Below are 57,671 nucleotides of genomic sequence, written 5' to 3' on the forward strand. Positions count from 1 at the left end.
AAGTGTTTTCTTTCTGTTTATAATAGTAGTCGATGGTTAACGATTTTATTTGGAAAGCGAGGAGCAATCAAATGGAATATACAAAACTTGGAAATGCGGGTTTAGATGTATCCCGCCTTTGCCTTGGATGAATGGGTTTTGGTGTAGCGGAACGATGGGTGCATCCATGGGTAATTGATGAAGAACGTAGCCGTCCGATTATTGTACCGGTTCTATGTACATCGATCATCAATTCTTTCTCATCGTCAGAAAAAATATTCATAGATAATTTTTTTATGTTCAAAATGATAGTTGTTACATCTTCTTCTATCCCATCAATAGTTGAAAATTCATTTTGCACCCCATCTATTTGTATGGAAGTGACAGCGGCACCGGGGAGTGAAGATAAAAGGATGCGACGTAATGAGTTGCCAAGTGTCGTTCCAAATCCTCGCATGAGTGGTTCAACGACAAACTTTCCGTACTTGGCATCCTTGCTAATCATAACCTTTTCGATTCTTGGCACTTCAATTTTTAACATCCGAATTATACACTCCTTTTACTTATAAACACCTAAAACAACCTATTATATTTAGTTAATATACTCCAAGTAATATGAGGAATGCTAGTTTAACGGATAAAAAATGTATTCACCGATAGTTTTCTTGGTCAGTAGCAGGGAAGTGGAATTTGTATATTTACGAATTCAGGAGAATCATTTTAGAATTTTCTAAAGTGTTTGGTTAAAGCATAATGTCCGTACAAGATATCATTAGGTAAGCCTAATTTAACACAATAATAAGCTTCTTTTACAAAACGTCTAACGATATCCCTTGCTTCAAGCTAGCGGTCACTCCGTTTTAGCCTATGGGATGAGGAAAACTAGAATTTTGTGGGTTTTAAAGACGTCAAATCTTTAGCTGGAAATAGTATTTCCGTTCAAGTTACACCTGAACTATAATGGGAATCTTTGCTTAATAGTGGCCGCCCGATAAACGAGGGAACTTAAATGATTCGAATTGTAATTGCAGAGAATTAGGAAAAACTGTTAGAGGATTTATTTCCCTACTGAATTTGGAAGATGATATGGAAGTGGTGGGGCAGGCGAGGGATGGAGAAGAGGCACTTACTCTTGTTTACCAATTACAGCTGGATGTTTGTATCATGGATATAGATATGTCTTAAAAGAGCGGGTATGCAAAGTAATTATTATAACAACTTTTGCAAGCACTGTTTATTTTCAACGTGCATTAAAAGATGATGTAAGAGATTTTTTTATTGAAGGACAGCCAGAGTGAGGAGTTAGCCTGCTCGATTCGCAGCGTTGTGGATGGAAAACTAATGGATTGCAAACTTGCAGTATTGCTTGCTACCAATGCTATTTGGTAAGTCGTAAATTAACCAAATTAAAATTAATTATTAATCCCATCTATGTTTTAAAATATTATTAAAATATATTTCTAGATATATGTCATTATAACTTATATATGTAACATATAAGTTATTTTTAATAATGTTGAACATATCAGCTAAGAAAGCTTTTTATTTCCTCTACTACCCGTTTGCGCTTCAGATATGTTAGACCCAAATAACTTTGACACACTTCATTTTCAAGGTGTGGCTTTGAAATAAAGTTCGATAATTTATAAAAAAGTCTGATCGTTTTTAATAAAGATTGATAATTTGTAAAAAAGTTTGATCAAAAGTCCTGAATTGATATGTAGGATTTTTTCTTGTTCAGTAATCGGGCCATTTTATGAAATAAGGATTATGAGCTAACTGCAGTTAAGTTGTAGAAGGATTTTTGTAATTAAAACAGAATGATAAGTGACACAGATTGGCTTGCAGGGGATTGTTATTCTTTATCATTTTGTTCTGGAATAAAAAAGGTGAGGCTGAAAAATAAAGTGATAGTTTCCTACTGAAACCCTCTCTTATGATGCAAAATTATCATCAAATTCAAAAAAACGACTGAAATATGTTGTTTCAGCCGTTTTTTATGTCGTTGCAATTACACGATAATGATCATAACGAAGGTTGATAGATTGCTCGCTCTCCTAATGTTGGAGAGCGTTTTTTGTGATGGAAATTTTATTGATGACCATACTCATGGAAAAAGCAGTTGCTCAGGAACCAAACAAACCCATACATATTTCCTAAAATACCCATACTTCATTTAGCTTAATTCCTTAAAATACCCAATCATAAATTCCCGGAATTCCCGAACGACCTTTGAAGTATGCCGCTCCGTTTTCCATGCCATTCCTATCGTTCTTGTACAGACAGGCTGTTCAATGTGCAATGGAACAATTTTTTCATAGTGTGAATAGCGAAGGGTATGCTCGGTTAAAAAGGATACACCCAATCCCTCCTCTACATAGTTATGAATGGATCCTGGTTCTTCGAGTTCAAAGGCGATTTTCGGTGTGAATCCTGCTTTTTCACAAAAACCATCTGTTAGCATTCTGAAGGGATTTGTCGGCTCTCTGTGAATAAATTGTTCATCTGCCACTTCCTTTAACTGAATGCTATCTCTCCTAGCCAAATGATGGGTATCCGGGACTATGATGAATACTTCATCCTCCATAAGATTAATCCAGCTGATTCCTTTTTTCTCAATAGGAAAGTAAGTAACACATAAATCGATTTCCCCTTTTTCCAATTGTTCCACAAGTCGCAAGGGAGAATGCATACTTACTTGAAAATTGGCGAATGGATATGCCTTACGAAATTGACTAATAATATTCGGTAATAATGGGGTATGCATGACAGAAAGTGAAATTTGATTCTTGCTCTCTCCTGCGAGTTCCGCCATCTCAAGCTTGGCAGATTCTAATTCAGAAAAAGCCCTATCTACTCCTTTTAAAAAAATTTTCCCAAATTGATTTAGTTTAATATTCCTTCCCTCTCGATCAAAAAGGGAAAAACCCAGCTCTTCCTCTAAACGAGAAATGGTTTGGCTTAGTGACGGTTGTGCAATCGTAAGCTCTTTGGCAGCCCTTGTCATATGTTCAAAATCGGCAACGGTTTGAAAATACCTTAATTGTAAGAAATCCATTTGTCCACCTCTATTGATAGTCCTCAACCTATAAGCAAATAGTAATACATATATTAGTCATTATCAATTATTTGGAGTATGATTAAGGATATAAATTATTTTGGGAGTCGAAATAAATTCTAAATAATTAGAAAGGTGTTTATATGGAGAATTGGAAAAGAAATTTATTTGTTTGTTGGTTCGGTTCATTTGTGACGGCCGCGGGGATGAGTCAAATAGCCCCTATGCTACCTTTATATATAGATCAGCTAGGAGTACACGCAACTTCAGATATTGAAAAATGGTCTGGATTGATTTTTGGTTCAACCTTTTTAATCTCAGCCATTGTTTCGCCTATTTGGGGAAGACTTGCAGATAAAAAGGGCAGAAAACTAATGTTACTCCGTGCGAGCCTTGGAATGGCCATTGTCGTTTTTATGATGACATTTGTACAAAACGTTTATGAATTACTCGCATTACGGATGGTAATGGGTGCCGTTTCCGGTTACATTTCTGCATCGGTTACATTAGTTGCAACACAAACACCGAAGAAAAATTCAGGCTGGGCACTCGGTACACTTTCAACAGGCTCCGTTAGTGGCGGACTTCTAGGTCCTTTAATGGGGGGGGTTATTGCAGAATTCTCTGGAATTCGAAGCTGTTTTGTTGTAACAAGTGTGTTATTGTTAATCGCCTTCTTTGCCGTTCTATTTTTGATAAAAGAAGAATTTACACCTGTTCATAAAACACCGTTAGCCTTTAGCCAAGTTTGGAAGCTAGTTCCTGATACGAGATTGCTAATTTCATTGTTTGCTAGCACATTTATTTTGCAAATTGCCAATATGTCTATTCAGCCATTAATTACTGTTTATGTAAAAGAATTATCACCACATGCAACCCATTTATCTATGATTGCGGGAATGGTGGTGGCTGCTGCCGGTTTAGCCAATATAATCGCTGCTCCACGATTAGGTAAGCTTGCTGACCGGATTGGTTCAAGAAAAATATTGATCGGAGCACTTATTGTTGCAGGAATTATCTTTATTCCACAAGCATTTGTGAAAACACCATGGGAACTCATGGGACTGCGCTTCTGTCTTGGACTTGCGACAGCTGGATTATTGCCATCAATTAACAACCTTGTCCGAAAAAGTGCACCAGATGAAATTGTTGGTCGTATTTTCGGGTATAATCAATCTGCACAGTATATTGGTACTCTCGGAGGATCTGTATTAGGCGGGCAAATGGCAGCATTCTTTGGCATTCATTATGTGTTCTTCACTACAAGTGCTTTATTACTGCTAAATGCATTATGGGTTTACAGTATTAATCATATAGGTATTAGAAGAAGGACCATGTCACATAGTCATTAAGAAGCACACTGAGATTTCAGCGTGTTTCTTCTTTTTGTTCTTTATTTAATAATGTTAAACCCTTGGCTTAGACATTGGTTAACGGGGTACCGCCAACAAAATGCGGTTATCTATACAGAAGAATAAAAAATCTTGATTTGTCAAGGGTTTTACATTAAAGACATGTAACCAACGTATTTGTCTTGATAACGAGCCTTTCCATCATCAAATTCACAACGGTTAGTAAATAACGCCCTCAAAGCCTTGATATATGAGGTTTTTTGAGTGAGGTGAGAGTGAAATGCTAACATTTTGCTATCGCCTTAAGTATTATTGTAGGCTTCTCATTAATTGTCCGAATTTTTGAGAAGTCTCTTTCTTTAATTTCTTTGTGACGTGAAGATAAACCTTTCTGGTTGTATCATCATCCGAATGACCAAGCCGATCCATAATTTCTTCCAAACCTACTCCTGCTTCTGAGAGTCAGCTAATAGAAGTTCTTTGTTATTCCATTAAATGGCCCTTAAGCACCCCTATTGTTTAAGTATTAAATTTCAATTTCACTGTATTTCTTAATATTCAATAAACGGATGCAAGAGTTGAAAATCGGAGTGTCATTGAGACTTACAGATCTATTAATGGTGGTAGCCCACTGGACAGGATTTGTCGAAATGTTAATACACGCTTCAACAAACCGCCCTCCAAAGGGAGAAGAAAAATTCGTTCTTATATCTGCACTCATGGCAATAGGAACGAATATAGGATTACCTAAAAAGGCAGTGCTACCCCTGATGTTACCTATCATCAGATGGCAAATGCTGCACAATGGCGATTGTATGATGATTATAAAGAAAGAACAAAGCTTGGATAAATTGATAGTTTTGATGGAATCACTGGCCATTATTGGTTTAACCTGGCATAAATTGTCCTTCCAGTTCCGTTAGAAGGACAGTAACCAAGGATTTTTGAAGAGTTAATGAAACTTCTGAAAATTCCGTTGACTTATTCCGTAGTTGTTTTAGTATAATATATATAAAACATAGTTTTGTCAATAAAACAATAGATGAGGGGGAAGAAAATGGCGTTCTTACTTGTGGAAAATTATACGATTCATTTTGAGATTGCAGGAGAAGGGCCTCCATTACTTATATTACATGGTATGGGAAACAACTCGCAATCGTGGAAAAAACAATTGAAGGGACTTTCTGAACAATTCACCGTTATTGCATGGGATGCTCCCGGATATGGTAAAAGTTCCGATCCTAATGAGGAATTAAAAGAATTTAAGCAATTTGCAGATGTTTTAAAAGGCTTTATTGAAAACTTAAATTATAAGTCTGTTACCCTTCTAGGACATTCGATGGGATCGGCAATTGCCATTGAGTTTTGCTACCGCTTTCCCCATATGGTGGATGCGCTAATTATATCAGATGCAACAAGAGGTTCAGCGGCCTTAAGTAAAGAAGAGAATGAAAGGAAATTAAAAAATCGTTTAAATAATATAGAATCATTATCACCAAGTGAATTGGCTAATTTGCGAGTAAAAGAGCTTCTTTCACCAGATCCAAAACCAGAAGTATTGAAAGAAGCAGAGAGAATCTATTCACAAATAAGGCCGATGGGTTTCCGCTCGGTAGCTTATTCATTATTCCATTTGAATAATATGGAAATTCTGCCTGCTATCAATGTTCCAACCCTTGTAATTTGTGGAGAACAGGACAAAGTTACACCGGTAAGTGAATCGCTAATTTTTCATGCACACATTCAAGATTCACATTTTGTTACTATACCGAATACTGGACATTTATGTTATCAAGAAGACCCTGAAAGCTTTAATTCAATCATTATCGACTTCTTAACATCAATTGGGATAGGTAAAAATATATCCTTACATCAATAAAATATGTCCTTTTATATTTAAACTCTGATATGATGGGAAAAAAGGCAGATTAATAACAACGAGATGGTGAAAAGTATATGGCGAAAGAAGAAAAAGAACGTTATAATGCAAATTCCTTAGTAAGAGGATTAGAAATTTTAAAGCTTTTTAGCGAGGAGCGCCCTACATTATCCTTGGTAGAAATCGCAAAGGAACTTGATGTAAGCCGAACGGTACCTTTCAGGCTATTGTATACGCTACAGTCTCTTGGTTATCTTCATCAAGATGAAAATACCAAACGATATACTCTGACTCCCAAAGTTTTAGAATTGGGTTTTTCATTCCTTAGTACATTAAAGTTTCCTAAGATTGCTCAGCCTTATTTAGAAAAATTAAGGGATGAAACAGGAGCCTCCTGTCATTTGTCCATCTTGGATGGCAATGAAGTGGTTTATGTGGGCAGCGCGCCGGCAAGAGGCGTTTCTGCCGTTAATGTTAATATTGGACTAAGACTTCCTGCACATGCGGTGGCCAATGGGAAAATCCAGTTAGCCTATCAGCCGCAAGAGCGATTAAGTCAGTTCTTATATGGTTCTAACTTAAAACCATTTACAGAGAGGACCCAAACAGATTTTGTAGATTTTCAACAAGAGTTAGTGGCGATTCGTGAGCAAGGGTATGCGATTACAAAAGGTGAATTGCATCATGGAATCCAATCTGTTGCCGCACCTATTTTTGACCGAAGTGGAAACGTTATGGCTGCGATTAATTTGGTCACAACGGAGACGACCTTTCATAGTGAATACATTGAAAAAGTTGCCTTACCAAAAGTACTGGAAATATCCAAAATGCTTTCAGGATTTATGGGATATAATACTTAAAAAGGAAAGACTTGCGATTATCGCAAGCTTTTTTTATTATTCAAAAATTCGAATAACGTTTAATATATGAAACTAATTTTATTATATAAAACAAGTAGATATTTTTTTGTTGACACAATTTTCACAACATTTTAAAATAAAATATATAGGAAACTGTGTTTTGTATATAAAACACAATTGGTATCCAGTAAATAATAAAAAGGAGGAATTCTGATTCATAAGGTATGATAATGTATACTTAAAATACTTTTTGGAAGCGTGTTCATTCGGGTTTAAAACAAAAGGGGGCTATTTAATGTTTAATGGCAACAAAAGGTGGATTTATATCGCATTACCGATTTTCTTCTTTTGGTTTTTTGGACAAATTGATAAATTAGGGATTTCCATAATCCAAACCGACCCTCACTTTTTAAAGGATTTAGGATTAACAGGTGCAGATAAAAATTCGAAAATTGGGATGATTACGTTTATTTTTACCATTTCATATGCCTTATCCAATGTTTTCTGGGGATTTGTAATCGACAAACTGGGTGCTAGGAAAACTGGAATTCTTGGTCTTATTGTCTGGGCGATTACAATGATTATTGGCGGGCTATCCACTTCTTATGAAATGTTTATCATAAGCCGGGTTATCCTCGGAATTGGCGAAGGAATGATGATTCCGATTTGTGGAAAATTCATTTCCAACTGGTTTAACAAACGTGAACTAGGCCGTGCTCAATCTTCCTGGCTTGCGGGAAATTACTTGGGGCCGGCTTGCGGAGCTTTTATCTTAACCATGGTAATCGCTACGTTCCATTGGCAGGCTGCATTTTTCTTTCTTGCCGGCTTCAATATTTTAATCGTACTTCCGATGTTTATCTTCCTTACTCGTGATACTCCTGAAGAACATCCACGACTAGATAAAAGTGAATTGGCCTTTATCCGTCAGTCTGATTCCAATGAAATGGCGAAAAAACAAAACTTTGCACAAGATTATCGCTATTGGATTGTTTGGTTCGGAATGTTAGTAGCGTCCTTCTTATTCTTCGGAATTAGTGTATGGCTTCCAACCTATCTGGTTGGTGCAAAGGGCTTTTCACGGGAAGCCATGACAGGTATTACTTCTTTATCATGGCTGTTTGCATTAGGTTTCGTCCTGCTTTGCGGATTTCTATCTGATAAGACGAAACGCCCAGGCTTACTGGCAACCATTCTCTTTATTTTAACTTGCTTATTTTTAACGGCTGCGATTTTATCCCCTCAACCTGTTTTGGCAGGGGTATGTATGGGCTTAGCGATGGGAGCTCAAGGCGGGGTTTTCCATTTAAGTAATTTATTCAATGTTAAATTTTCAACACCTGAAACAGCAGGTCGTGCAGCTGGTTTAATGGGATTTACCAACATCCTTGGCGGTTTTGCAAGCTATATCATGGGCTGGATGGTGGATCTTGCACATGGTGATTTTGGTCCTTCGATAGTAATGTTGATTATTGCTGCTTCTCTTGGTTTCATCGCGTACTTATTTACTTTGAAAAAAGAAGCTGAGGAACTTAAGATCGAAAATTTGCCGGCCAATCGGGTAACCGTTTAAAGAATGCATAAAGAAAAAACAGCTTATAATTTTGTATATAAAACATATTTTAGTATTTAAAAATTTCTCAATATTTATAATTGACAATTATAATATTGGGATTTAATATTAAATTATTAAGAAAACAATGTTTCATATATAAAACAGAAAATGAGGAGTGTTGAAAATGACTACTGAAAAATTTAATTTGCCTGAATTTGAAAAGAAATATGTTGCGAGATTAAAAGATCGTACGTTAGATTGGAATGTTTTGAAATTCCAAGAAGAAATTGATCCATCCTACCGCAGAGCACAAATGAGATACATCGGCCGTGGTGCCACAGCTAACAATGATGCAAATGTTATCCAAGCTGAACACTTTACATTAAGCACTATGGTTTTACCTACAGGATGCCAAGGTCCACTTCACCTACATGACGATGTTGAAGAAGTGTTCTTTATTATTAAAGGAAGCATCACAGCACTCATTCAAGAAGTAGGCAGTGATGAAGTACATGAAATCGTTTTAAATGAGAGAGATTGCATCAGTTCACCTCCTGGGGTATACCGCGGCCTTCGAAACGACGGTGATGAAGAGGCATTAATGCTTGTAATGCTGGGAGCTGTTAAGCCAAATCTTCCAACCTATCCAGAAGGAAGTGCATTAGAAGAACTTCGAATCAAACGTACAAAGGAAAGAGAAGCAATCATTAACGGAAAATAAGTTAAAAATTAGGCAGTTGTTTCTAGGGTAAAACAAACTCCCTGATTGTTGTAAATTCCTTGGTTGACAGGGATGGTCCTCTTAAATGCATACAGGATCATCCTTGTCGGTTTTATAAGGATGTTTGGTACGAATAAATGGAGGTGGCATCATGTTAGGAATCACACACTTAAGGCATATTGGATTAATTACTCCTGTTCTTATAGAGCAGGCTGATTTTTACGAAAAAATTTGGGGTCTTGATAAGGTGGCTGAAGATAAGAACACGGTTTACTTCCGCGGGGCCGGTCCTGAAAATCATATATTAAGTTTACATGCAGGCGAAAAAAGTGGCCTTCACCATATCGCTTTTGGATTGGTTGATAAAAACGCGGTCGACAGAGCTGCTGAAATTCTTGCTTCAAAAGGTGTAAGACTTGTATCGGAACCGGGATATTTAGATGAAGAGGGAAAAGGGTATGGTCTTCGTTTCCTTGATCCGGAAAATCGCTGTATTGAGTTATCAGCATGGGTAGAAATTCATACATCCATTTGGAACAAGAAAAATGTTGACCCGGTCAAACTGAACCACGTCGTCATGAACACAAAAGACCTTGACATGATTACAGCATTTTATACAGATGTACTAGGGTTCAAGGTTACGGACTGGAGCGAGCATCAAATGTCCTTCTTGCGCTGTAACAGAAAGCATCACTCGATTGCATTTAATCAAGATAACCATGCCTCTGTAAATCATATTGCTTATGAAGTCGATACTGTCGATGAAGTGATGAGAGGAATCGCTAATGTTAGAAAAGCGGGATATCAAGAGCTTTGGGGGCCTGGACGTCATGGTCCCGGGAACAATGTTTTTTGTTACTTCCAAGATCCAGGAAAATTTGTTATGGAATATACCTGCTATTTAGAAACGATTGAAGACGAATCGGAATGGAGAGCGCGTGTCTGGAAACGGGTACCACACCTAATGGATCAATGGGGAATTGCTGGACCGCCAAAACCGGAGGCCCGCAAAGCGATGGCAGGCATTCCTGATCCGGGATGGGCAGCCGTAAATACTCTAGTTTAAAGGATTTAGTAAAAGGGGTGTCATGATGGATTTAGGACTAAAAGATAAAGTGGCAGTGATTATGGGCGGCACATCTGGAGTCGGTTTGAAAACAGCCGAGATGTTTTTGCAAGAAGGTGCCAAAGTAGCTGTTTGCGGAAGAAATGCTGAGCGAAAAGAAAAAGCATATGATCATCTTCTGAAATTTGGTGCAGCAGAATTCATTTATGCCGCTACCTGTGACGTAACAAATAAAGAGGATGTTAATCATTTTATTGAAGAGACTGCTACGTTTTTTGGAGGAATCGATATACTCGTAAATGCTGCCGGCCAAAGTGTTATGGGATACTTTTTTGATGTGACCGATGAACAATGGGAACAGCAAATTCAATTAAAATATTTTGCTATTATCTATGCGGTGAAAGCAGTTCATCCATATTTGGTGAAACGTGGCGGCGGCAGAATCATTAATATCAATGCCACCTTGGCAAAAGAACCGGAAAGGCATATGGTTGCTACAGCAGCAACAAGAGCGGGTTTATTGAATTTAAGTAAAACCTTATCACAGGAGCTTGCTGCAGATAATATCTTAGTAAACTCTGTGAGCCTTGGTCTGATTCGTACCGACCAATGGGAACGGAGAAGATTGAAAAATGCTCCTGATATGAAGGTAGAAGACTATTATGCCGACTTGGCGAAAAAGAGAAATATTCCGTTAGGAAGAGTAGGGGAAGCAGAAGAAGTAGCGAGTGTTATTTTATTCTTAGCTTCAAGTAAAGCTAGTTATGTATCGGGTTCAACAATTGAAACAGCTGGAGCGCTGGGGAAAGCGCTTTAATAATAGAAAAAGGCGGAATAAATGATGAGTGAGCAAAAGCAAATGGAATTTACCACAGCTGATGCGGTGGTAAAAGAACTTGTTCGTGCGGGCGTGGAAATCGCATTTGGTATTGTCAGTATCCACAATATGCCCATCTATGATGCCATTCTTCGCGAAGGAAGTATTCATTTAGTATGTTCCCGCGGAGAAAGCGGTGCAGCAAATATGGGAGATGGATATGCACGTGCTACCGGTAAGTTGGGTGTTGTCATTACAAGTACTGGAACAGGAGCCGGAAATGCTGCAGGTTCTTTAATTGAAGCATGGGCAGCAGGCGTCCCAGTTCTCCATCTTACTGGCGAAGTTGCATCTCCTTATTTAGGAACTGGAAGAGGCTATATCCATGAGTGTAAAGATCAGTTGTCAATAATGGAGGGAGCTTCTAAAAAGGCCATCCGTCTAAGAAGGCCTGAGCAGGCAGCAGCAGTTGTCAGACAAGCAATCCAGGAAGCATTTGCTTATCCATCCGGGCCGGTAACCCTTGAAATTCCAATCGATTTTCAATCTGCCATTATCCCAAATCATTCAATTGAAGAAATAAAAACTATCGCATCTGTTAATCAAACGATTCCATCCGTTCCAGAAGAGGTAGTATTGAAAATAAAGAATGCCAGCCGGCCGGTTATTTGGGCGGGTGGAGGCGTGATTACCTCCAGAGCATCAAAGGAACTTCAAAAACTAGCAGAAACTATTGGTGCAGCTGTGGTTACAAGCCAATCCGGAAAAGGAAGTATTCCGGAAGATCATCCACAGTGTATCGGACATTTTGCAGCAAATGAGTTAACGAAAATTTTAATTAAAAATGCTGATTTACTCATTAGTGTCGGAGTCAGATTTAGAGGAAATGAAACCTCGAACTGGAAGGTTACCGTTCCAGAGGAGCATATTTCCATTGATGCGGATTGGCTTGCTGTCAATCGAAACTATGAAGCTACTAATAGTTTAGTAGGGGATGCCAAACAAATCCTCCAAGCGATAAACCATGGGGTATCTAAACTATCCATTATTCCCAACCCTGCATATTTAGATGAAGTGCAGTCAGTTCGGGAGGAATTACGTGCCCAGTTAAGAGCAACGCTTGGACCATACGAACAAATCCTTGACGGGATGCGTAAAGTGTTACCCCGAAATACGATTTTAGTTCGAGATGTAACTGTTCAAGCGAATGTATGGGGAAGCCGCTTATTTGAAATTTATGAACCAAGAACATCAATCCATGCCTCCGGCGGCGGAATTGGTCAAGGACTGCCAACTGCGATTGGTGCGCAAATGGCAGATAAAAATCGCCCGGTTGTTCTGATGGCAGGAGATGGCGGTTTTATGGTCAATGTTGGAGAAATGGCTACAGCTGCTCAAGAAAAACTTCCAATGATTATTGTCTTATTTGATGATGCGGGTTATGGAGTGCTAAGAAATATCCAAAGTGCGGCATATGGCCGTCAAGTTGCGGTCGATCTGTTAAGTCCTGACTTTGTGTTATTAGCCCAATCCATGGGATTTGATGCATCCAGAATCGGCTCGCCGGCAGAATTTGTAACGGAGCTTGAAAAAGCGGTAACCACAAAAAATCCAACGATGATTGTTGTCGATATGGAAGCAGTCGGCCCAATGGCTAAACCTTTTGGAGGTCCTCCAGGTGCTGCAGAAGCTTTCAAACCGAAAAAGTTGTAAGGAGGAATGGAAATGATTTCAACACATCCATATGTATCCAGCAAATATCTCATTGGCGGTAAGTGGATTCAAGCTGAAAAGACAGCAAATGTCATCAATCCGGCTAATCATACTGATGTGGTCGGTGAAGTGGCGATTTGTACAAAAAATGAAGTCGAATTAGCGGTTGAAACCGCTGCTAAGGCATATGAAAGCTGGTCTCAAAGTGAAATAGAAGATCGGGCACACCGCATGAAAATGGCGGCAGAAGAGATTAAATCAATCGTTGAAGAAAATGTGAGCTTGCTTGTTCGAGAGAATGGAAAAGTCTTAGTGGAGGCAAAAAAAGATTTGCTCCGCTGTTCTGATATTATGATCCAAGGAGCAAAAGAGCTATTAGAATGGTGGAAACCGGAAAACCTCCCCGGCAATCAAAAAGTACAAATACGTAAGCGACCACGCGGAGTTGCAGCCATCATTTCACCTTGGAATTCACCGATGATACTAACGTTCAAACGGGTAATTCCAGCAATTTTAACAGGAAATACAGTGGTTGTAAAGCCTGCAACCAGCTGTCCATTGACGATTATGACATTCTTAAAAGTCCTAGCATCTCATTTTCCGGATGGTGTTATTAATGTGTTAACGGGTTCAGGCAGTGTGATTGGAGATGCACTTTGCACCGACCCGCGGGTTAAGACGATTGCCTTTGTTGGAAGTACTAAGACGGGTAAAGAAATCATCCGTTCTGCTTCCGGAACGGTCAAGAAACTTTATTTAGAACTCGGCGGAAATGATGCTGCGATTATTCTCCCTGACGCCAATTTGGATGAAGCAGCGATCAAGAAACTTCGTTTCGGCGTCCTGCGCGCTGCAGGACAAGTTTGCTCAGCGATTAAAAGAATCTATGTGCATGAATCAAGATATGGTGAAGTAGTCGAAAAATTAAAGAAAGAATTTAGCCGAATCCGGGTGGGAAACGGAATTCAACCGGATGTTGAAATGGGTCCGTTAAACAATAAATCACAATTTGATTATGTTAATGGTCTGATCAAACGAGCAGAGGAATCCGGTGCAAATGTCATCACGGGTGGAATTCAATTAGACCCGGAATCATGGGAACAAGGATATTATATTTTACCTACTATCATTACCGGTGTAGATCAGCAAAGTGAAATTGTCCGTGCAGAACAATTTGGTCCTGTTATTCCAATCCTGTCTTTCTCTGATGTGGATGAAGCCGTTCGGCTTGCAAATGATAGTGAGTTTGGTTTAAGAGCATCTGTTTGGACTGAGGATGAAGGGATGGCAATTAAATTGGCAGACCGATTAGAAGCTGGAGCGGTGTTTCATAATAATCATACGATCTTTCAAGATCTTCATTTAGATTTCCCAGGATTAAAAGAAAGCGGCTTATCCCGTGAAGTAAGACATTGCGGCTTGGAATATTTTGCAGACTCTTACGGATTAGCAAACTAAGAGGGGGAAGTTTAAATGAGAATTGGGTTAATTGGAGGAGGAAATATTGGAAAATTCCTCCTTCAGAGCATCAATATGGATGGTCTTCTGCCAAACTCGAAAATTGTTGGACTTTATACAAGAAATGAATTATCGGCGAAACAACTGGCTGAACAGTTTAAAGCAGAGTGCTATTTAACAATCCAATCATTAATTCAATCAAATGTGGATGTGATTATTGAAGCGGCAACCGTCCAAGTGGCGAAAGAAATTGCCGCTCATGTTTTAAAAAGTGGAAAAGACTTAGTATTAAGCAGTGTCGGAGCACTTGCTGATTTGAATTTTTATCAAAGTCTTGAAGAAATTTGCATTGAAAAAGGGACAAAAATTTATTTACCATCCGGTGCAATTGGCGGTTTGGATATTATTAAAGCAGCAAAATCCATCGGAGAACTTGAATCTGTTTCGATCATAACGAGGAAACCTCCCCGAGCATTGCCCGGAGCACCAACAAATCTTGAACATGTAATGTTCGAAGGTTCAGCAGCGGATGCAATCGAGTTGTTCCCCAAAAATATTAATGTATCGATTATCTTGTCCTTGGCTGGTCTTGGACCGGAAAATACAAATGTTAAAATTATATCTGATCCTGGCATTGAAAAAAATAGCCATATAATAGAAGCAACAGGCTCATTCGGGAAATTATCATTGCATGTAGAAAATAATCCCATGCCTAATAATCCAAAAACGAGCTACTTAGCTGCATTAAGTGTCCTTTCATCGCTGAAGAATAAAGATGCATCCATTCTAGTTGGATAAATGCTAAACTAATTTGGTGGATGTTCTTTTCATATAAAATATCTGACCGGATAACCCAATTTATGAACTAAAATCTACTACTTAGGGGGAATAAGCAGATGTTAAAAACTAACATAAATTTAGAAGAAATGTCGCAAAAAGAAACAATTGAATACTTAAAAGAATCTGTGCAACCGGAAATTGGCGCTATTCCTGCTTATCTTTTAGGGGATCCCAGTGTATATGAAATTGAACACAAAAAAGTGTTTTTAAAAACATGGCTGTTTGTAGGACATGAATCAGAAATTCCTAACAAGAACGATTTTATTACACGAGATGTTGCCGGGTATTCCGTTATTATTTCAAGAGGTGCGGATGGGGAAATCCGTGGTCTCTATAATATGTGCACACACCGCGGCATGAAGCTTTGCCGGGCGGATGCAGGAAATAAATCTTCCTTTACTTGTCCATATCATGGTTTTAATTTTAAAAACACTGGAGATTGCATCGGTGTACCGCTTCAGAAGGATATTTATGGAGACGAACTGGATAAATCTCGCTTAGGGCTTTATAAAATCAGAGTTGAATCCTACAAAGGCCTTCTTTTTGGAACATGGAATAATGAAGCCGAAGCTTTAGAAGACTTTTTAGGGGAATTTAAATGGTATATCGATATTTTAGCAGGCCGCGCTGAAATGGAAGTTTTAGGTCCGCCGCAAAGATTCATTATCCACTCAAACTGGAAAATTGGTGCTGATAACTTTGTAGGTGATTCCTATCACACGATGGTCACTCATGGTTCCATTGCCAAATTAGGTATGGTACCAAGCGCAACTTATTCTAAAAAGGGATATCAAATCTACACCGAGAATGGACATGGCTTAAATCTAGGTACCCCGAATCCAGATTTTGCTTTTCCTGAGGAATTGAGAGAAGAATATAAGTCAAATTTAACCGATAAACAATACGATATTTTATGTAATTTAAAAAATATGATTGGAAACATTTTCCCAAATCTTTCATTTTTAATTTCTCATACAAAGATAAAAGGTCAGTTAATATCAAATACCTCCGTTAGGCTTTGGAGACCTGTTGATGTGGATAAAATGGAGGTTATTACCTGGTTCTTGGTAGAGAAAAATGCTTCTGAAGACTGGAAAAGACGATCTCGTGAATCCTTTGTTTTAACCTTCAGCCCTTCAGGAATCTTTGAACAGGACGATACAGAAGTATTCACGGATATTACCGCTGCTGCTTCTGGTGCCATGCCATTGATGAAACAATTAACCTTTAACTATACAATGGGCTTGCATAGAAAGCCAGATAAGGATTTTACTGGTCCGGGTGTTGTCTTTGATGATAAATTTACTGAGGCTAGTCAAAGGAACTTCTATCGTTATTGGTTGGATTTGATGACGAAGTAATCCGCTATGGGAAGGTTGAAATAGGTGGCATGCCTTTAATGAAAGAGCTTTCAATGATTGGGGGAATTAGAATGAGTATCGAAAAAATGCTGGCAACCTATGAATTTGAACAATGGTTATATAGAGAGGCAAAGTATCTTGATGATATCGATTTTGATGGATGGTTTCATTTGCTGCACTCGAATATTTGCTATCAAATGCCGGTGAGGGTCAATAAAGAAGGAGTAGAACGTCCTGATTTTTCCTTAGATATGTTTGCTTTTAATGATGACTATGAATTATTGAAAATTCGTGTGGATCGTTTGAAGACTGATTATGCTTGGGCTGAAATCCCGCCATCCCGTACAAGGAGATCGGTAAATAATGTACAGCTCCTAGAGTATATTCCAAATGAAAAAGCGGCAGTAAACAGTTATTTAACGATATACCGCAGCCGCAGCACAGATATTCACCATGATATTATTTCAGGAGAACGCCGGGACGAATTTACCTATGTTGATGGGGAATGGAAGCTTTCCAAGCGAGTATTTATTGTCGATCAAACAACGATTAATACAAGAAATCTGGCTATTTTTGTATAACAGTTAATTAATAAAGCGAGGTTGGATACAATGGAAGCGGTCTTAAAAGATAAAGTAGTGATCATTACAGGTGGATCTTCAGGAATAGGAGAAGCTGTCACACGCCGTTTTATACAAGAAGGAGCAAAAGTGGGCATTATCGGCCGTTCTAAAGAAAAGTTAGCGAAAATGAAAGAAGAATTTGGTGAAAATATTCTCATTTATCAGGGAGATGTAAGCAAATACGAGGACAATGAGCAAGTGGTTCAAGCTACAGTAAAGCAATTTGGAAAGTTGGATGTTTTTATTGCTAATGCTGGCGTCTTCGATGGATTTGCCAAATTTGCTGATGTGACTTCTGATGCGCTTTCAGAGGCATATGATTACCTACTCAATATTAACCTAAAAGGCTCATTTTTCGGTGTGAAAGCAGCACTTGAAGAACTGCAAAAAACAAATGGCAATATTATTTTTTCAGTGTCAGGTGCAAGTTTCTATCCTGATGGCGGTGGAGTTTGGTACACAGCAAGCAAGCACGCTCAAGTCGGACTGATGCGCCAGCTTGCGTTCGAACTCGCGCCAAATATTCGGGTAAATGCTGTAGCGCCAGGAGGCACACTGACAGAACTCACGGTTATTCCACCACTGCATCCATTTGTGAAAATCGTGGATAATGAGACGAAGGCAAGCAACATTAAAAGGCGAAACCCGCTTCAACTCGCCCAGATGCCAGAAGATCACGTTGCGGCGTACGTCCTGTTAGCATCTGATGAATCACGCGCGATCACCGGAGAAATCATTTCCAGTGATGGAGGATTGTCAGTGCGGGGACTTGGCTAATTTCTAACATTAGAAAGAAGGTTCATAAACATTACTGAGCCACTATTAGGCACGCTGCAGGGATATTTGTACAAATGAAGCAAAGGTCAAACAAATTGCCTCAGGATTTGGTGAGGGCCCTACGACAGTTAACAATACGATAGCCTATATTGATCCTAAAGAAAGAGTTCAGCCGCTGCATAGTAAGTCCATATTAGTTAATCTTTCATTTGAAACAAATTTCTTTTAAAAAGTATTTAGAATTAAAAGAGTTTTCCTAATAAATAGCGTAACTTATCGGAACAAGTGGTAGCAATGTACACGTTTGGATAAAAAAACACGGGATTAAGGTTGAAGAACGAAAAACAAAAAAATTTGATTATAAAAATGAAGAATGGCTAATTGACCAGTTGATTAATAAAGACCGTACAAATGCCAAATTTTCCATCGGCTACTTCTAGAACTCTTTGAATGTACTCTGGGGTAAAAGCAACATTCCCTTGTAAAATACGATCCCCATGTTCAGGTAATACAAGATCGTGGAGAATAGCCGTAAAACGGCTACTTCCACGACTTGGAATCCATAGAGCAAATTTAAGGTCTTCCTGAAGTGTGCCTTTATTCAAGTGTTCTCTTAAGATCGATCCATGGATTCGTTCATGGCAATTGAAAATGCTTGTCCTCTATAATCCTGACTGTTGATCATCAAGGTACACCTCACTAAAGATCGTAGCGATATAGGATTCCATATGCTTTAGGAATAGGAGGAACCCTTAAAACCCGGCTCCAGTATTGCCACTCCGGCCCAAGTCCAATTGGTTGAGTGCGAAGGTTGCTACTCATATCCATAGGAATCAAAACTGGAAATGTATGGATGGCAGGAGGAGCCACGTATGGGACAGAACTGGTTTGTTCAATCCCTACGTGACAAGTCTTACCAGCTAAACTCCCGGCAGGAATACAATAATTTCGGATGACGATATAGGTTTTATGGTCTTGTCCTAAGACATTCTCAACAATATATCCTTGATTTCGAAAAAATTCTTCCAATAGTTGGTTAGTCATCTTTTCGTCACCTCATGATGTGGGGGTTGGTCCCTAAAACAGTGCAGTGAACCTGATATTATCGTGAAGAGAGACAACTTCTTCATAATCAGTTAATGGCTTATTACCGTTGTCACGAATCAAACGGTAATTTTCTGGTGAAGTTAAACCAGCATTCGATAAAATGGATGTTACAGTAAGTTTGTGTTCAGTAGATTCATAACCTTCCCCATTGACAAAATAAGTGATTATCTTGTTCATCATTATAGCCTCCTCATAAAATGTTGAAAATTTGTCGAGGTAGAAGGGATTGGACGTTTACATAACGTTAAATAGGAAAGAAACAGGGAGACTGTCCTAATGTCCCTTCTATCTTGGTCAGCCAAAACAAGTGTAGTGGTAAACTATACACAATCCAGTTAATCCTTTTAAGGCTTCTTCCATGATGTAGTGGTTCAGTGATTCACCAATATGCGGGAAAACTGGAGGTGTCTAAAAAAAGTGATATATACAAAATAAAAAAAATTCTGAACAGTATATCCCTGTTCAGGATTTTAAGCGAGACCAGACGATTTATCTTACACTTATAAAAAAGCTGTATTACTAGTATCTCTGTCATCATTCTCGATTGCTTGCTCGAGTATGCCAAAGTCTTCCTCTTCCCAAATAGTAAGCTGGAAATTTTCCTGCAGCAAAAGTACAACTTCATTTGGCATGCTTCTTGTAATATAAATTTTTGGTTTCATTTTTCACCCGACCCCTAATGACTTAATAGGATTACTTAAACCTAAAAATTTGAATAAACATAAGTTTTAACCATTTTAAACTATCCTTTATTAAAAATGAAAGTTCACAAAAAAATATTTTAACGATCCTCGATTGGCACATATTTTCTTAATTGTGATCCAATATACTCTGCCCGTGGACGGAATAAACGATTATTGGCATATTGCTCTAGAATATGAGCTGTCCATCCTGAAGTTCTGCTGACAGCAAAGATTGGAGTAAACAATTCTCTTGCAATTCCCAAGCTATGATAGGTCGATGCAGAATAAAAATCCACGTTAGGAAGAAGCCCTTTTTCCTTTTGAATGATTTCGTCAATTTTTACAGATATTTGATATAATTTCTCCTTGCCTTTAAGCGCAGTCAGTTCCTTTGACATTTTCTTTAGGAATTTTGCGCGTGGGTCTCCTGTTTTATAGACACGATGTCCGAATCCCATAATCTTTTTCTTTTTGACGAGCGCTTCATTAATATAGGATTCAACATTTTCAACTTCTCCAATTTCCTCGAGCATTTTCATTACAGCTTCGTTTGCTCCGCCGTGCAACGGACCGCTTAACGTCCCAATTGCTGATACAACTCCAGCATAAATATTTGCAAGCGTCCCTACTGTTACACGAGCAGAAAACGTGGATGCATTTAATTCATGATCTGCATGAAGGACCAGGGCAGTATCAAGTGATTTAATTGCAAGTTCCTCTGGTTCTTCGCCGTTTAACATATATAAGAAATTTTGCGAAAAAGAAAATTCCGTTTTAGGAGCTAAAATTTCTTTTCCCTCTTTTACACGTTGGATCGCAGCTACCACTGTGGCAATCTTCGCTTGAATCCTTAAAGCCTTTCGGCGATTTGCCTCAAAAGACATATCAAACGACTCTGGATCATACATTTCAAGAGCTGAAACAACAGTCCGAAGCATTGCCATCGAATGTGTATTTTTTGGGAGGGTTTTCATTAAAGAAATGACTTCATTCGGTAACAAACCTTGTTCGGCAAGGTCCTTTTTAAGCTGAGTCAGTTCTTCCTTTGTAGGCAATTCATCATTCCATAATAAGTACAAAACCTCTTCAAAGCTGGCAAACTTGGCTAGGTCATCAATATTGATCCCCCGATAAGTTAATACACCATCAATAATTGAGCTGATTCCAGAATGGGTTGCCACAACCCCTTCTAACCCTGCTGTTGACATTGTAATCTCTCCTCTCTTCCGCTTCCTTCAGTTATCGTATTTATCATCATTATCTTAAAATTCTAATTATTCTTTACTAACACTTTACAACCAAGACTTCTATAAGTAAAATGAATAAATAGAATAAATACTATGAATATTAGGAATAAATAGGTGCCTATTATGGAATTACGTGACTTAAAATCATTTATTGAAGTGGCTGCCCACAAAAGTTTTACCAAAGCAGCGGCACATTCCTACCTAACGCAGCCCTCATTAAGTAAAGCTGTAAAAAAACTAGAAGAAGAACTTCATGTTGAGCTTTTCGACCGCTCTACGAGAAATTTGCGCCTGACAGATGCTGGCAGAATCGTCTACCAGCAAGGTCACAAGGTGCTCGGGGCATTAGCGGAGCTGGATATCCTTTTAGATGAACTTATCGAGATTGGCGTTGGTGAAATTAAAATGGGTGTTCCGCCGCTGGTAGGAACCCTGTTTTTCCCAAGAATCGCTGAAAAATTTCACAAAAAGTATCCACAAGTAACGCTCAAGTTGGTTGAACTTGGTGCAAAGCGAATCTGCCAGCTTGTTGAAGACGGAGAAATCGATCTCGGTATGATTGTGCTGCCAGCAAATGAACAACAATTTGATATTTATCCGTTTATTCAAGATGAAATCGTTTTATACCTCCATGAGGATCACAGGTTAGCTCAGAAAGGCTCTGTTTCACTTAGTGAATTGAAGGACGAGAAGTTTATCTTATTTGCCGAGGATTTTTCCTTATATGACTATATTAAACATTCATGTGAGAAAGCAGGGTTCTCACCAGATATTTCCTATCAAAGCTCACAATGGGATTTAATTATTGAACTTGTCTTATCTAATCTTGGTATTACATTAATGCCTAAATCTGTACATAACAAACTCCTTAACAGCAATATCAAAATTATTTCAGTCGATTCACCGCATCTCTATTGGGAGCTTGGGATTATTACCAAAAATGAAGCCTATCAATCCTTTGCTTTAAAAGAGTTACTAAAAATGCTTGAGAATAATGAAATATAATACCTTAAGGCCTGTTTAGAAACATTTCTCAAACAGGCCTTTTTATTATAAAAGTCCAAGTAAAATGTAAAATAATCCTATTCCTATTTTTCATTAAGGAATTATATGCATTTAAGGATTTGTTTCATAAAATGGATAGATGTTAAATATATTATGTATCTGAATTGATCCTTGTAATAGCGATAAAAGGATTTGGTATTGCACTGGCTATCATGGGTGTTTATCAATTATGTTATCACTTAGATATTTTCTTAATAATGCACCCCTTTCAGAGGTGATTGAAGGTAGCGGATTATCGATTGAAATCGAGGTAGACAGTGGCATTAATACAGAAACCGCTAGATTTTGTGTCGAGGCAGGAGCAAGTGTATTATAGTAGCTAGCGCACCTTTTCCAGGTCAAGATCCATTACATTTCGGGTACACTCCTCTGTCTGCTTGTGGCAATCACGCTGCTAACTTTACCTGTGAGAGTTACCTGGGAGAATCATCAAATTATGGTATGGTGGACATCTGTCGGTTTTGGCTCAGCCCTGATATTGTGGGGGACCGGAGTGGCAATTTGGCTTACAGGACGTAGACTGCTGAACAGGGCTTGGAAGGGATCCAAAGAAGCTGTGGTATCTTTCCGGTAGTAATTTAGTCTTTTTGATAAAAAAATTAACTGCGGCTAAAGGTAATTATGTAAAATTGGCAGTCAAAGAAATGGGCTGTTCTTATTCAGCAATCAGGCTCTATTTTAGAAGAGGCAATAATAAAAAGCCGATTCCTTATCGTCTTAGGAAATCGGCTTAGGACTAGTTTTATACTATAGCAGGTTGTTTTTCTTCTGTTAACGCTAATAAGTGCTCTTTCACATTTTCCGTATGAACAAACTTTTGAGCAACACCTGTTTCGATTGCAGCATGAGCAACGGCTGCTGCTACATGAGCCGCTACTCTACGGTCAAATGGATCTGGTATCACATAATCAGGGTGAAGTTCTTTATCTGTGATTAATCCGGCAATCGCATAAACGGCTGCCAGTTTCATTTTTTCGTTGATTTCTTTTGCGCAAACGTCCAAAGCACCACGGAAAATTCCCGGGAATGCTAGTACGTTATTGACCTGATTTGGAAAATCAGAACGGCCTGTCCCGACTACGAGTGCTCCCGCTTCCTTTGCCTCCTCCGGCATGATTTCCGGCACCGGATTGGCCATGGCAAAAATGATCGAATGAGGATTCATAGAACGAACCATTTCTTTCGTGACGGCACCTGCAGCTGATACTCCAACAAAAACATCCGCTCCCACAAGGGCATCTGCCAATGTTCCCTGTTTTTGTTCATTATTGGTGATGCGCGCCATTTCCTCTTTGAATTGATTCATTCCCAACGGACGTCCTTCATATATGATTCCTTTTGTATCACATAAAATGACGTCTTTTACACCCATATTGAGCAGCAACTTGACAATCGCCACGCCGGCAGCTCCGGCACCGTTAGCTACAACGCGAATTTCTTCTATTTTTTTATCAACTAGTTTCAAAGCATTGAGTAACCCAGCAGCGGTGACAATCGCTGTACCGTGCTGGTCATCATGGAAAATCGGAATATTACAAACCTTTCGCAGACGCTCTTCAATTTCAAAGCATTTCGGTGCTGCGATGTCTTCTAAGTTCACTCCGCCAAAGGTCGGTTCCAATAATTTAACAACCTCCACAATCTTGTCCGGATCTGTTGTATCTAAGCAAATCGGGAAGGCATCCACATTTGCAAACGATTTGAATAACAATGCTTTCCCTTCCATAACCGGCATGGCAGCTTTCGGGCCTATATTTCCAAGACCGAGTACGGCTGTTCCATCTGAAACAACAGCAACAAGATTCCCCTTCATGGTGTAATCATACACTTTACTTTCATCTTCATAAATGTCCATGCATGGATCCGCTACACCTGGAGAATATGCAAGACTTAAATCTTTCGCATTTCGTACTGGAACTTTTGAATGAACTCCTAGCTTTCCGCGATTTTCCTTGTGCATTTGTAATGCTTCTTCACGTAATGTTGACATGCAATGTTCTCCTTATGTTTATTTTCATTTTTGTTACCGCCTAGTCAAAAAATACTAAGCTCTCCTGGGAAAAATCTTTAACAGCGGTTTAAGCAACATCATGATCATTAAAGTAAACAATTTCTGAAAGAATCTTACAACCTTGAATGCTCTCGAAAGCTTCTCTTGCTTCGTTTTCTGTGTGAAATTCAAACATCGTAATGTTTTCTTTTGAATAGACGGTGATTACCCACATTAAAATGCTTACCTCCAATTAATAGATAATTTTCCCCTTTTTCCTAGAACGTCCAAGGGTCAACCAAAGTAATTATGAACAATCAAAATCAAAATGAAAATACATTCTACAAAAGATGTCAAAACATGACAAAATATTACTAAAATGCATACTTTAAATAGATTATATCTATATAAGGTAGATTGAAAGCTTAAAGAATGTTCCATGACCATGGATGAGTTGTCCTCGATCAATATGGAAACGAGCCTTCTGCACAGAGAGATGCCTACCCATGATTAGGAAAATAAGGTTTATAAAAAAGGTGGGAATGTACCTTATTGACGGAAAATTTCACATTATCCGAAAGGAGATAAGAGCATTAGCGCTCGATGTTGAACTACTAATTAAAGAGGTAGCAGATATTAAGCGAAAAGTGATTAAACTTGGACATTCAAATAAAGACCATTATAGAAAAAACGACTAGAAATTTGCAAAAACCCTAAGTATGGCATTGCCAGAAAAATGCTAATGGGAACTTTGGCAAGAACTAAAAGTATAGAGGCTTATAAGGTTCTCATTGAATGCCTTAATGACAAAACTGTCCGTGGACACGCAATTGAGGGGCTTGGGAAGCTTGGTTGCGTAGATGTAATTCCAGTTTTAGAAAGCTTAAATGTTGAAAAAGGACTATATGAATATAAGGCGAGGGAAACTGCACTTAAAAGGCTAAGAAGAAGGATGGATAAATCAAAATAAATGGGTGCATTACTTGAGGATCTAGCTGCCACTGGAAGCTTTTGTTATTGACATTCTTTAGGGAGGTTATACATCAATGGATTCTGTTCAAATAGTGAATAAATTAACAGAAAAAGGTGTGAAGTTTACAACGGGATTAACACATAAAGAAATCGATGAAATAGAGGTATTATACAACATTCAGTTCCCACCAGACTTAAAAGAATTTCTTACGTTTGCCTTACCTATTTCAGATGGATTTGTAAACTGGATTGATAAAAGTAAAGAAAATATTGAAAGTATAACTGATCGATTAAACTGGCCATTAGAAGGTATTGTTTTTGATATTGAACATAATGAATTTTGGATGAAGGATTGGGGAAAAAAGCCCTCTTCTTTAAAAGATGCGGTAAATATTGCTACTATGTATTACAATAAAGCACCAAAATTAATACCATTATATTCCCATAGGTACATTCCGTCTACCCCCTTTGAAAAAGGGAACCCCATTATGTCTGTACACCAATCTGATATTATATATTATGGTGAGAACTTATTTTCTTATTTTTTAGTTGAATTTAATTTTAAGGATTATGACCATATAGATTTTGAAAATATCAAAAGAATATCTTTTTGGGGTGACATTATCAACCTATGGGATGATGGTGAAGAATAAAAGAAAAGTAATAATCGAGAAATTAAGGAAAAATTCAATTTCTTTATTTCATCTATCGGGTGCTTCTCTTTAAAAGGAGTAAAGCCCTTTTCTTCTTCAATTAAATGGCAGGATAATTGAAGAAGGGATTCGAGTAATTTAAATAGAAATATAAATAAAGTTTGTATATATAAAGGTGGACAAATGGATAAATTTATACAGTTTTTAGAGAATCATCTAGGTACGATTGAGTGTGGTTGGACTAAGAATGACAGGGGAGATCCACTTCCTGTTCAAATTGCAAAATACAATAAAGGTCCTTTTTTGGGTACTACAATATTGGAAATTTAAACATACCTGCATTATTGGCACAAGTTAGCCAGATGGCTTTAGATTCTAGGAACGCATTTGTAAGAGGAGATGTAATTGGACCATATGGACCAATTTTTGATGATTCAAATTTAGAAGCCCTTTATGTTACTATCCCAGGTTACTTTCCAGATTCATTTGATGCTTTTAAAGTAGATGATAAAAAAACTATAATAATGGCTTGGTTAATTCCAATTACTTCAAAGGAAGCAGAATTTATTAGACAGACTGGTTGGGAAGAATTCGAAAATAAACTTGAAGAATTAAACCCAGATTTGATTGACCTTAAAAGGGAAAGTATTATTTAATGTCATTCGGTCTTCTTCAGCTAACCATTGGTTATCTTGATTAAGATTTAAGCAATAATCTTCAACAATCGGGCGCATTTCTGTAATAAGTCTTTCTTTATGTATCGGGCCATTTAATTGAAGATAGAGGAGAATTTATGGGGTAAGTACAATATAAAAAGTACGTTTTTTAATGCATTTCCAGTTATATCATTTAGAAAAAAAGGAAATAAGGGCCGTAAGTTGAAACGTATGTATGAGCGAGAAGCTGCCATATTAAAGCATTTGGATGGAAGATATAATCCTAAATTAATAGAAGTTGGTACCTTTTCTAATCGAACTTACCTTACACTTGAATGGTGCTCAGGTGTTAACGTAGGAGTTGCTGCCAACAATTTTCGTCTTCAAAAAAGTAATGAAGGCCGTAAAAAGCTTTTACGATTGTGCTGTAAAATACTTGAAGCATATTCCCATTTGCATGCTCAAAATGTGATTCATTCGGATATACATCCAAAGAATATACTAATTTCCGATAATGGAACAATCAAAATTATTGACTACGGACTCTCTCGGCATGAAACCGTAGATCAAAAAATAGGCAAACCTGAAAGAGGGGGAATCGGGTACTTTTTTGAACCAGAATTTGCGATGGCACGTCTTGCCGGATGTAAACCGCCCCCGTCGAGTATTTTGGGAGAACAGTACGCGTTAGCTGCCCTACTGTATTTTCTTTTGACAGGCACACATACTCAAAATTTCTCACTTGAGAAGATGAAAATGGATTGTCAAATCGCCGAAAATAACCCGATTTCGTTTGACAAACAAAAAGTGGAACCATGGCCAGAGGTAGAAGGAATTCTAACGAAAGCATTGAGTAAAAATCATGAGGAGCGATTTTAGTCCGTTTTAGAATTTTCCAGAAGGCTAAACGAAATCTTGACTGATGATCAAGAAGAGGGGGGCATCTTTCTTTCAGGACATACAAACATTGCTAAAAATGATTTAATCCAAGACGTGTTACGATGGACAGATTCATCAGAATCCTGGTTCACATCCGGGTTGATAACTGCACCTACTTGTTCAGTTAACTACGGAACAGCAGGAATTGCTTATGCCTTATATCGAATTGCTACTATAAAAAATGATTCGCGGTTACTGTCACTTGCTGATCTGTGGTCTATGCGGGCTAAATCCAATATGGGGTACGAGGGTGCCTTCTATTCAACTAAACTTGATCTTACTCCTAAGACAGTCGGGCATATCTCTCCTTATCATACAGCGAGTGGGGTTTTTGCTGTACGGGCATTAATCAGTAAAGCAATGGGAGATATAACTTCACTACAAGAATCGGTGAACGGGTTTATATCAGCATCGAATGCTCCATGTGAAAAACTTGATCTTACTCTTGGAAAATCTAGCACATTAATCGCTTCCTCACTGCTATTAGACACGATAAAAGACAGCAATCTGCATGTTCGCAGTTCACTTATGCAATTAGGAAATCAAACAATGAATGATATATGGGATCAAATAAACTGTTTGCAACATATATCCAAGGAAGAAAAGGTCTCTTTTCTGGGAATTGCACATGGGTGGGCAGGTTTACTGTATACAACGATGCGATGGTGTCAGACTTCGGGACAGCGTATGCCTGATCAGATGGAAGATCGTCTACGACAGTTGGCCGAGTTTGCAGAGCCAACCGGTCGAGGTGTTCACTGGCTTAGAAAACATAATATTAAACGAAATCGTTCGGACGATTACATGTCAGGATGGTGTAATGGAAGCACCGGCTTTGTCTATTTGTGGACTCGTGCACACAAGATGCTTGGGGATGATGCCTATCTGGAGTTAGCTGAAAAAGCTGCTTGGAATACATTGGAAGAACCGTCTACCATAAGCAATTTATGTTGTGGTATCGCTGGGCAAGCGTATGCATTACTAAACTTATATAAATATACAAATCAAACAGTATGGTTACACCGTGCTGAGGAGATGGCCAATCGTGCTGCAATTGGCATACGGAGTACATCTTTCTCTAAAGCAAGTTTATACAAAGGTGAAGTTGGTGTGGCTGTCTTAGTCGCAGACATGTCAAATCCGGATCTGTCGAGCATGCCTTTTTTTGAGCAAGAGGGATGGTAGAAAAAATGGAAATCGGCTTTTTATTAAGGTAAAGGTAGCATCCGCCGATTTTGGTGTAGATTTAAAACAAAGTCTAACCGTTTGTAATAAAGTTTGACCGTTTAAACGGTCAAACTTTATTTTAAATCCACAATACACCTTTGTTTTGAGCTTTTCGCCCAATTTAAAAAACCTAAATTTTATGATGTAGAAGAAGTGAAAAAGTGGTTAGAAAAGAGAGAGGGTTGAAATTAGGAGGGAAAATCCATGAAAAAGCTGGAAATCTACAAGGAAAATAATGAGCTTGTCATTGAGCGAGTAGACCTAGTACCAGCCTGACACCAGGGGCAAACGCGAGTAAAAAAAAGGAAATTCATATACAAAAGTTCCGAAAAGGCTAAGTATCGGAACAAAAATCAGTTTTAAAGCGCTGATTTAAGTTGTTTGGGCGATCTTACACTCTAGATTTTCACCAAGTTCTAATTCTCTAAGTTCAAACTCGGAGCTTGGCACTAAACCACTGGTAGATCAACGCTTTCCGTTTAATTTTGCCCCTGGTGTTATCTTTTGTGGATCTGCAAGCTTCTGAAACACTTGCTAGACGGTATTCCATATGGTGATTCCGTCTAGCAGATTCATCACTAATCAATCCGACGTAGGCGGATCGCCACAAAGAAGAGGATGAGCGTCACACCACTAGTCACGAAAATCGTCATCAGTAAGGGGTAGCACGCATATTAACGGTTTTATACGCTAAGAGATTCTCAAAACCCAATGTTACTGATTCTAATTGAGATTCTGATTTAGAGATGATTTTTGATACAGGTTTAAAGCTGTTTTTACCACATTTTAGGATAGATTTTTGTTAGTCTAGACTAAATAAGTCCCTTAGAGTAGTAAAATCAACGTTTTTCCGTGTCGAAAATTGTTTAGCGTATGGTTTCGTTAATTTGTTGGTGGGACCCCTTATTGGAAATACAAAAGCCATTGCAGAAAAGCTACAGGAAAAAACAGGGGGAGATATTTTTAAAATAGAAACAGCAAAGCACTACTCCTACGTTGAAGAAGAAGCAAAAAAAGAACTGAATAAAATTTTTAATTCCAGTTATTCAATTAAATGGCGCGATTGCGGAGTAACAAAAAGCCTAATTTCTCGAATTCATACTGAGAAATTGGGCTTTTAAATATTGGCATTTTCACCCCACAGATAATTTCATAAAATTCTTCATATTTTTGTTCATCCAAAACCGGTTTTTCGGCTTTTATCTAAACTTTCATTGTATTCCCTAAGTAATTTTACATGTTCCGGTAACATCATTGAAACCCATTTAATACGGTCTCTGTCACGAATCACCTCAAGACACCTACTTTTCCATTACATTTTGTGAGACATCATAAAAAATCACTTGTCATTATTAAAATTCAAATTAATTTCTTGACATTTAATATAAACTTCTTCATTCCACGATCTTTATAATCTTTATTCATTAAAAATTCCCCCTTTCTATTTATTATAGGAATGTTTGTTCTTATTGTTCAAGGGATATGTTATAAAAATTTTGGATTTGTCTACATCCCCCTTTCGTGCAGCCTTAAGGCTGCGATTTTTCTTCATAAATAAGGACTTTAAAATATAGGTTAAAAGCATACAGAATGACTTTGGGCGGCAGCACTACGGACTGATCAGAAAGGAAAAACCCCCTTTTCTGTCATTCCGTACGTGTCGCTTCGGTATTAAATGAACCGATAACCACGGTCTATACGGCTAACGCTGCCATATCGAACGAGCCGAAAACCGGAAAATCAAAAGAATAAAAGAATAAAAGACAAAGGAAAGCAGCCGAAACGGCTTCTTTTATTATTTATTTTTCCCTTTTGTCTTCCGAATCGTAAAACAGCGCAAGCCTTCTAACCTTCCAGCCGGTAGGACACCCGAACCTTTCCGGCTAGAAGCTAAGAAAACTGTTGTGAGTTTATAAGTTTTTAACATTTCAAATACTTCGTCTACGCTGTACATTGTCATTATATCGACTGCAATATAAAACAACATATGTTTTCAAAAAGTAGCATTTTCATAAAATTAAAAAGCTCTTTCCCTTTTATCAGAAAGAGACTTTTTGCAGTTGAGGTGCAAAAAAATAAGGATAGTGCCAAGAAATTTGGCATATTGTTTCAAAAATGTTATCAAATAGGCGTTTTTAATATTGGCACAGAAATTGCATGTTTATAAAATGAAAATATTGATAATTTTGAAAATATGGTTGGTGTAAATTCCCTTTAGCGTGTTATCTTCCAAATGTGAAGGGAATGTGAAGCCTCTCTTTTTGCAATTTGTATCACTATTTTAGGAGCAAAATGGAAGCGTATGCATTTTTTTAGGGAATGAAAGGAGAAATTCTATGCATTTACAAGAAAACAACACAAATGAACTGAAAAGAACAATGAAAACAGGTACGGATCGTGTAAAAAGAGGCATGGCTGAAATGCAAAAGGGCGGCGTCATTATGGACGTTGTGAATGCTGAGCAAGCAAAAATAGCAGAGGAAGCAGGAGCGGTAGCTGTAATGGCATTGGAGCGCGTTCCTTCTGATATCCGCGCAACTGGTGGAGTAGCAAGAATGGCAGATCCACGAATTACTGAAGAAGTTATGAATGCGGTTTCCATTCCAGTTATGGCAAAAGCACGTATCGGACACATCGTAGAAGCCCGAGTTCTTGAAGCGATGGGTGTTGATTATATTGATGAGAGTGAAGTTTTAACACCAGCAGATGAAGAGTACCATCTAAATAAAAAAGAATACACTGTTCCATTTGTTTGTGGTTGCCGTGATCTTGGCGAAGCAGCACGCCGTATTGGTGAAGGTGCATCCATGCTTCGTACAAAAGGAGAGCCGGGAACAGGTAATATCGTAGAAGCTGTTCGTCATATCCGTAAGGTAAATGCACAAGTAAGAAAAGTCGTTACAATGAGTGAAGATGAATTGATGACAGAGGCTAAGCTACTTGGAGCTCCATATGAACTTCTTCTTGAGATTAAGCGTCATGGACGCCTGCCCGTAGTAAACTTTGCAGCTGGTGGAGTAGCAACGCCTGCTGATGCTGCACTTATGATGCAGTTAGGTGCTGATGGAGTATTTGTTGGTTCAGGTATCTTTAAATCTGATAACCCAGTAAGATTCGCTAGAGCAATCGTTGAAGCAACAACCCACTACCAGGACTATAAACTAATTGCAGAGATTTCAAAAAATCTTGGAATTGCAATGAAAGGTATTGAAATTTCAACTCTGTCTCCTGAAGCACGTATGCAGGATCGTGGTTGGTAAGGAGTTTTTCTAATGCTTAAGGTTGGAGTACTCGCATTACAAGGTGCTGTACGTGAACATGTTTGTTCGATCGAAGAAGCTGGGGCAGAGGCTGTTGTTATTAAAACGAAAGAACAGCTTCGAGAAGTAGATGGGCTAATTCTTCCTGGTGGAGAAAGTACAACGATGCGCCGATTGATAGATAAATACGATTTCATGGAGGACTTAAAACAGTTTGCTGCGAAAGGAAAGCCGATATTTGGGACTTGTGCTGGCTTAATTTTAATGGCAAAGAATATTGTCGGCTATGATGATCCGCATATCGGAGCAATGGACGTAACTGTAGAGCGCAATTCATTTGGGCGTCAGCGGGAAAGCTTTGAAGCGGATCTTGATATTAAGGATGTAGCAGAAAATTTTAATGCTGTGTTCATTCGTGCACCGCACATTGTTGAAGCAGGCGAGAATGTTGAAGTGTTGGCCAAGCATAACGGCAGAATTGTGGTAGCAAGAGAAGGTCAGTACCTCGGCTGCTCATTTCATCCTGAATTAACAGATGACCATCGATTGACAGCTTATTTTATCGAAATGGTGAAAAAAGCGAAGAACGAAAAACCTGTATAGCATGGTTGCTTTGTGATGTATTGAGACTAGAAAGCGTAAAAAGCCCCTCCGTTTTCCTATAAAAAAAATTCTTACCTTTCTAGAATGATTTTGACATGCAAGGGAGAATAATTTATATATAAAATGTTATAGTTCTATAAAATAATCGTAAACGCTTACTTGTTATTGAAAACGCTTTAGTATTCAGAAATTTTAGAATATTTATGTTGACATTGTTTTTCTGTCCCATATACTCATGTTAGAAAAAGAAAATGATTAGTTGGTTTTTGAAAGGAGGTTTAGGGGCATGCAAACAATGGAAACAGTGATTGTTACAGGATATGCAAAAGCTCCACACGGAACTTCCATGTATGAATTGTATAAGCATGCGGGAATTGTACTCGAAGTGGATCTGAAAGAACATAAGATTATCGGAGCTGAATTCACATTCGTAACAGAAATAACAAAAAAATATTTTCAAAAACTGTTGATAGGATACTGTCTTAAAGATGGTGTTGAGCAGTTGATTGAACGAATTCAAAGCTTTTATTTTGCTCCATCCCAGCAAGCGATCATTGTGGCTCTTCAAGCTGCAGTTCAACGTTACTGGGATAACGTGAAGCAAATGAGTACATAACGTTTGGTTATAATAAAGTGGGAAGATGACCTCTTCCCATGGTTTAATAAAACCGGGCAGACATGGACTTTTTGTAAGGAATGTTCGTTGGAACGACATTCTTTATAGAGGATTTATGTTTTGTTCGGTTTTATATATTTCCGAACTGTTTACACCCACAAAAGTTGATGGTTTGTTATTCAATAAATGGTGGTTGTTAGTGAACAATGTAAGTAGCACTTATTATCGTTTATGTCTATTTAATCGACATAGGATTATTCCACAATCGGGCGCAATTCCAGAATAAGAATTGCGTCCTTTATTTTGGTAAAGGGCCAGATTGTTGAATAAAAAATGATTTTAATAAATTAAAATGCTTAGAGCAATAATACTCTGAGTGTTTATTTCTTAAGGGGAAAATCATCGACATAAAAGGCAGGCCTTCTAGAGAGGGCCTGCCTTTTATGAATGACTTAATTATCACTCAAACAAGAGTGAATCCTTTGGTCTTGCAAATATTAAAAATATAGAGCTAAATAGCATTATTAGGTATTTCATTTACTATTTAATCTCTTAGAAGATATCTATATTGCAAATATCATGTCCTGGTTTTTAGAAAGACTGATGGCTGTTGGTCAACCCAAAAGCCGTCTTCACCCGCACCAATAATTTTTATCTTATTACCTTCTAAAAAACTGCCCTTACATTAGTAGATATATTTTATAAAAAAGTTCACTATGTATTTTTATTTCAAAGCTTCTTCTTTTTGTTTATGTTTTATATCCCTTAATGCAAGATAAGTCATAAACCCGAGGTCAATGATAATAATGGCAATAGCAGACCATTGTCCACCAGTTAAATTGCCAAAACGAGGAGAGTCTCCACGGAAAAACTCTAGAATAAAACGTTCAAGGAAATAAAGAAAAACATAAAAAGAAATGAGCCAGCCCTTAGTGAGTCGTTGTCCTGCAAGCACTTGTAACATGAATAAAATACAGAAAAGAATCATATCTCCTTGACTTTCCCAAACTTCAGCCGGCCACAATGGTTGACTGCCGTAGTACTCGTAAGCATAAGACCCTTTCGGATAGACAATCCCAAAATTTCCACCTGTAGGACTTCCAAAAGCGTCCCCGTTCATAAAGCAGGCAATTCGTCCAATGCCTTGGGCCAATATCATAGCTGGTGAAAGATAATCTGCAAATTCCAAAAAGCTTATTTTATGAATGCGCGAGTAAATCATTAATGAAACAATCCCACCCGCAATAGCCCCCTCTATCGAAATACCGCCTGTCCATATCTCTAAAATTTGAAGTGGATGCTGCGAATATGTCGGCCATTGAAAGACAAAGACATGCCAAATTCGAGCTCCAATTATTGCACCAACCACACCGTAAATAAGGAAATTTTGCAAGTGTTTATAATAAATTGTCTTTCTTGTTAAAGCGAGGCCAACGCCGTAGCCAAGTATTATAGCGAGAAGTGAGATAACTGCATGAGTTTGAACGACATAACCAAAAAAGTTAAATAAATCCTTATGCATTTTTTTAAACATCCCTTCAACAACAAATCCATTATTTTGTTTTTATTAATCGAAAAACGTTAAACTCCAGAATTAGCAATCTAAAGTCTTATCATTCGTGTACGGTATACTTTTTATAGAACTGAAAAAAGTGAGAACTCAGTACCCTTTACTCTATGAATTTCTTCCATGATAATATTCCGTAGGGTTCCTATTCCATTTAAGGCTAAGGACGGAAAGGACCACCCTCGAATTGGTTAAACACCAATTTCTTTTGATTGATAGCTGCCGTTATGTTTCAGCTCCTTTTTATAATTATTAAACGTTAACAGAAGGGCTAATAATGCACAAACAGCAATTACATAGTACGATGGTCGAACGTTAAAAGCAAATGATTAAGATGAGAAGGTTCATATACATTTAAAAAGAATTGATACATTAATCCACCAAGCGTAACCCCTAAACCCATACCCAAGGTCCGTGACATATTTAAAATTCCTCCTGTTATACCTAAAACACTTTTGGGAACATGACTCATGACACTACTATTATTCGGCGAAGTAAACATTCCAATGCCTGAACCAATTAAGAAAAGTCCGATACCTGTAATGATGTAGGTTCCAGTTAAATCGATAAAGGTTAACAAAAATGAACCAATTGTTACCATAGATAAACCAAGAAGTAACGGAAGAGCCAGTCCGCGGTGGTCGGTTATCATCCCTGAAATGGGTGTTGTTCTGGTCATTCCGATTGGAATAACTGTAATTAAAAAACTAGCTTGAAAAATAGGCAGATGCTTTACTTGATCTAAATAATAAGGTGTTAATAGTAAGACAGCATACATGATCGTAAACGACATAAATGATACTATAAACATTTCAAATATTTTACAAATAAAATTCCGAAAATTTCGACACTAAATGAAAAAAATTGGAGTTTATGTCACACTTCGATGATACTGTTCAATAAATTAAACTTTTTATTCCATAATAGGGCGCGTTTATTTTAAAAACGCGTTTTTTTCGTGTATTGGGCTATATTCTTGATGAACACTTTCACGTATGCCGTTAGAATAATAATTGAGATTGTGAAGGCTTTCGCTTGAACTAACGAAGCAGTAATATACAGTATGATTTTCTACCGTATTCAACGTATTTAATGATATAAAAATTATACAAAAATGACAGATTTCTAACTCAATTAAATTGTCGCACGAAAACACATTGTCAGAATATTCAATAAATTGTAGCCTATTGGTAATCTGCTTTTGGAGGAGAGAAAGCTAGTGATAACAATAACGGGGGCACAAACAGAAGCAAAGGTATTTTCCAATTATCCACAGGAAACGGCGATTGAGCAAATACAAGAGCTATGTAATCAAGATTTTTTAAAGGATACAAAGATTAGAATTATGCCAGACTATCATGCCGGAAAAGGTTGCGTGATTGGAACGACTATCCAGTTAAAAGATAAGGTAGTGCCAAACCTTGTTGGTGTCGATGTCGGCTGCGGCGTCCTAACCGTCAAGCTTCAAGATAAAAAAATTGATTTTAACAAGCTTGATAACGTCATTCGAACATACGTCCCAAGCGGACATGAGCTCCATACAGAAGAGACGGCAGGATTTATTAACACGAATTTTCCATCCACACAAGAGTTTAAGGTCGAGCACATACTGAGCCAGAATAAAAGTCTTTATAGCTTGGGAACGCTAGGCGGGGGCAATCATTTTATCGAAGTATCTGTTGATTCTGATGGCCGACACTATTTAACTATTCATACTGGCAGCCGTTATGTTGGAGCAAAGATTGCGACATACTATCAAAAAGTAGCCATCTCAAAGATTCGTAATCATGATTTAACCGAAATTATTGAACAATTAAAAGCTGAGAGACGAGAAAGAGAAATCCAAACAGCAATTCAAAGCTACAAAGAAAAGAATCCAGTAATTCCTAATGATTTAGCATATTTGGAAGGCGAGGACTTCCAAAATTATATGCATGACATGAAATTAGCTCAAGCATTCGCAAAAGCAAACCGCGAAGAAATTGCAAGAGCCATCACCGAGAATATGGGATTTGAGGAGCTGGATCGCTTCGATACGGTGCACAATTATATTGATACGGAGAACTTAATTTTACGAAAAGGGGCAGTTTCTGCGCAAAAAGGAGAACGGCTCATTATTCCTATCAACATGAGAGATGGTTCAATTTTGGCGGTAGGTAAAGGTAATGAGGATTGGAATTTTTCAGCGCCACATGGAGCTGGCCGCGTCATGAGCCGTACAAAAGCAATGAAAACCTTAGACATGGACGATTTTCATAAAACGATGGAGGGTGTCTGGACGACATCAGTTTCTGAAGAAACACTTGATGAAGCGCCAATGGCCTACAAGCCAATAAATGAAATTTTAGAAAAAATCGAAGAAACATCCGAGCTTGCTTGCTTTATTAAACCAGTTTATAACTTCAAAGCCAGCGAAAAGTATACACCTGGAAGATATAAAAAATTATAGTGTTAACAGTAAAGAGACTTCTTTAGTCTCTCTTTTTTCGTTCACCATATGGGGCTTTATGTAAATAAGCAGACAAAGAAATTGTACTTTACTTATTCAGCAATCGGGCGCGTTTATGTAGTAACAAAAAAGCCTAATTTCTCAGCATTAAATTGAGAAATTGGACTTTTTAATATTGAAAATTCCTTAACGTTGTAAATCCGCATTTTCCTGACGCTACCCATTTATAAGATAATTGGATATTTTATGTTAAATTATAGAGGAGTTTCTGAAGAATTGTACTTAAGCTAATTTTGCAAAATGTTTTTTTCAAAGTTGATAATTAGTGATCTACAGGAATTCTAACGATGAAGTTTAGTAGAACAAGTTAAGGTAAATTTAGTCAACCTGTTTTTACTGGAGACACCATTACATGCGAACTAACACTTACAAAAGTTGAACAAAGGGAAGATTTTAAAAAAGTCGAGATAAAGTCAGTGTATCGTAACCAAAAAGGTAAAGAAGTCATGGTAGGGACAAGTTACGGGATAATTCGAGACTGAATAAGAGTTTGCGCAAACGTATGCATAACTATCGATAGTCGATGATTAATCGCTTCTTTAAACAATCTCCCTTTACTTCTTTCATATAATTGATATTTTAAATTTATTTTACAAAAAAGATGAATGTCAACTGAGGTATATTTTTGCTTTAAGAGTAACAAAAAAGGATTAAGGTAAGGAAATAATATTTAAATTTTAAAAAAAAACTAGTTGTAAACTTTAAAATACCCTTTATAATAAAAGTACATTGTGCAACCGTTTTCATAGGTAATCATTGTAATTTACTCTGAACAGGTTAGACACTACGAGAATCATATTTTTATATTTTTTAGGAGGTTTGATAAAATGCACTTATTTTAAGGAAAAAAACGGGGAACAAGCTAATAGGTATGTAAAAAATAATACATCAAATTTAAAGAGGTAGTCAGAGAAATGTTTAAGAACATTCAACTTTAAATGCCATTGTTAACGAGTTTTCACAATTACAGGAGGTAGAAGCAATACTACTTGCGGGTTCTCATACAGCCGGAACTCAAGATGAAAACTCTGATTATGATCTATATTTCTATTCCAACAAAGAAGTTCCCGTCGTTAAAAGAGAAGAAATTACAAGAAAATTTTGCGATTATATGGAAATTAATAATCAATTTTGGGAGACAGAAGATGATGGAATCTTGAGCGATGGAATATCCCAATCGAAATTATATACCGAGATTTTGATTGGATTGATGCACAACTTGAGAGAACATTATTTAAATGCCAAGCAGATGTTGGATATACAACATGTTTTTGGAGTAATTTTATAACATCCGTTATACTGTACGATAAACACGGAAAAACTAGAAAACTTCAACAAAAATACAATATAAAATATCCTCCAGCATTAAAGTTAAATATTATCAAAAAAAATTATCCGTTATTAAGAGAACAGATGCCTGCATATTATTTTCAAATAGAAAAAGCACTTAAAAGAAACGATTATGTAAGTGTTAACCATAGAGTAGCCGCTTTATTAGCAAGCTATTTCGATATTTTGTTTGCGAAAAATGAAATACCACATCCTGGAGAAAAACAATTAGTAAAAATATTAAAAGAAAAGGCGACTAAACTCCCTTTCAATATGGAAGAAAATTTATATGATTTACTGGACAGCATCTCTAATTTTGATGACAGAATCTTAATTGAAATAAAAAAGCTAACTTAGACAATTTGATTGAGGTTCAAAAAATTCAATTGGATGGTAAGTAATATATCAAACTTGAACACTCCCAATCTAATTTTTAAGATAGTAATTAAATAATTTTGAGAGCATTTACATTCATAGGAGGTTTGCGATGAAAGGATTAGTGAAAGGTAAAAAAAAGCGCACGTTTGTGCAAACGGTTGCATTATCCGCTCTTGTTTTAGGGTCGTTCTTGCTGTACACACCACCTTCATCTTCGGTCTATGCTGCAGCTAATGATAATAACGTGGAGTGGAATGGTCTATTTCACGATCAAGGACCCGTTTATGATAGCACAGCAGAACCGACATCCGCCCAAAGCGTGACACTGAAATTCCGTGTCTTTAAAGGTGATATCACCGGTGCTAATATTAAGTACTATGATAACGCAGACGGATCGTTCCATGTCCTTCCTATGTCTTGGGTGTCCAACGATTCTACGGGAACATTTGATTATTGGCAAGGAACAATTCCTGCCAGCTCTTCGGAGAAATATTATCGTTTCCAAATTACTGATGGGTCTGCTACTGTTTGGTACAATGCTAACGGTCCTTCTACATCTGAACCATCATCGGGCGATTTTTATATCATCCCGAATTTTAAAACACCGGATTGGATGAAGAATGGTGTGATGTATCAGATTTTCCCTGACCGCTTTTATAACGGTGATTCATCGAATGATGTGCAAACGAATGCATACACTTACAACGGCACACCAACTGAGAAAAAAGCTTGGGGAAGTAGTGTCTATGCTGATCCTGGCTATACGAACAACCTTGTTTTCTTCGGTGGTGATTTAGCAGGAGTAGACCAGAAGCTTAGCTATATTAAACAAACGCTTGGGGCTAATATTATTTATTTAAATCCGATTTTCAAATCTTCTTCTAACCATAAGTACGATACACAGGACTATATGAATGTGGATACTGCATTCGGTACAAACTCAAATTTGCAAACCCTTTCATCAGATATTCATGGCACTGCAAATGGGTCAAAGGGGTATTTAGTGTTAGATGGTGTATTTAACCATACAGGAGACAACCATCAATGGTTCGATAAATACAATGACTTCTCCTCGTTAGGAGCTTTTGAGTCCCAATCCAGCCAATGGTATAATTTTTATACCTTCCAGTCTTGGCCAAACACATATTCTACCTTTTTAGGATATAACAGCTTACCTAAGCTGGATTATGGTGCCAGCGGTTCACCCGTAAGAAATCAAATCTATAATAATAGCAACTCCGTAGCGAAAACGTATTTAGGGGCTCCTTATAATATTGACGGCTGGCGATTAGATGCAGCTCAATATGTAGATGCCGGCGGAGGAAATGGCAGTGATACAGTTAATCATCAAATTTGGACTGAATTCCGAAGCGCAGTCAAGTCCGTAAACGCTAATGCAGAAATATTAGGCGAATACTGGGGAAATGCAAATCCTTGGACAGGCCAAGGCAATCAATGGGACGGGGCAACGAATTTTGACGGATTTACGCAACCCGTTTCCGAGTGGATAACCGGAAAAGATTACAGCAATAATGCGGCTTCCATATCTACTTCCCAACTGGACAGCTGGTTAAGAGGCACACGTGCCAATTATCCGACCAACGTTCAGCAAGCCATGAGCAATCATCTTTCCAATCATGATATTACTCGTTTTGGCGAACGTGCTGGCGGCGATATTTGGAAGACATATTTGGCGCTAATTTTCCAAATGACGTATGTTGGTACTCCAACGATCTATTACGGAGATGAATATGGCATGATGGGCGGCGCCGATCCTGACAATCGACGGACGTTTGACTGGTCCCAGGCTACTACTTCCAATAGTTCTGTAGCTTTAACACAAAAGCTCATTAGCATCCGTAACCAATATCCGGCACTAAGAACTGGTTCATATATGTCATTGCAGACAGACGATACAAACCAAATATATTCATATGGCCGTTTTGACACAACAAACAGAATTGCGGTTGTACTAAACAATGATACTGTCGGTCACAGTGTAACCGTTCCTGTCTGGCAGCTAAGTATGCAAAATGGAAGCATTGTAACAGACAAACTGACCGGAACCACCTACACAGTACAGAACGGAACAGTTACTCTTACAGTTAACGGACATTACGGTGCGATTTTAGCCCAATAAACAGTTTCTCTTTTGATAATAACAAAAAATTTAAAGCCAATGATTCTTTAAAAGGTACAACCTTGGACTCTTTCCAAGGTTGTACTACTTTCACTGGTTAAACTTCGTTAAGTACTTCAATCGTAACATAGTCACTGGGACATTTTTGTGTCTAAAATGATTATTTCATACACCAGGAATTTATAAACTAATTTGGTGTGGATAACTTTAAAAAGTTATTTGAATCCAGCTCCATTTAGGTAAATTAAAAAAATTCATCAAATTTAAGAGGAGGTCAGAGAAATGTTTAAAGACCATTCAATATTAAATGCTATTGTAAACGAGTTTTCACAATTACAGGAGGTAGAAGCAATACTACTTGCGGGTTCTCATACAACTAACACTCAAGATGAAAACTCTGATTATGATCTATATATCTTACACATCTCATTGATACCCACATCGGTTTGATTTGTGTTTATGTAGGCGGTCAATTTCCTATGAATACATGGCTAATGAAGGGTTACTTAGACACCATTCCAAAAGAGCTTGATGAGTCGGCAAAAATTTTACGGTGCAGGTAATTTTAGAATCTTTTTTCAAATTGTAATGCCGCTTGCAAAGACCATTATTGCTGTCGTTGCTTTATTCGCCTTCATTGCACCTTTCGCAGACTTTATTATTGCCAGCCTTTTAATTAGAAAAGAAAAAAATTATACGTTAGTAGTTGGTTTATATGATTTAGTTGCCAAACAGTTTGGGAATGAATTTACCACGTTTGCCGCAGGGGCTGTATTGATTGCTATTCCGATTGCTATTCTTTTCTTGTCATGCCAGCGATTTTTTGTATCTGGTTTAACGGCGGGCGGTACAAAGGGTTAATGATATAATAGGTTTAACAATTGGAATTAAGGAAGTGAAAAAATGGCCGTTACAATTAAGGATGTGGCCAGGTTAGCGAATGTAGCTCCGTCTACTGTATCAAGAGTAATTGCCAATAGTCCGCGGATTAGTGAAGAAACAAAACGGAAAGTAAAAAAAGCAATGGAGGAGCTTCGCTATCATCCGAACTTAAATGCTAGAAGCCTTGCTAGTCAATCAACCCAAACAATTGGGATTGTTATGCCGAGCTCTGGAGATGCCGTTTTTCAGAACCCGTTTTTCCCTTCCGTATTACAGGGGATAAGTGAGGGGGCCCGTGAAAAAAATTATGCTTTGCATATGACAACAGGGAAATTAGAAAAGGAAACACTTGAAGCCGTTATTCATATGGTACAAGGGAAAAGAGTTGATGGCTTGATTCTTCTCAATTCAAAAGTAGAGGATAAGGTCATCTCCTATTTGAGAAAAATGGATTTTCCTTTTGTTATCATTGGAAAACCTTCAAAACATGTAGAAGAAATAACACATGTTGACAATGATAATGTTCGTGCCATGAGAGAAGCTACTGAATATTTAATAGACCATGGACATCGGGATATTGCTTTTATCGGCGGAAGTCTGGAACTAATGGTCACAGTTGATCGTTTGCATGGGTATAAACAGGCTTTAAAGAATGCAAACATCCCTATAAAAAATGAATATATCCTTCATGAGGAATTCCGAAGGGAAGGCGGTCAGGAGGCGGTAAGTGAGTTAATGGCACTTGCACAACGCCCTACTTCGCTAGTGGTAGTGGATGACTTTATGGCACTGGGTGTACTTAGCACATTAAATGAATTAGGAATAAAGGTTCCGGAAGAAATCTCTGTTGTTAGCTTTAATAATGTGCTTTTGGCAGAATTGTCGAATCCGCCGTTAACATCTGTTGATATTAATATATTTGGCCTCGGGTATCAAGCATCAAAAAGCTTAATTCAAAAAATTGAGAACAATAATGAACCGACTAAACGCATTATTATATCTCATAAATTGGTTGAACGTCTTTCATGCAGTGAGCCAAGTTGAGTGATTTTGCTAACAAAAGAAGGGTTTTAGAAAGGGTTTAATATGAGAAAAGTATGGTGGAAAGAGGCAGTAGCCTATCAAATTTATCCGCGAAGCTTTATGGACTCTAATGGTGATGGATTGGCGACATCCAAAGGATTATCACTAAGCTGGATTATTTGCAGGGATTAGGGATTGATGTGATTTGGATCTGTCCGATGTATCAGTCTCCGAATGATGATAATGGATATGAGATTAGCAACTATCAAGCAATCATGGGAGAATTCGGCACGATGGCCGATTTTGACTTACTTTTAAAAGAGACCCATCGCCGTGGCATGAAGCTGATCATGGATTTAGTCGTTAATCATAGTAGGGATGAACATCCGTGGTTTATCGAATCACGTTCCTCCAAAGACAATCCAAAAAGGGATTGGTATATTTGGCGGGATGGAAAGGATGGAAACAAACCGAATAACTGGGAAAGTATTTTCGGCGGATCTGCGTGGGAATATGACGAAAACACTGGAGAGTATTACCTGCACATTTTTTCAAAAAAACAGCCGGATTTAAATTGGGAAAATAAAGAGGTACGGAAATCGCTGTATGGAATGATCAATTGGTGGCTAAACAAAGGAATCGATGGCTTCCGTGTCGATGCTATTAGTCATATTAAAAAGGAAAAGGGCCTCAATGATATGACCAATCCCAAAAAGCTAAAATATGTCCCGTGCTTTGATAAAATGATGAATGTCAATGGAATTAAACCTTTATTACAAGAATTAAAGGATGGGACATTTTCCAACTATGACATTATGACGGTTGGAGAAGCAAATGGCGTTACAGTGGACGATATTGAGCTTTGGGTCGATGAAAAGAAGGGTAAGTTCAATATGGTATTTCAATTTGAACATCTCAAACTCTGGGATGCCGAAAAGAAAAAGCAGCTGGACATCGTGGAATTAAAACATGTATTGTCCCGTTGGCAAAAAGGACTCGAAGGAATAGGGTGGAATGCCTTATATATTGAAAACCATGATATCGCCCGGGCGGTTTCAACTTGGGGGGATGATCAGGAATATTGGCGGGAAAGTGCTACGGCATTTGCTGCAATGTATTTTCTGATACAAGGCACACCGTTTAAGATCCTGAATCTGTCCTAAACTTTTATAAAAAAATGATTGCTTTAAAAAAGTCAAACGAGGTATTTACGTATGGCATTTATGACTTGTTACTAGAGGATGACCCACAAATTTTGGCTTATTCCCGCACTTTAAATGAAGAAAAAGTTGTGGTTCTTGTGAACCTATCCGTTCATCCAGCTAAGGTAGAAAAGGATATCGGTTTAACTTTTGATAATAAACAGTTATTGTTAAATAATTACATGGTACATGAGAAAGAGCCTGTTCGTGAATTTACATTAAGGCCCTACGAAGCAAGAGTGTATCGTATATAGTTCAAAAGAAGTGGTGGTTATTTTATATCAAAATGAAATTCCCTTAAAAGGAGTCACTGTATTACTTTTAAGGTAAAGTATTGAAAAAAATTAACTTTTCATATGCAAAATTTAATTATGTTAGTAAAATTGAATAAATGCAAGGGGGTATTGGTAGCTATATGAGTAAAAAATAAATAGTTTACATACAAGATAGGAATCATTGGTTTCAGTGCTGGTCCAAACAAAGATGCACAACTCGTCTATCGAGCATTATCTTGTCCAAACTTGAAATCAAATTATCGATGTGGAATTCATAAAAATCTCAGGGAAAAAGGATTTCGGGCTGGTGCAAAAACTTCAAATGATCCGTAAGTAATTTCTTAAACTTGGATATACTGATACTATTAATCTAATAAAGGATGTGTATCAGTATAAAAAACTAGTAGAATTCAAATGGAAACATTATCAGCCTGACATTATTTTGTTAACGGTTAGATGGTACCTTCGATATGGCCTCAGTTTTCGTGATTTAGTCGAAATGATGGAGGAACGTGGCTTATCCATGGCTCACACCACGATCATGCGTTGGGTCCATCAATATGGACCTGAATTAGATAAGAGAGTTTGCCGTCACCTTAAGAAAACAAACGATTCTTGGCGAGTAGATGAGACCTATATCAAGGTAAAAGGGCAATGGATGTACTTGTATCGTGCAGTAGATTCCGAAGGAAACACTCTTGATTTTTATCTAAGTGAATCAAGAGATAAACAAGCAGCCAAGCGCTTTCTTAAGAAAGCCTTGGCTTTTTCGCATGTTTCAAGACCGCGTGTCATAACGGTAGATAAAAACCCAGCCTATCCTGTAGCCATTCAGGAGTTAAAAGAAGAAAAACAGATACCAGAAGGCATCCAAATAAGGCGAATAAAATACCTAAACAACATCGTAGAACAGGATCATCGGTTCATTAAAAAACGAGTCCGTTCTATGTTAGGGTTTAAATCTTTTGAGACAGCTACGTCCATTCTTTCAGGAATAGAAGCTATGCATATGATAAAAAAAGAACAGATTGATTTACGGGATCAGTCTGTCCAAAATCAGAAAGAATTCATACATCAATTGTTCGGACTTGGGTCTTTTTTATTTTATTTTCGCACCAGAACCCAGATTGCAACCTTCAATAAATACTTGTTTAACAACTTCAAATTCTGGCAAATCTAGTGATACGGAAAACACTTACAGACCCTCCTGTTATGTTTAGTCGCCGCTAACATTATTGCCAGGAAGCAGTGAGTGTTTTCATTTTTTTGGCTAAATCACAAAATGTGGAGATGAATCTTATTTATTATATAGTTTATTTATAATGGGGCTGTCCAAAAAGTCAGGTAACTGACCTTTGGTAGCCCCTCTTATTTTAATTTTTTGGCTTCTTAAATGGTCTGTTGATTCCCGCTCCAATCACTAGAGGGGGTTTTTTAATGCCAAAACCCGAACAAAGGTTGCTGTCTTACCAGTCTTGCTGAAAAGTTTAATTTTAACCCCAATTATCTTGGGAATTTGATTAAAGAACAAACAGGTAATACATTTTTAGAACTCATTCAAAGGCAGAGGATGATTCGTGCATCTGTACTCTTAAAAAATACATCAAAGAGTATTGTTGACATAACTCTTGAACTTGGTTATGAGAGCAGCAGTTTTTTTCATCGGAAATTTAAACAGCAATTTAGCCGATTTGATCCATACCGCTAGTCATTGAAAATCGCCAAGGTACTGTTATGATGGAGTGCCTTTATTATTTAATTTTAATTCATACTTTACATATAGGAATTGTAAGTTTATAATACAATTAATCAAATAAAAAAATTTATTCGGACCGATTTTAAAGTTGTTGTATTCAAGGGAAGGTTTTTGTAAACCTGAAGGAGTGTTTATGATGAGAAATAACGATGAAAAAAAGCGGCAAAAACTTATCAATAAACTAATTTTTTTAAACGTATATAACAAAGAAGATCAACAGATTTATAAGCTGCCACTATCAAAATTAGAATATGAGTATAGGAGATTTAAATTACAAAACCATCCGCATGGTGAGTTTGGCTCTATTCAATGGGTATAAAATATATTTGCATGGTATAAGTTCATAATAAATACAAAAAAGTCCCGAAGTAAGTCTTCGGGACTTTTTGTATAAGCGAAAAAATTTTCTTACTGGTAATTGACTTACTAAATTTATTAAACCTATGGCCCGTTAGGAATAACAATTCTAAAATAATTAAGAAAAAAATATATTTAAACATATATGTTATAAATAGTTTTAAAATATATCTTAAAATATATGTTATGTTTATTATTGTTTTCTATATCATAATTACTATTAAGTATACAATATATTAATATGGGTGTTAACGGAAGAATATTAGGAAACGAAAACGATCTTTAACGAGTGTTTGAGCTTTTAAAAGATAAAAACATTTTTGTATATTTTCCTCTTTGAATTATCTGACAATTAATCTACAACGAAATTAGATGAAGGGGTTATCCATAAAAGAAAAGATAAATGCGTTAGAATGCAATTCTCGGGTATCCTAAATTAAGGGAGCTAAACTTGATTGTTTTAAGGTTTTACCGACTTTGCTAAGTAATCTTTTTATTGAAAAGTAGTATTTGTATTAGGTTTAATATCTTTAAAATTTCGATTGAGCGTTGTGGCTTTAAGTCGGGCCCACTAATCAAGTTAATTCAATCAACTAATTGTTTTATGATTTGCTGTGATAAAGTCTCGAAAATTACTTTTCGAGACTTTTAGTATTTGTGACGGATTTTTACTAAACGTTGTTTTACTTATATGTACGTACAGATTTGACAAGTGGGGACTGTCTTTATCTTCTCAATATTTTAGTAATAACATTAAAACATATATCAACATATATGTCATATGATTTTTTATCATATTTCTTATAATATATTTTATCTTTTTTTGATTTTCTATATCATCATTGGTATTAAATAAATAGGGAAGCTCGACGGTAGAGTATAAGGTAAGCGGCAAGCATCTTTAATGAGTAATTGTTTTTTTTTTAAAATAGGGCTAATATTTGTATATCTCCGCTCTGAATTTTCAGATAATTATTCTACAACGAAATTAGATGGATGGTTTATACACAAAGAGAAAAATAAATGCGTTACAATGCTAATCTCCAACACACCAAATAAAGGGAAATATGAATTAAATAATGAATTGTTTATAAAAAAATTGAAAATACATTCTAAAACACTATTTAAATTTACTCTATGAACCACTTAATATTAGGATTCTGAACCAATGTTTCCTTGTATAATGTGCTTTAAATAATTAGAAGCTGTATTTTCCTCTATCCCCAGTTCCTTAGCAATTACTTGTATGGAATATTTTTTTAAATACAGATTTAGGGCCATTGCTCTACGTATTGATATCAGAGTCAATCCTGGAGAGCCTTCCCCTAGATAATCTGAAGTTATCGCTCTTAAATGATTAAGAATAGACATTACATGAATGGGTACTTCACATTGTTCACCATGTGAAGTAGCGGTAAAAACATATTCACTTTCACTATACATAATCGTTTCACTATAGTAATCACAAAAGCATGCAGCTTCTTTACCACGTAATGAAATGGATCGACTCTTAAGTTGAATGATCATAGAATTATCTTCGATACTATCCAAAACATCTTCCTTTTTAAAACGAAAATCTGCTGTCTTTAATCCCTTAACTGCTAAAAGGAATACAGTTTTTCTCAATTTAGAATAATCTTGGTTCGACAAAACCTTCTCCAAAATTGAAAGTATTACATCATATGTAATAACTACTTTAAGCTCTTTTTTCACTTTAAAACGTTTAATTTTTACAGCTGGATCAATGGGTACTTTGTTAATCTCCCAAAGGTAATTGAAAAATGTCTTAATGATCGCTAATTCTTTGTTAACCGTAGAAATGCTCTTATCCAGTTCTAGTTGTTCTTCCAAGTAATTTTTAATGTCAGTTGGAGAAATTTGAAAAGGTTCTTTATTTAATGGGTAAGATTTCGCTATAAACTTAAAAAATTGATTAATGACTTTCTCATAACTTTTTAATGTCTCTGAACTGTATCCTTTGTTTTCTATGTGTCTTATAAATCTATAAGGCATCTTTTTCATCCCCAGTAACTTATTTAAAAGGAGTTCATTAAAGGGTGAATACCCATATTTATTTAAAGGGTACTAATGTACCCTAATATATTGAAAATTGTTGAAAATCGGCAGCTAAGGAATAGCACAACATCCTAAGTAAATAAAAGCATAAATAATAAAAAATCACTTAAATCTCCCAATAAATTTTCGTTTAAGGTATTTAGATGACAAAAAAATTCATTTCAACTAATTCATACTCTATTTAACATTTGATAGTCAATTTATAACCATTTCTAAATCAGAGAATTTTTAAGTTAATACTACATTGAAAAAATACCATATCATTGACTTCAGTGATAATTAAGGATTATTAAAACAAATTCACTTTATTTAAATGGAGATATGAGTTATCTTGATTCACTCGTTCTAAGTATATATTAGTAGTGGAGATATCCGAATGGCCTGCCCAGTCTTTAACAACAGCTAATGGAACATCGTTCTCTAGCAGAAGAGTGACAAATGTATGCCGGAACCAGTGAGGTGTTACTTTCAAATTTTTTCCAGCAAGGTGAACCGCTTCCTTCACGATTTTATATAACGCTGGGTATGTTAATCGTTTTTTATTTAGCAAGGGTTCATTTTTATTATATAAAGCGAAAAAAAGCGGACTCGTATCTTCAATGTTTATTTCAACCGATTCTCTTATGGATGCCCGATATTTAAACAGAATTTCTTTTGTCTCTTCTCTTATTGGAATGGATCGGGGCTTGTTCCCTTTTCCAAAGACATCTGCAAATAGAAAACCTTTACGATTGGTTCGAAAACTTCCCCAATTTAAGCTCAAAAGCTCACTTGCACGAAGCCCAGTGGTATAGAGTAGGTAACCAATCAGTAAATTTCTCTTCTCCAATTGTTCGCGATTCCTTTTTGCTTTGACGATTTTAGGAAAGAAGGAGAGTAGAAATTCCGCATCCTTTTGATTCAATTCCCTCACTTGCACACGGGTTTGTGCCTCTTCGTGACGAGTTTCTTCTATTATATAGTGTCCTTTTTTAGATACAGGTTTAGAGATCCAAGTGGAAAGGTGAGCTTTATAAAATTGTGTCTCATAACCAAAGTCCAATAATCTTCTGAAAAACTCCAATTTCCTTATGGCCGATTTAGCTGCATAGTTTTCTTTAATAAATTTGTTATATGCCTTTACTTCCGGAAAACCGATATCCCGAAAAGAAAGGGAGTGATTGGTTAAAAAAGAGAGCAGCGTTTTGGCATCTGAACGATAGGCTTTAACAGTATGTGGAGAAAGCTTTTTATCTTGTGGAAATACTTTCTCCAAAAAAAACAATTCCAGGAAATCCTGTTCGGAACTATTTTCTAAAGAAAGATTTCTATTTTCGTCAAGTAACTGTCGGTCTTTGAGGTGATCTTGTAAATAGGCTAGGTACTGTTCATCCGTTACATTCTGATTAAGAAGAGTCAAGTCATTCATTTTTTGACCTCCTAATTTAATAGTTTATAATAATTATATTATGTATAGTAAAGATAAGACCTAATTATCTTTACTTATATCTTACCATAGAATGTTTGTTCTATCTACATACTTCCTTACAGATTTAAAAAAACACAAAAAAACATCTAATAATATGTGAGTTGAAAGAATTAGAGTATTAGTCCTGTCTGAGATTGACTCTCAGACAAAATTAAAATTTATTTTTAATATAATTACCCATTCATTTCATTACAGAGCAATCCAGTAGAGGAATCAAATTTTGAAAAAGAGAAGTTATTAGGTCAGAGGTTCTTTATTCCATTAAACAGGAATAAATCCTTGATAATCGTATGCTCTAGAATCTTTATTAACATTCATCAACCTGGAAAATTAAAGAGAAATCATAAGCTATAATATTATTGGATTGGAGCGTAAGTGAAGTGTAAAATATAAAGGTGTTTGGAGTGTTTGAAAATATGTGTACTAAAAAAAGTGTTGAAATTTGTGAAAAATTTCACTTAAACTAACGGGGCAGCATTCCTGTAATGAAGAAAAATGGGGTTTGAACATAAAAATGCCCCTTGGTATGATATGAGTGTCCAATTGTAGGAATGGAGCCAACTGGTCATTATTGGCTGAACCTAGCTCATTTCCTTAAAGAACATAATATTAAATTTGTTGTTGTAAACCCAATGCACGTAAAGAAAAGCAAGGAATTAGACGATAATTCACCAACGAAAAATGATGTGAAAGATGCCAGAGTCATTGCACAGTTAGTCAAGGATGGGAGATACGCCGAACCAAACATCCCACAAGGAGTTTATGCAGAACTACGTGTGGCGAGAAAAATACGCGATCTATTATCCGTTGACCGACAAGCAGTTCAAGGTCAAATTCACAATTGGTTGGATCGCTACTTTCCAGAGTTTCTAACGGTCTTTAAAGACTGGGAAGGAAAAGCTGCATTATTACAGCTGTTAAAATTAAATCTATTACCCAATGAGTTAGTAAAGCTATCTAATGAAGAGATATTGATTCATGTTAGACAAGTTGTTAAACGTGGAATTGGGATCAGCAAAATAAAGGAACTAACAGGTGTAGCTCAAGTTTCAATTGGAATACGTGAGGGTTCAAACATGGCTAAATTAGAGCTCAGTACATTAATAGAAAAATATGAATTGATCACGGAAAAGTTCGAAGAACTAGAATCAAATATAGATAAACTATTAGATCAGATCCCTGGTGTTTCTCAAATGATCGCCATAAAAGGTATAGGTAAGGATACTATTGCAGGCTTTTTAGCTGAGGTAGGAGACCTAAGTAACTATACTCATCCAAGACAAATCATAAACTAGCAGGATTAAGTTTAAAGGAAAATACATCTGGAAAGCACAAAGGGCAAACCAAAATAACAAAGCGGGGTAGAAAATCTCTTAGAGCTCTCCTCTTCCGAGTAGCTATGCCCCTTGTAGCTAAGAACTCAGCATTTAAAGCTTTACATGAATATTTACAAAGCGTCCAAATAATCCATTGAAGAAAATGCAGTCCCTTATCGCTATATGTAATAAGGTTATACGAATCCTATTTGCCATTGGAAAGAAACAATGCGAGTTTAGTGAAGAAAGAATGTTGCAGGATATACCACATATGGCAACCTTAAAGATCGCGGCTTAATCTCAATAACTCTTACTTTCAAAACTCGTTTATAGGTTCAAGAATAAAGTTTATTAGATATTTGAAGCACGGATTAGTCAGTAATTCAACTAAAATACGGGCCAGGACCCTGTCGGGCAGCATCACTGACATCCACCTCATGGAAAGGTTGGACGAAGGAATTTTGGAGCTATGACTCTGTGAGACTTGGGAGGGTACACCTCCATGAGACATGTGGAGATCTACCAGTGCGATCATAATTTTACTGGTTATCCACTTTTTGGGTGAAAGTGGATAGGTGGCAATGGTCGTTTTTACTTTCGGGTTCCAAAATTATCCTCAATTACATTTATACTCCAGCCTTACTATGAATAATAAACTTGAATCATTATGAAAACGTGAGAAAACAAGAGGAAATTGAAGATAATCGTTTCTTTATAGAGGGAGTTTAGTTCAATAACACATCTGGAAATTATGGTAAAATTTAGCCAAGAGGGGGTTGGATTGAATAAAGAAATTGAAGAAATAATTGTTAAATCATTTTTTAATAAAAGGATTCGGCAAAGAGTATTGTTTGAATTATCTACTCAGAACAAAAGAAGGCACGCACTTCACAGATTGTGTCACAATTATTTTGAAACACTTCGTAATGAATATATGATTGAAATTCCCAAACCTAACTCTGACCCACAAGAAATAGTAAAAATAATGAAAAAGTATGGTGCTGAAGATTCCTGTTACTCAATTTCATTAAATGAAGATATTGATGGTAAAGAACTACCGCTATTAACAGCAATAGAAGAAGCTGTTGGATATGGAATGCCGTCCATCGTTTCGTGTATTCCAGGAAAGCTAGTTTATTTTGAAACTGAACTGGTTTCTGGTTCGCCGCCAAGATTTATATTAAAAAGATAAAAGGTCGATGTTCAACTAACTGAGTGCTTATGTTTAATAAATGGGGGAATATTTTTGATAAACAGAATTAAGAAATTTTCCATTGTTTTAGTTGCTTTTATTATTACGATAAGCATTTTATATGTAATTGGAATGAAATTTAACATGCCTTTATTAGTGTTTCATCATAGGTATAAAGATTATTCAACAGGTTCATTACTACCTTATTTAATAGCTGTTGTAGTCAGTATTTTTGTTGTTAGAAGAGTTAATTCCAAGATTGTGAACGATTGTACTTAAACAAACGGGTGCATTACTTCAACAATGGGGTAATGCCATTTTCTTATTCAAGTAAAGTAAGCAGGTTACTTGAATAAGCAAGAATTTTGTCCTGGTGTCTATCATTTTTATTACAAAAATAGGTATCTAAACTAGTCCGCACAGACAAATATTCACATAGACTATTGATGTAACAAGACAAATTCACATGGAGGTCTATTAACTATGAAAAGAAATTTTCCACCATCAAATATGATGCCAAATATAATGCCGAATATGATGCCAAATCCGATTGCACCTGTACAGCCAATGCCATCCCAATATTGCCCGCCACAACCATGTCCGCCAATATACTGTCCGCCTCAAGCTTTTCCTGCACAGTATGACCCACCACTAGCTTCACCGGGACAACAGTATGTAAAAACAAATTTGTTTAATAAAGTAGTAACACATGTAAACCCGTCACATACAACTACAGTTAACAAGCATATGATTCATCATCAGCACTATTTCCCACACACAGAATCATGTGTAAATGAATGCTGCGAAACACATACGATGTGCGGTGCCCCAGTCAATCCTTGTTGTCCAACTGGACCATTTGGATATTAGCTTCTTTTACCCCCCACCATTTAGGCAGGGTTATTTTTTGTTAGCAAATACAAAACAATTTCATATACTAAAATCGTTCCAAGATTCAAAAGTCTCCTTTGGTTCCTTTTAGGTAATACCTTATAGGTACCTTTTTTAACGTAATTAAAAATTAAATCTTACTTGCAATATGAGTCTTTTGCGTAATATTTCTTCTTCAAGTAACTGACAGGTTAGCTTAAATAATTACCCTATCCGCATTTGTCATATAATATTTTAAGAATCAGGACGAATACCCAGGAATTTATCCCAAAAATGCATATGCTCTAATGTAAATTAAATGAGGAGGATGAACGTGATTCTTAATTATAATGCTTATAGTCCAACATATGAGAGGATTGGTTTAGGTGGTCATGGTCCAGGTCATGGTCCAGGTCATGGTCCAGGTCATGGTCATGGTCCAGGTCATGGCTTTGGTGGTCCAGGTATAGGTGCACCTGGCTCTGGCGTTGGTTTTGCTCCAGGTCTTGGTTTAGGCGGACCAGGCTCTGGCGCTGGTTTTGGTCCTGGTCTTGGTTTAGGTGGTCCAGGTATAGGTGCACCTGGCTCTGGCGTTGGTTTTGCTCCAGGTCTTGGTTTAGGCGGACCAGGCTCAGGACTTGGTTATTATCCAGGTCTTGGTTTAGGTGGACCAGGCATAGGTGGCTACCCTTACCCATACTATTATCCTTATCCTTACCCTTATCCATCGTACCCGTATCATTAATAGAAAAATTTAGAGCTTTGCCTAGTTGCGTTTCTACAATAAGTAGGAACGCTTGTTACTTATTCAACAAATGGGTACTTTTTGTTAAAGAATTGACTGCCACAAACTGGAGTATTTTATAGAGCTATAGGATCAGGGAGTAAAAAAAGTAAGAGAAGAACTACAAAGGACGATAAAAGCCTGCTAAGGCTTCTTTATTTAATCAAAAATAAGAAGGGATAACATAGGATTAAAAAAGATGAGGATTGGTTGGCTTCTGTGCGATTTTAGAAGTCCTCTAAAGGATGAAACTTAATACGGAATTACATAAAAGTATGTGATTTAAACTTCTTTTTATTTCTAATCCACGATTGAAACACCTCTTAAACTAACCCGTTACATCTCAACTTTGTGAAGGATTACACTTAAAGTAACGGGTGCTTTAACACAATAAGAAATAAAATTAAAGAGCCTAAAATATGCAAGTTTTTATGCAATATTTGCGTATTTTAGCTCTTTTTACGCTGCCATAAATAGGATTTTTTAATTGCCAAATACACACGTATTAAAATCTACTTTGCGGTCTAGAACAGCAACCCTGTGATTAGGCCATTTAGGTAAAATGTATTCTAAATATTTGATTACCTTTTCATCAGGAGACGCATAGCCAACATTCAACTTACTAATTAAATATGGACCGAAATCGGGAAGTAAAGCATCTGCCCATTCCTCCGCTTGTCTTTTCGAATCAAAAATACGAATATCTTCCTCATAATTACCATTTATCCATACGATGTTCTCCATAAAGTCACCCACTTTTTTTGGATTTAAGAGAAATAAAAGTAATCACATCATAAATTACCTTTAAGATAACTCAATTTAATCGCCCAAAAGGGGCGGTAGCAATTTATAAGTTGCTTATTTAAATATTGCCATTCTTTTATGGAGCAATAAAGAAAACAAGGATATTAAAATCCCAGCAAGCAAAATCCATCCTTTTATCTCATATGAAATCATTACAATAAGTTCCCAAAAATTTGTGGGACCAGAATTTGAAGAATTACTGTACGGATAACCGAAAATAAAAGGAATAAGCCCAAAAATAGTAAGTATGATGCCAACTATCAATAAAAACAAAGATATTTGTTTCATTAGACACCCCCTTGTTTATATTATATATAATTTCACTGAAAATTCAGTCATATGGAAGTTTATTTTTTTCTTGTTCAACTCCTGCTAGTTAGTTCAATAAGAAAAAGGGCTGCCACAGCAACCCAATTGTTCAACAAACAGGTACACGTAACTTTAAGTACATTTTCAATTTTAGCAAATTGAAAAGAGCTGTGTTAAAATTCTCCTATTGAATTTTAGGCTGACTCAACATCAATCCAATTAATATTTAAGTGTTTAAAGGTGCCATGCTCGGTGCCCAAATTTTTAAAATTACAAATCACAAGAAAACATTAGGAAGCAAGAAAGCTTGATTTATCAATACTTTAGGGCACATTAAGGTACTAGAAAAACAGGTGTCAGCAAACTTCAAAACTGCTTGAGACCTGCGTGCCAGGTCTGGTGGGTTCGATTCCCACGCAGTCCCGCCAAATAAACCCAGTGATATCAAGGACTTCGACTGTTTTTAAGCTCTGTTTTTCTGGCTATTTGAACAGTGAGTTGGAGTTAAAAAGTCACCAGTATTTTTTCTGAAAATTACTTAGTTCTAGTGCGACTGACTATAGGTGTACTAGTGTGTCAAATCCACCAAATTTGTATGAAGGGTGGATTTTTTTATGCAAACGGATAGGAAAACCCAACGTAAAGGTTCGAGAACTTCACATAGTAATAACTGCTTTAAACAAACTGAACAAAAGATGACTCTGTTTGAAATGTTTGAGCGATTTATGGCCTTCAAACAAACTGAGGGTTTGGCAAAGCCTACAATCCAAGGCTATTATGAACATTTTCATTATCTCAATGATTACTTGGGAGGAGATGTTCCTAATGAAGAAGTTACTGTTGAATTGTTTCGAAATTATATTGGCTATATGCTTAATGACCAAGGTTTAAAACCCACTACTGTTAATGTACGTATCAGAACAAATCGTGCTTTCTTAAGACACTGTTATCAAGAAGAATGGATTGAAATACCTATACACGAAAAATTTAAGCCAATTAAAACTCCCGAAGATGAAATACAATCTTTTACACCAGCAGAAATAAAAGCGTTATTAAACCAAGTTGATGATTCAAGATTCGTAGGATTCCGTGATAAAGTTATGATCTATGTCTTATTGGATACTATGGTCGGTATATTGGAACTCCTTAATATGAGGAGAAGTAACGTGGATTTAAAGAGTGGGTACATCAAACTTGAACCGCATGAAACCAAGACAAAGCGTAGTAGGAGTGTTCCAATATCAACAAAAACAATTAAACTTCTCGAAGAATACATGAGGGAGTCAGACGATTTCGGTAGCGAATTCTTATTTGTTTCCTATGACGGTAGAAAAATTCTTAGTAATACATGGAGGAGAAGGCTAACAGAATTAGGTGAAATGGCTGGTATCTCTAATAAAAGAGTATCGCCTCACACTTTTAGACATACAGGTGCACTATTCTATACTATGAATGGCGGTGATCCATTTTCTTTACAAAAAATACTGGGTCATTCTGACATGAGCATGGTTCGAAAATATAGAATGGGAAAAGAAAGGAATTATCCAGGCTATTATCACCCAAAATACAGATGGCTTTCATTCTGGAAATTTGAAAGTTTCTGAGCTTCATGGCACACTCAGCCATTGTCATTGTAATACCTGTGGAAAAATATATGACAATCAACTTTTCTTAGAAAATCAAACACATTGTAACTGTGGAGGATTTATAAGACCATCTGTTATTCTTTTTGGAGAGTCACTATCAGAAGAGGCTATAGCAATGGCTGAGGAAGAGACAATAAAAGCCGATTTATTTATTGTTCTTGGCTCTTCGTTACAAGTTTCACCAGCGAATTATTTTCCAACTTTAGCAAAACGAAATGGAGCAAAGGTGGTGATTGTGAATGGCGAAAAAACACCTTTAGATCCAATAGCAGACCTAGTAATTAATGATAAAAAGATTGGCAATGTCTTAGAAGAAGTGAATAATCTTTTTATAATAAAATCAATAGTTGAAACGATTCTAGAAGTTGGCTGGAAAGGAGGAAGTATTTCATTGGTTAGGCATATTATAAATAATTCAGTTAGGTATTGTGTTACAACAAATGAAGGTGCCTTATATGATGAAGCAGATGATTTACCTATAGAAGCATATTTTCAAAAATCAGGTCTTGTATCAGAAATTTTTCAAGCAATGAAAGTTCTAGACCGATACCCATGGGCACAATTGGTTCCAATAAAAGTTCATGATGATTATAAGGAATATATATTTAATCAAGTTATGAAAAGAAAACCAAGAGATATTGATAGGTGGAAAAGGGTATGTAATTGAAAGTAAGTTAGAAAATGGAATCTTTGGGACTCACACAAAATGTA

The 57,671-nt window shown here is 36.8% G+C and carries 51 protein-coding genes and 10 pseudogenes; 44 read left to right on the forward strand and 17 right to left on the reverse strand.

Translation table 11 applies throughout. The annotated features are described in order from the left end of the window. Positions 1–166: 166 nt before the first annotated feature. Positions 167–520: pseudogene (locus tag J2S10_RS25340) on the reverse strand (DNA-directed RNA polymerase subunit alpha); the annotation flags it as partial. A 468-nt stretch (positions 521–988) separates the two neighbouring features. Here J2S10_RS25340 and J2S10_RS25345 point away from each other — a divergent pair. After that, a pseudogene (locus J2S10_RS25345) lies at positions 989–1,317 on the forward strand (response regulator); the annotation flags it as partial. Between the two features lie 838 nt (positions 1,318–2,155). On the opposite strand, the gene J2S10_RS25350 reads toward J2S10_RS25345, so the two are convergent. After that, a complete protein-coding gene (locus J2S10_RS25350; protein WP_307413675.1) occupies positions 2,156–3,037 on the reverse strand; it encodes a LysR family transcriptional regulator in 882 nt (293 codons plus the stop codon). Between the two features lie 143 nt (positions 3,038–3,180). On the opposite strand from J2S10_RS25350, the gene J2S10_RS25355 reads away from it, so the two are divergent. Then, entirely contained in the window at positions 3,181–4,389 is a 1,209-nt protein-coding gene (locus tag J2S10_RS25355) for a multidrug efflux MFS transporter (protein WP_307413678.1), read from the forward strand. A gap of 309 nt (positions 4,390–4,698) precedes the next feature. Here J2S10_RS25355 and J2S10_RS25360 read toward each other — a convergent pair whose 3' ends face one another. Then, positions 4,699–4,830: a hypothetical protein gene (locus J2S10_RS25360; RefSeq protein ID WP_307413680.1), complete on the reverse strand. Its 132-nt coding sequence runs from the start codon at positions 4,828–4,830 to the stop codon at positions 4,699–4,701. A 155-nt stretch (positions 4,831–4,985) separates the two neighbouring features. Between J2S10_RS25360 and J2S10_RS25365 the strand changes: the two are divergent. The 13 genes and pseudogenes from J2S10_RS25365 to J2S10_RS25425 all read left to right on the forward strand — a co-directional run. Then, positions 4,986–5,212: pseudogene (locus tag J2S10_RS25365) on the forward strand (Tn3 family transposase); the annotation flags it as partial. A 234-nt stretch (positions 5,213–5,446) separates the two neighbouring features. Continuing rightward, the gene (locus J2S10_RS25370) at positions 5,447–6,268 is read left to right on the forward strand and encodes an alpha/beta fold hydrolase (RefSeq protein ID WP_307413683.1); all 822 of its coding nucleotides are present in this window, start codon (positions 5,447–5,449) and stop codon (positions 6,266–6,268) included. Between the two features lie 77 nt (positions 6,269–6,345). Next, positions 6,346–7,128 carry an IclR family transcriptional regulator gene (locus J2S10_RS25375; RefSeq protein WP_307413685.1) on the forward strand — a complete coding sequence of 261 codons (783 nt, stop codon included), beginning with the start codon at positions 6,346–6,348 and terminating at the stop codon, positions 7,126–7,128. A gap of 295 nt (positions 7,129–7,423) precedes the next feature. Further along, on the forward strand, positions 7,424–8,701 hold the full coding sequence (locus J2S10_RS25380; RefSeq protein ID WP_307413688.1) for an MFS transporter: 1,278 nt from the start codon (positions 7,424–7,426) through the stop codon (positions 8,699–8,701). Positions 8,702–8,867: 166 nt separating this feature from the next. Beyond that, the gene (locus J2S10_RS25385) at positions 8,868–9,404 is read left to right on the forward strand and encodes a cupin domain-containing protein (RefSeq protein ID WP_307413689.1); all 537 of its coding nucleotides are present in this window, start codon (positions 8,868–8,870) and stop codon (positions 9,402–9,404) included. Between the two features lie 151 nt (positions 9,405–9,555). Beyond that, a complete protein-coding gene (locus tag J2S10_RS25390) occupies positions 9,556–10,470 on the forward strand; it encodes a VOC family protein (protein WP_307413691.1) in 915 nt (304 codons plus the stop codon). 25 nt (positions 10,471–10,495) lie between these two features. Then, positions 10,496–11,287, forward strand: a complete 792-nt coding sequence (locus J2S10_RS25395; protein ID WP_307413694.1) for an SDR family oxidoreductase — start codon at positions 10,496–10,498, stop codon at positions 11,285–11,287. A gap of 24 nt (positions 11,288–11,311) precedes the next feature. Beyond that, the gene (locus J2S10_RS25400; protein WP_307413695.1) at positions 11,312–13,000 is read left to right on the forward strand and encodes a thiamine pyrophosphate-binding protein; all 1,689 of its coding nucleotides are present in this window, start codon (positions 11,312–11,314) and stop codon (positions 12,998–13,000) included. Between the two features lie 12 nt (positions 13,001–13,012). Then, positions 13,013–14,458, forward strand: coding sequence for an aldehyde dehydrogenase family protein (locus J2S10_RS25405; protein ID WP_307413697.1), 1,446 nt, complete (start codon positions 13,013–13,015; stop codon positions 14,456–14,458). A 15-nt stretch (positions 14,459–14,473) separates the two neighbouring features. Further along, a complete protein-coding gene (gene nadX, locus J2S10_RS25410) occupies positions 14,474–15,256 on the forward strand; it encodes an aspartate dehydrogenase (RefSeq protein WP_307413698.1) in 783 nt (260 codons plus the stop codon). Positions 15,257–15,354: 98 nt separating this feature from the next. Further along, entirely contained in the window at positions 15,355–16,659 is a 1,305-nt protein-coding gene (locus J2S10_RS25415; RefSeq protein WP_307413699.1) for an aromatic ring-hydroxylating dioxygenase subunit alpha, read from the forward strand. Between the two features lie 38 nt (positions 16,660–16,697). Continuing rightward, a complete protein-coding gene (locus J2S10_RS25420; RefSeq protein ID WP_307413700.1) occupies positions 16,698–17,240 on the forward strand; it encodes an aromatic-ring-hydroxylating dioxygenase subunit beta in 543 nt (180 codons plus the stop codon). A gap of 30 nt (positions 17,241–17,270) precedes the next feature. Next, the gene (locus J2S10_RS25425) at positions 17,271–18,059 is read left to right on the forward strand and encodes an SDR family NAD(P)-dependent oxidoreductase (RefSeq protein WP_307413701.1); all 789 of its coding nucleotides are present in this window, start codon (positions 17,271–17,273) and stop codon (positions 18,057–18,059) included. A gap of 377 nt (positions 18,060–18,436) precedes the next feature. Here J2S10_RS25425 and J2S10_RS25435 read toward each other — a convergent pair whose 3' ends face one another. The 5 genes from J2S10_RS25435 to J2S10_RS25455 form a co-directional block, all read right to left on the reverse strand. Further along, positions 18,437–18,664: a hypothetical protein gene (locus tag J2S10_RS25435; protein ID WP_307413703.1), complete on the reverse strand. Its 228-nt coding sequence runs from the start codon at positions 18,662–18,664 to the stop codon at positions 18,437–18,439. Positions 18,665–18,758: 94 nt separating this feature from the next. Continuing rightward, positions 18,759–19,103 (reverse strand): hypothetical protein, encoded by a 345-nt coding sequence (locus tag J2S10_RS25440; RefSeq protein WP_307413704.1) that lies wholly within the window; start codon positions 19,101–19,103, stop codon positions 18,759–18,761. 33 nt (positions 19,104–19,136) lie between these two features. Then, a complete protein-coding gene (locus J2S10_RS25445) occupies positions 19,137–19,343 on the reverse strand; it encodes a hypothetical protein (RefSeq protein ID WP_307413706.1) in 207 nt (68 codons plus the stop codon). Positions 19,344–19,666: 323 nt separating this feature from the next. Next, the gene (locus J2S10_RS25450) at positions 19,667–19,828 is read right to left on the reverse strand and encodes a hypothetical protein (protein ID WP_307413708.1); all 162 of its coding nucleotides are present in this window, start codon (positions 19,826–19,828) and stop codon (positions 19,667–19,669) included. Between the two features lie 119 nt (positions 19,829–19,947). Further along, positions 19,948–21,057: a citrate/2-methylcitrate synthase gene (locus tag J2S10_RS25455; RefSeq protein ID WP_307413710.1), complete on the reverse strand. Its 1,110-nt coding sequence runs from the start codon at positions 21,055–21,057 to the stop codon at positions 19,948–19,950. Positions 21,058–21,219: 162 nt separating this feature from the next. Here J2S10_RS25455 and J2S10_RS25460 point away from each other — a divergent pair, with 162 nt between their 5' ends. Both J2S10_RS25460 and J2S10_RS27565 read left to right on the forward strand, forming a co-directional pair. Continuing rightward, a complete protein-coding gene (locus tag J2S10_RS25460) occupies positions 21,220–22,101 on the forward strand; it encodes a LysR family transcriptional regulator (RefSeq protein ID WP_307413712.1) in 882 nt (293 codons plus the stop codon). Positions 22,102–22,393: 292 nt separating this feature from the next. After that, positions 22,394–22,474, forward strand: a pseudogene (locus tag J2S10_RS27565) (ribulose-phosphate 3-epimerase); the annotation flags it as partial. Positions 22,475–22,903: 429 nt separating this feature from the next. Here the strand turns inward: J2S10_RS27565 and J2S10_RS25470 are convergent. Further along, entirely contained in the window at positions 22,904–24,151 is a 1,248-nt protein-coding gene (locus J2S10_RS25470; RefSeq protein WP_307413715.1) for an NAD(P)-dependent malic enzyme, read from the reverse strand. 88 nt (positions 24,152–24,239) lie between these two features. Further along, positions 24,240–24,386, reverse strand: coding sequence for a hypothetical protein (locus J2S10_RS25475; RefSeq protein ID WP_307413716.1), 147 nt, complete (start codon positions 24,384–24,386; stop codon positions 24,240–24,242). A 507-nt stretch (positions 24,387–24,893) separates the two neighbouring features. Here J2S10_RS25475 and J2S10_RS25480 point away from each other — a divergent pair. The 6 genes from J2S10_RS25480 to J2S10_RS25505 all read left to right on the forward strand — a co-directional run bounded on the left by J2S10_RS25480 (position 24,894) and on the right by J2S10_RS25505 (position 28,556). Beyond that, positions 24,894–25,121, forward strand: a complete 228-nt coding sequence (locus J2S10_RS25480; protein WP_307413717.1) for a HEAT repeat domain-containing protein — start codon at positions 24,894–24,896, stop codon at positions 25,119–25,121. A 76-nt stretch (positions 25,122–25,197) separates the two neighbouring features. Beyond that, positions 25,198–25,776: an SMI1/KNR4 family protein gene (locus tag J2S10_RS25485; protein ID WP_307413719.1), complete on the forward strand. Its 579-nt coding sequence runs from the start codon at positions 25,198–25,200 to the stop codon at positions 25,774–25,776. A 183-nt stretch (positions 25,777–25,959) separates the two neighbouring features. Then, positions 25,960–26,106 (forward strand): hypothetical protein, encoded by a 147-nt coding sequence (locus tag J2S10_RS25490; RefSeq protein ID WP_307413721.1) that lies wholly within the window; start codon positions 25,960–25,962, stop codon positions 26,104–26,106. A 14-nt stretch (positions 26,107–26,120) separates the two neighbouring features. Beyond that, complete coding sequence (locus J2S10_RS25495) at positions 26,121–26,432, forward strand: suppressor of fused domain protein (RefSeq protein ID WP_307413722.1); 312 nt, start codon at positions 26,121–26,123, stop codon at positions 26,430–26,432. Between the two features lie 222 nt (positions 26,433–26,654). Continuing rightward, a complete protein-coding gene (locus J2S10_RS25500) occupies positions 26,655–27,311 on the forward strand; it encodes a protein kinase family protein (RefSeq protein ID WP_307413723.1) in 657 nt (218 codons plus the stop codon). Positions 27,312–27,347: 36 nt separating this feature from the next. Next, positions 27,348–28,556, forward strand: a complete 1,209-nt coding sequence (locus J2S10_RS25505; RefSeq protein WP_307413725.1) for a lanthionine synthetase LanC family protein — start codon at positions 27,348–27,350, stop codon at positions 28,554–28,556. 1,182 nt (positions 28,557–29,738) lie between these two features. Here the strand turns inward: J2S10_RS25505 and J2S10_RS25510 are convergent. Then, positions 29,739–29,889, reverse strand: a pseudogene (locus J2S10_RS25510) (YolD-like family protein); the annotation flags it as partial. Between the two features lie 1,087 nt (positions 29,890–30,976). Here J2S10_RS25510 and pdxS point away from each other — a divergent pair. From pdxS to J2S10_RS25525, 3 genes are all read left to right on the forward strand, one after another. Next, positions 30,977–31,858 carry a pyridoxal 5'-phosphate synthase lyase subunit PdxS gene (gene pdxS / locus J2S10_RS25515; protein ID WP_307413775.1) on the forward strand — a complete coding sequence of 294 codons (882 nt, stop codon included), beginning with the start codon at positions 30,977–30,979 and terminating at the stop codon, positions 31,856–31,858. A 12-nt stretch (positions 31,859–31,870) separates the two neighbouring features. Beyond that, on the forward strand, positions 31,871–32,461 hold the full coding sequence (gene pdxT, locus J2S10_RS25520; protein WP_307413726.1) for a pyridoxal 5'-phosphate synthase glutaminase subunit PdxT: 591 nt from the start codon (positions 31,871–31,873) through the stop codon (positions 32,459–32,461). A gap of 286 nt (positions 32,462–32,747) precedes the next feature. Beyond that, entirely contained in the window at positions 32,748–33,077 is a 330-nt protein-coding gene (locus J2S10_RS25525; RefSeq protein ID WP_307413727.1) for a DUF3870 domain-containing protein, read from the forward strand. A gap of 724 nt (positions 33,078–33,801) precedes the next feature. Here the strand turns inward: J2S10_RS25525 and lgt are convergent. After that, entirely contained in the window at positions 33,802–34,599 is a 798-nt protein-coding gene (gene lgt / locus J2S10_RS25530) for a prolipoprotein diacylglyceryl transferase (RefSeq protein ID WP_307413729.1), read from the reverse strand. 337 nt (positions 34,600–34,936) lie between these two features. Further along, positions 34,937–35,455: an MFS transporter gene (locus J2S10_RS25535; RefSeq protein WP_307413731.1), complete on the reverse strand. Its 519-nt coding sequence runs from the start codon at positions 35,453–35,455 to the stop codon at positions 34,937–34,939. Positions 35,456–35,863: 408 nt separating this feature from the next. Here J2S10_RS25535 and J2S10_RS25540 point away from each other — a divergent pair, with 408 nt between their 5' ends. The 12 genes and pseudogenes from J2S10_RS25540 (at position 35,864) to J2S10_RS25585 (ending at position 46,457) form a co-directional block, all read left to right on the forward strand. Then, the gene (locus J2S10_RS25540) at positions 35,864–37,093 is read left to right on the forward strand and encodes an RtcB family protein (protein ID WP_307413732.1); all 1,230 of its coding nucleotides are present in this window, start codon (positions 35,864–35,866) and stop codon (positions 37,091–37,093) included. 374 nt (positions 37,094–37,467) lie between these two features. After that, positions 37,468–37,635, forward strand: a pseudogene (locus tag J2S10_RS25545) (FAS1-like dehydratase domain-containing protein); the annotation flags it as partial. 461 nt (positions 37,636–38,096) lie between these two features. Continuing rightward, a complete protein-coding gene (locus J2S10_RS27570; RefSeq protein WP_370876290.1) occupies positions 38,097–38,441 on the forward strand; it encodes a nucleotidyltransferase domain-containing protein in 345 nt (114 codons plus the stop codon). 11 nt (positions 38,442–38,452) lie between these two features. Next, on the forward strand, positions 38,453–38,839 hold the full coding sequence (locus J2S10_RS25550; protein WP_307413778.1) for a hypothetical protein: 387 nt from the start codon (positions 38,453–38,455) through the stop codon (positions 38,837–38,839). 130 nt (positions 38,840–38,969) lie between these two features. Then, positions 38,970–41,000, forward strand: coding sequence for a glycoside hydrolase family 13 protein (locus J2S10_RS25555; protein ID WP_307413734.1), 2,031 nt, complete (start codon positions 38,970–38,972; stop codon positions 40,998–41,000). 282 nt (positions 41,001–41,282) lie between these two features. Then, positions 41,283–41,450 (forward strand): nucleotidyltransferase domain-containing protein, encoded by a 168-nt coding sequence (locus tag J2S10_RS27575; RefSeq protein ID WP_370876288.1) that lies wholly within the window; start codon positions 41,283–41,285, stop codon positions 41,448–41,450. After that, positions 41,417–41,861: pseudogene (locus J2S10_RS25565) on the forward strand (ABC transporter permease subunit); the annotation flags it as partial. The gene J2S10_RS27575 and the pseudogene J2S10_RS25565, both read left to right, overlap by 34 nt. 42 nt (positions 41,862–41,903) lie before the next feature. Further along, a complete protein-coding gene (locus tag J2S10_RS25570) occupies positions 41,904–42,926 on the forward strand; it encodes a LacI family DNA-binding transcriptional regulator (RefSeq protein ID WP_307413739.1) in 1,023 nt (340 codons plus the stop codon). 42 nt (positions 42,927–42,968) lie between these two features. Beyond that, positions 42,969–44,361, forward strand: a pseudogene (locus J2S10_RS25575) (glycoside hydrolase family 13 protein). Positions 44,362–44,764: 403 nt separating this feature from the next. Continuing rightward, positions 44,765–45,562, forward strand: a complete 798-nt coding sequence (locus J2S10_RS25580; protein WP_307413742.1) for an IS6 family transposase — start codon at positions 44,765–44,767, stop codon at positions 45,560–45,562. Positions 45,563–45,868: 306 nt separating this feature from the next. After that, positions 45,869–46,090 (forward strand): annotated as a pseudogene (locus tag J2S10_RS27580) (helix-turn-helix transcriptional regulator); the annotation flags it as partial. A 184-nt stretch (positions 46,091–46,274) separates the two neighbouring features. After that, positions 46,275–46,457 carry a Fur-regulated basic protein FbpA gene (locus J2S10_RS25585; RefSeq protein ID WP_307413744.1) on the forward strand — a complete coding sequence of 61 codons (183 nt, stop codon included), beginning with the start codon at positions 46,275–46,277 and terminating at the stop codon, positions 46,455–46,457. A gap of 1,190 nt (positions 46,458–47,647) precedes the next feature. Here the strand turns inward: J2S10_RS25585 and J2S10_RS25590 are convergent. Further along, positions 47,648–48,508, reverse strand: a complete 861-nt coding sequence (locus tag J2S10_RS25590) for a tyrosine-type recombinase/integrase (protein WP_307413747.1) — start codon at positions 48,506–48,508, stop codon at positions 47,648–47,650. Positions 48,509–48,860: 352 nt separating this feature from the next. Beyond that, positions 48,861–49,979 carry a tyrosine-type recombinase/integrase gene (locus J2S10_RS25595; RefSeq protein WP_307413751.1) on the reverse strand — a complete coding sequence of 373 codons (1,119 nt, stop codon included), beginning with the start codon at positions 49,977–49,979 and terminating at the stop codon, positions 48,861–48,863. A 602-nt stretch (positions 49,980–50,581) separates the two neighbouring features. Here J2S10_RS25595 and J2S10_RS25600 point away from each other — a divergent pair. From J2S10_RS25600 to J2S10_RS25615, 4 genes and pseudogenes are all read left to right on the forward strand, one after another. Further along, positions 50,582–51,653: pseudogene (locus J2S10_RS25600) on the forward strand (IS110 family RNA-guided transposase); the annotation flags it as partial. 483 nt (positions 51,654–52,136) lie between these two features. Further along, positions 52,137–52,547 (forward strand): hypothetical protein, encoded by a 411-nt coding sequence (locus tag J2S10_RS25605; protein WP_307413753.1) that lies wholly within the window; start codon positions 52,137–52,139, stop codon positions 52,545–52,547. A 483-nt stretch (positions 52,548–53,030) separates the two neighbouring features. Continuing rightward, a complete protein-coding gene (locus J2S10_RS25610; protein WP_370876289.1) occupies positions 53,031–53,417 on the forward strand; it encodes a CotD family spore coat protein in 387 nt (128 codons plus the stop codon). 334 nt (positions 53,418–53,751) lie between these two features. Further along, positions 53,752–54,162, forward strand: a complete 411-nt coding sequence (locus tag J2S10_RS25615; protein WP_307413755.1) for a hypothetical protein — start codon at positions 53,752–53,754, stop codon at positions 54,160–54,162. Between the two features lie 522 nt (positions 54,163–54,684). Here the strand turns inward: J2S10_RS25615 and J2S10_RS25620 are convergent. Both J2S10_RS25620 and J2S10_RS25625 read right to left on the reverse strand, forming a co-directional pair. Beyond that, complete coding sequence (locus J2S10_RS25620; protein ID WP_307413757.1) at positions 54,685–54,945, reverse strand: hypothetical protein; 261 nt, start codon at positions 54,943–54,945, stop codon at positions 54,685–54,687. 114 nt (positions 54,946–55,059) lie between these two features. Continuing rightward, entirely contained in the window at positions 55,060–55,293 is a 234-nt protein-coding gene (locus J2S10_RS25625; RefSeq protein ID WP_307413758.1) for a hypothetical protein, read from the reverse strand. Positions 55,294–55,928: 635 nt separating this feature from the next. Here J2S10_RS25625 and J2S10_RS25630 point away from each other — a divergent pair. Together J2S10_RS25630 and J2S10_RS25635 are read left to right on the forward strand one after the other, a co-directional pair. After that, positions 55,929–56,918: a tyrosine-type recombinase/integrase gene (locus J2S10_RS25630; RefSeq protein ID WP_307413760.1), complete on the forward strand. Its 990-nt coding sequence runs from the start codon at positions 55,929–55,931 to the stop codon at positions 56,916–56,918. Then, positions 56,869–57,627, forward strand: a complete 759-nt coding sequence (locus tag J2S10_RS25635; RefSeq protein ID WP_307413781.1) for a Sir2 family NAD-dependent protein deacetylase — start codon at positions 56,869–56,871, stop codon at positions 57,625–57,627. The genes J2S10_RS25630 and J2S10_RS25635 overlap by 50 nt, the downstream gene beginning before the upstream one ends. Positions 57,628–57,671 lie beyond the last annotated feature (44 nt).

Source organism: Neobacillus ginsengisoli, from assembly GCF_030813055.1.

What these genes read in the sequence shown, in the direction of transcription:
- J2S10_RS25350 (WP_307413675.1), bottom strand. Translation starts at nt 3,037, where the DNA reads ATGGATTTCTTACAATTAAGGTATTTTCAAACCGTTGCCGATTTTGAA.
- J2S10_RS25355 (WP_307413678.1), top strand. Translation starts at nt 3,181, where the DNA reads ATGGAGAATTGGAAAAGAAATTTATTTGTTTGTTGGTTCGGTTCATTT.
- J2S10_RS25370 (WP_307413683.1), top strand. Translation starts at nt 5,447, where the DNA reads ATGGCGTTCTTACTTGTGGAAAATTATACGATTCATTTTGAGATTGCA.
- J2S10_RS25375 (WP_307413685.1), top strand. Translation starts at nt 6,346, where the DNA reads ATGGCGAAAGAAGAAAAAGAACGTTATAATGCAAATTCCTTAGTAAGA.
- J2S10_RS25380 (WP_307413688.1), top strand. Translation starts at nt 7,424, where the DNA reads ATGTTTAATGGCAACAAAAGGTGGATTTATATCGCATTACCGATTTTC.
- J2S10_RS25385 (WP_307413689.1), top strand. Translation starts at nt 8,868, where the DNA reads ATGACTACTGAAAAATTTAATTTGCCTGAATTTGAAAAGAAATATGTT.
- J2S10_RS25390 (WP_307413691.1), top strand. Translation starts at nt 9,556, where the DNA reads ATGTTAGGAATCACACACTTAAGGCATATTGGATTAATTACTCCTGTT.
- J2S10_RS25395 (WP_307413694.1), top strand. Translation starts at nt 10,496, where the DNA reads ATGGATTTAGGACTAAAAGATAAAGTGGCAGTGATTATGGGCGGCACA.
- J2S10_RS25400 (WP_307413695.1), top strand. Translation starts at nt 11,312, where the DNA reads ATGAGTGAGCAAAAGCAAATGGAATTTACCACAGCTGATGCGGTGGTA.
- J2S10_RS25405 (WP_307413697.1), top strand. Translation starts at nt 13,013, where the DNA reads ATGATTTCAACACATCCATATGTATCCAGCAAATATCTCATTGGCGGT.
- nadX (WP_307413698.1), top strand. Translation starts at nt 14,474, where the DNA reads ATGAGAATTGGGTTAATTGGAGGAGGAAATATTGGAAAATTCCTCCTT.
- J2S10_RS25415 (WP_307413699.1), top strand. Translation starts at nt 15,355, where the DNA reads ATGTTAAAAACTAACATAAATTTAGAAGAAATGTCGCAAAAAGAAACA.
- J2S10_RS25420 (WP_307413700.1), top strand. Translation starts at nt 16,698, where the DNA reads ATGAAAGAGCTTTCAATGATTGGGGGAATTAGAATGAGTATCGAAAAA.
- J2S10_RS25425 (WP_307413701.1), top strand. Translation starts at nt 17,271, where the DNA reads ATGGAAGCGGTCTTAAAAGATAAAGTAGTGATCATTACAGGTGGATCT.
- J2S10_RS25440 (WP_307413704.1), bottom strand. Translation starts at nt 19,103, where the DNA reads ATGACTAACCAACTATTGGAAGAATTTTTTCGAAATCAAGGATATATT.
- J2S10_RS25445 (WP_307413706.1), bottom strand. Translation starts at nt 19,343, where the DNA reads ATGAACAAGATAATCACTTATTTTGTCAATGGGGAAGGTTATGAATCT.
- J2S10_RS25450 (WP_307413708.1), bottom strand. Translation starts at nt 19,828, where the DNA reads ATGAAACCAAAAATTTATATTACAAGAAGCATGCCAAATGAAGTTGTA.
- J2S10_RS25455 (WP_307413710.1), bottom strand. Translation starts at nt 21,057, where the DNA reads ATGTCAACAGCAGGGTTAGAAGGGGTTGTGGCAACCCATTCTGGAATC.
- J2S10_RS25460 (WP_307413712.1), top strand. Translation starts at nt 21,220, where the DNA reads ATGGAATTACGTGACTTAAAATCATTTATTGAAGTGGCTGCCCACAAA.
- J2S10_RS25470 (WP_307413715.1), bottom strand. Translation starts at nt 24,151, where the DNA reads ATGTCAACATTACGTGAAGAAGCATTACAAATGCACAAGGAAAATCGC.
- J2S10_RS25475 (WP_307413716.1), bottom strand. Translation starts at nt 24,386, where the DNA reads ATGTGGGTAATCACCGTCTATTCAAAAGAAAACATTACGATGTTTGAA.
- J2S10_RS25480 (WP_307413717.1), top strand. Translation starts at nt 24,894, where the DNA reads ATGGGAACTTTGGCAAGAACTAAAAGTATAGAGGCTTATAAGGTTCTC.
- J2S10_RS25485 (WP_307413719.1), top strand. Translation starts at nt 25,198, where the DNA reads ATGGATTCTGTTCAAATAGTGAATAAATTAACAGAAAAAGGTGTGAAG.
- J2S10_RS25490 (WP_307413721.1), top strand. Translation starts at nt 25,960, where the DNA reads ATGGATAAATTTATACAGTTTTTAGAGAATCATCTAGGTACGATTGAG.
- pdxS (WP_307413775.1), top strand. Translation starts at nt 30,977, where the DNA reads ATGAAAACAGGTACGGATCGTGTAAAAAGAGGCATGGCTGAAATGCAA.
- pdxT (WP_307413726.1), top strand. Translation starts at nt 31,871, where the DNA reads ATGCTTAAGGTTGGAGTACTCGCATTACAAGGTGCTGTACGTGAACAT.
- J2S10_RS25525 (WP_307413727.1), top strand. Translation starts at nt 32,748, where the DNA reads ATGCAAACAATGGAAACAGTGATTGTTACAGGATATGCAAAAGCTCCA.
- lgt (WP_307413729.1), bottom strand. Translation starts at nt 34,599, where the DNA reads ATGCATAAGGATTTATTTAACTTTTTTGGTTATGTCGTTCAAACTCAT.
- J2S10_RS25535 (WP_307413731.1), bottom strand. Translation starts at nt 35,455, where the DNA reads ATGTTTATAGTATCATTTATGTCGTTTACGATCATGTATGCTGTCTTA.
- J2S10_RS25555 (WP_307413734.1), top strand. Translation starts at nt 38,970, where the DNA reads ATGAAAGGATTAGTGAAAGGTAAAAAAAAGCGCACGTTTGTGCAAACG.
- J2S10_RS27575 (WP_370876288.1), top strand. Translation starts at nt 41,283, where the DNA reads ATGTTTAAAGACCATTCAATATTAAATGCTATTGTAAACGAGTTTTCA.
- J2S10_RS25570 (WP_307413739.1), top strand. Translation starts at nt 41,904, where the DNA reads ATGGCCGTTACAATTAAGGATGTGGCCAGGTTAGCGAATGTAGCTCCG.
- J2S10_RS25585 (WP_307413744.1), top strand. Translation starts at nt 46,275, where the DNA reads ATGAGAAATAACGATGAAAAAAAGCGGCAAAAACTTATCAATAAACTA.
- J2S10_RS25590 (WP_307413747.1), bottom strand. Translation starts at nt 48,508, where the DNA reads ATGCCTTATAGATTTATAAGACACATAGAAAACAAAGGATACAGTTCA.
- J2S10_RS25595 (WP_307413751.1), bottom strand. Translation starts at nt 49,979, where the DNA reads ATGAATGACTTGACTCTTCTTAATCAGAATGTAACGGATGAACAGTAC.
- J2S10_RS25610 (WP_370876289.1), top strand. Translation starts at nt 53,031, where the DNA reads ATGAAAAGAAATTTTCCACCATCAAATATGATGCCAAATATAATGCCG.
- J2S10_RS25620 (WP_307413757.1), bottom strand. Translation starts at nt 54,945, where the DNA reads ATGGAGAACATCGTATGGATAAATGGTAATTATGAGGAAGATATTCGT.
- J2S10_RS25625 (WP_307413758.1), bottom strand. Translation starts at nt 55,293, where the DNA reads ATGAAACAAATATCTTTGTTTTTATTGATAGTTGGCATCATACTTACT.
- J2S10_RS25630 (WP_307413760.1), top strand. Translation starts at nt 55,929, where the DNA reads ATGCAAACGGATAGGAAAACCCAACGTAAAGGTTCGAGAACTTCACAT.